Origin of the sequence: Flavobacterium fryxellicola (assembly GCF_900143245.1) — a bacterium.
GTDB lineage: Bacteria > Bacteroidota > Bacteroidia > Flavobacteriales > Flavobacteriaceae > Flavobacterium > Flavobacterium fryxellicola.
Map to the genome: position 1 here is coordinate 1 of NZ_FRDK01000013.1, position 57,671 is coordinate 57,671.

52 protein-coding genes and 1 tRNA gene (1 of these 53 running past the window's edge) are annotated in these 57,671 nt (G+C 35.7%); 30 read left to right on the forward strand and 23 right to left on the reverse strand.

Annotated elements, in window-relative coordinates; all coding sequences use genetic code 11:
* Positions 1–176: 176 nt before the first annotated feature.
* Complete coding sequence (locus BUA03_RS17210; protein WP_072675754.1) at positions 177–416, reverse strand: GIY-YIG nuclease family protein; 240 nt, start codon at positions 414–416, stop codon at positions 177–179.
* Positions 417–464: 48 nt separating this feature from the next.
* Positions 465–539 (reverse strand) — tRNA-Pro (locus tag BUA03_RS14720).
* Positions 540–957: 418 nt separating this feature from the next.
* Between BUA03_RS14720 and BUA03_RS14725 the strand changes: the two genes are divergently transcribed.
* The 7 genes from BUA03_RS14725 to BUA03_RS14755 all read left to right on the forward strand — a co-directional run bounded on the left by BUA03_RS14725 (position 958) and on the right by BUA03_RS14755 (position 6,479).
* Positions 958–1,725: a ParA family protein gene (locus BUA03_RS14725; RefSeq protein ID WP_066082046.1), complete on the forward strand. Its 768-nt coding sequence runs from the start codon at positions 958–960 to the stop codon at positions 1,723–1,725.
* Between the two features lie 4 nt (positions 1,726–1,729).
* Positions 1,730–2,629, forward strand: a complete 900-nt coding sequence (locus BUA03_RS14730) for a ParB/RepB/Spo0J family partition protein (protein ID WP_066082048.1) — start codon at positions 1,730–1,732, stop codon at positions 2,627–2,629.
* Entirely contained in the window at positions 2,629–3,189 is a 561-nt protein-coding gene (locus BUA03_RS14735) for a DUF5683 domain-containing protein (RefSeq protein WP_066082051.1), read from the forward strand. The genes BUA03_RS14730 and BUA03_RS14735 overlap by 1 nt, the downstream gene beginning before the upstream one ends.
* Positions 3,190–3,231: 42 nt before the next feature.
* Entirely contained in the window at positions 3,232–3,432 is a 201-nt protein-coding gene (locus BUA03_RS14740) for a hypothetical protein (RefSeq protein ID WP_066082053.1), read from the forward strand.
* A gap of 4 nt (positions 3,433–3,436) precedes the next feature.
* Positions 3,437–4,135: a 4-hydroxy-tetrahydrodipicolinate reductase gene (gene dapB, locus BUA03_RS14745; RefSeq protein WP_066082055.1), complete on the forward strand. Its 699-nt coding sequence runs from the start codon at positions 3,437–3,439 to the stop codon at positions 4,133–4,135.
* 91 nt (positions 4,136–4,226) lie between these two features.
* Positions 4,227–5,780 (forward strand): signal peptidase I, encoded by a 1,554-nt coding sequence (gene lepB, locus BUA03_RS14750; RefSeq protein ID WP_066082058.1) that lies wholly within the window; start codon positions 4,227–4,229, stop codon positions 5,778–5,780.
* Between the two features lie 72 nt (positions 5,781–5,852).
* Positions 5,853–6,479, forward strand: a complete 627-nt coding sequence (locus tag BUA03_RS14755; protein ID WP_066082060.1) for a WbqC family protein — start codon at positions 5,853–5,855, stop codon at positions 6,477–6,479.
* Between the two features lie 15 nt (positions 6,480–6,494).
* On the opposite strand, the gene BUA03_RS14760 is transcribed toward BUA03_RS14755, so the two are convergent.
* From BUA03_RS14760 to mutL, 4 genes are all read right to left on the reverse strand, one after another.
* A complete protein-coding gene (locus BUA03_RS14760; protein WP_066082062.1) occupies positions 6,495–7,541 on the reverse strand; it encodes an endonuclease/exonuclease/phosphatase family protein in 1,047 nt (348 codons plus the stop codon).
* A 175-nt stretch (positions 7,542–7,716) separates the two neighbouring features.
* Complete coding sequence (locus BUA03_RS14765; protein ID WP_066082064.1) at positions 7,717–8,586, reverse strand: rhomboid family intramembrane serine protease; 870 nt, start codon at positions 8,584–8,586, stop codon at positions 7,717–7,719.
* 60 nt (positions 8,587–8,646) lie between these two features.
* Positions 8,647–9,393, reverse strand: a complete 747-nt coding sequence (locus BUA03_RS14770; protein ID WP_066082066.1) for a rhomboid family intramembrane serine protease — start codon at positions 9,391–9,393, stop codon at positions 8,647–8,649.
* Positions 9,390–11,231, reverse strand: a complete 1,842-nt coding sequence (gene mutL / locus BUA03_RS14775; RefSeq protein ID WP_066082068.1) for a DNA mismatch repair endonuclease MutL — start codon at positions 11,229–11,231, stop codon at positions 9,390–9,392. Before mutL ends, BUA03_RS14770 begins: the two co-directional genes overlap by 4 nt.
* 404 nt (positions 11,232–11,635) lie before the next feature.
* Between mutL and BUA03_RS14780 the strand changes: the two genes are divergently transcribed.
* Complete coding sequence (locus BUA03_RS14780) at positions 11,636–12,208, forward strand: YciE/YciF ferroxidase family protein (protein ID WP_066082069.1); 573 nt, start codon at positions 11,636–11,638, stop codon at positions 12,206–12,208.
* Between the two features lie 105 nt (positions 12,209–12,313).
* Here BUA03_RS14780 and ribH read toward each other — a convergent pair whose 3' ends face one another.
* Positions 12,314–12,889, reverse strand: a complete 576-nt coding sequence (gene ribH, locus BUA03_RS14785; protein WP_066082071.1) for a 6,7-dimethyl-8-ribityllumazine synthase — start codon at positions 12,887–12,889, stop codon at positions 12,314–12,316.
* Between the two features lie 105 nt (positions 12,890–12,994).
* On the reverse strand, positions 12,995–13,771 hold the full coding sequence (locus tag BUA03_RS14790) for a tetratricopeptide repeat protein (protein ID WP_066082073.1): 777 nt from the start codon (positions 13,769–13,771) through the stop codon (positions 12,995–12,997).
* Between the two features lie 231 nt (positions 13,772–14,002).
* On the opposite strand from BUA03_RS14790, the gene recF reads away from it, so the two are divergent.
* The 13 genes from recF to BUA03_RS14855 all read left to right on the forward strand — a co-directional run bounded on the left by recF (position 14,003) and on the right by BUA03_RS14855 (position 28,438).
* Positions 14,003–15,082, forward strand: coding sequence for a DNA replication/repair protein RecF (gene recF, locus BUA03_RS14795; RefSeq protein WP_066082075.1), 1,080 nt, complete (start codon positions 14,003–14,005; stop codon positions 15,080–15,082).
* Positions 15,083–15,160: 78 nt separating this feature from the next.
* Positions 15,161–15,859 carry a thioredoxin domain-containing protein gene (locus BUA03_RS14800; protein ID WP_066082077.1) on the forward strand — a complete coding sequence of 233 codons (699 nt, stop codon included), beginning with the start codon at positions 15,161–15,163 and terminating at the stop codon, positions 15,857–15,859.
* Positions 15,860–15,865: 6 nt separating this feature from the next.
* A complete protein-coding gene (locus tag BUA03_RS14805) occupies positions 15,866–16,537 on the forward strand; it encodes a DUF2461 domain-containing protein (RefSeq protein WP_066082080.1) in 672 nt (223 codons plus the stop codon).
* Between the two features lie 5 nt (positions 16,538–16,542).
* Complete coding sequence (locus BUA03_RS14810) at positions 16,543–17,610, forward strand: glycosyltransferase (RefSeq protein WP_066082082.1); 1,068 nt, start codon at positions 16,543–16,545, stop codon at positions 17,608–17,610.
* 2 nt (positions 17,611–17,612) lie between these two features.
* Positions 17,613–19,460, forward strand: coding sequence for an asparagine synthase (glutamine-hydrolyzing) (asnB, locus tag BUA03_RS14815; RefSeq protein ID WP_066082084.1), 1,848 nt, complete (start codon positions 17,613–17,615; stop codon positions 19,458–19,460).
* Positions 19,461–19,508: 48 nt separating this feature from the next.
* Complete coding sequence (murB, locus tag BUA03_RS14820; RefSeq protein WP_066082086.1) at positions 19,509–20,522, forward strand: UDP-N-acetylmuramate dehydrogenase; 1,014 nt, start codon at positions 19,509–19,511, stop codon at positions 20,520–20,522.
* Between the two features lie 91 nt (positions 20,523–20,613).
* The gene (locus tag BUA03_RS14825) at positions 20,614–21,228 is read left to right on the forward strand and encodes an FMN-binding negative transcriptional regulator (protein ID WP_066082089.1); all 615 of its coding nucleotides are present in this window, start codon (positions 20,614–20,616) and stop codon (positions 21,226–21,228) included.
* Positions 21,229–21,329: 101 nt separating this feature from the next.
* Positions 21,330–22,436 (forward strand): glycosyltransferase, encoded by a 1,107-nt coding sequence (locus tag BUA03_RS14830; protein WP_066082091.1) that lies wholly within the window; start codon positions 21,330–21,332, stop codon positions 22,434–22,436.
* Entirely contained in the window at positions 22,427–22,978 is a 552-nt protein-coding gene (locus BUA03_RS14835) for an RNA polymerase sigma factor (RefSeq protein ID WP_066082093.1), read from the forward strand. Before BUA03_RS14830 ends, BUA03_RS14835 begins: the two co-directional genes overlap by 10 nt.
* Positions 22,979–23,188: 210 nt before the next feature.
* On the forward strand, positions 23,189–24,004 hold the full coding sequence (locus tag BUA03_RS14840; RefSeq protein ID WP_066082096.1) for an energy transducer TonB: 816 nt from the start codon (positions 23,189–23,191) through the stop codon (positions 24,002–24,004).
* A 280-nt stretch (positions 24,005–24,284) separates the two neighbouring features.
* A complete protein-coding gene (lipA, locus tag BUA03_RS14845; RefSeq protein ID WP_066082098.1) occupies positions 24,285–25,184 on the forward strand; it encodes a lipoyl synthase in 900 nt (299 codons plus the stop codon).
* Positions 25,185–25,249: 65 nt separating this feature from the next.
* Complete coding sequence (gene gap / locus BUA03_RS14850) at positions 25,250–26,257, forward strand: type I glyceraldehyde-3-phosphate dehydrogenase (RefSeq protein WP_066082100.1); 1,008 nt, start codon at positions 25,250–25,252, stop codon at positions 26,255–26,257.
* Between the two features lie 15 nt (positions 26,258–26,272).
* Positions 26,273–28,438, forward strand: a complete 2,166-nt coding sequence (locus tag BUA03_RS14855; RefSeq protein ID WP_066082101.1) for a tetratricopeptide repeat-containing hybrid sensor histidine kinase/response regulator — start codon at positions 26,273–26,275, stop codon at positions 28,436–28,438.
* A 3-nt stretch (positions 28,439–28,441) separates the two neighbouring features.
* Here BUA03_RS14855 and BUA03_RS14860 read toward each other — a convergent pair whose 3' ends face one another.
* Genes BUA03_RS14860 through BUA03_RS14875 form a run of 4 tightly spaced genes read right to left on the reverse strand, consistent with a single transcriptional unit; the run spans position 28,442 to position 30,759 of the window.
* Positions 28,442–29,254 carry a purine-nucleoside phosphorylase gene (locus tag BUA03_RS14860; RefSeq protein ID WP_066082103.1) on the reverse strand — a complete coding sequence of 271 codons (813 nt, stop codon included), beginning with the start codon at positions 29,252–29,254 and terminating at the stop codon, positions 28,442–28,444.
* The gene (gene lpxK, locus BUA03_RS14865) at positions 29,226–30,251 is read right to left on the reverse strand and encodes a tetraacyldisaccharide 4'-kinase (protein ID WP_066082105.1); all 1,026 of its coding nucleotides are present in this window, start codon (positions 30,249–30,251) and stop codon (positions 29,226–29,228) included. The genes BUA03_RS14860 and lpxK overlap by 29 nt, the downstream gene beginning before the upstream one ends.
* Positions 30,248–30,496: a Txe/YoeB family addiction module toxin gene (locus BUA03_RS14870; protein WP_245792683.1), complete on the reverse strand. Its 249-nt coding sequence runs from the start codon at positions 30,494–30,496 to the stop codon at positions 30,248–30,250. The genes lpxK and BUA03_RS14870 overlap by 4 nt, the downstream gene beginning before the upstream one ends.
* 14 nt (positions 30,497–30,510) lie before the next feature.
* Entirely contained in the window at positions 30,511–30,759 is a 249-nt protein-coding gene (locus BUA03_RS14875; RefSeq protein WP_066082109.1) for a DUF2683 family protein, read from the reverse strand.
* A 195-nt stretch (positions 30,760–30,954) separates the two neighbouring features.
* Between BUA03_RS14875 and BUA03_RS14880 the strand changes: the two genes are divergently transcribed.
* The 4 genes from BUA03_RS14880 (at position 30,955) to rluF (ending at position 34,666) form a co-directional block, all read left to right on the forward strand.
* On the forward strand, positions 30,955–32,049 hold the full coding sequence (locus BUA03_RS14880) for a Nif3-like dinuclear metal center hexameric protein (RefSeq protein WP_066082134.1): 1,095 nt from the start codon (positions 30,955–30,957) through the stop codon (positions 32,047–32,049).
* A gap of 3 nt (positions 32,050–32,052) precedes the next feature.
* Positions 32,053–32,832, forward strand: coding sequence for a zinc ribbon domain-containing protein (locus BUA03_RS14885; protein ID WP_066082110.1), 780 nt, complete (start codon positions 32,053–32,055; stop codon positions 32,830–32,832).
* Between the two features lie 39 nt (positions 32,833–32,871).
* Entirely contained in the window at positions 32,872–33,714 is an 843-nt protein-coding gene (locus tag BUA03_RS14890) for an alpha/beta fold hydrolase (protein WP_066082111.1), read from the forward strand.
* Positions 33,715–33,853: 139 nt separating this feature from the next.
* Positions 33,854–34,666, forward strand: coding sequence for a 23S rRNA pseudouridine(2604) synthase RluF (gene rluF, locus BUA03_RS14895; protein WP_066082113.1), 813 nt, complete (start codon positions 33,854–33,856; stop codon positions 34,664–34,666).
* A gap of 184 nt (positions 34,667–34,850) precedes the next feature.
* Here the strand turns inward: rluF and BUA03_RS14900 are convergent, their stop codons facing one another.
* The 4 genes from BUA03_RS14900 to argS all read right to left on the reverse strand — a co-directional run bounded on the left by BUA03_RS14900 (position 34,851) and on the right by argS (position 39,689).
* Entirely contained in the window at positions 34,851–35,732 is an 882-nt protein-coding gene (locus BUA03_RS14900; protein ID WP_066082115.1) for a bifunctional 5,10-methylenetetrahydrofolate dehydrogenase/5,10-methenyltetrahydrofolate cyclohydrolase, read from the reverse strand.
* A gap of 164 nt (positions 35,733–35,896) precedes the next feature.
* Positions 35,897–37,246, reverse strand: a complete 1,350-nt coding sequence (gene ffh / locus BUA03_RS14905) for a signal recognition particle protein (RefSeq protein WP_066082116.1) — start codon at positions 37,244–37,246, stop codon at positions 35,897–35,899.
* Between the two features lie 128 nt (positions 37,247–37,374).
* Positions 37,375–37,842, reverse strand: a complete 468-nt coding sequence (locus BUA03_RS14910) for a hypothetical protein (RefSeq protein WP_082854354.1) — start codon at positions 37,840–37,842, stop codon at positions 37,375–37,377.
* Between the two features lie 68 nt (positions 37,843–37,910).
* A complete protein-coding gene (argS, locus tag BUA03_RS14915) occupies positions 37,911–39,689 on the reverse strand; it encodes an arginine--tRNA ligase (protein ID WP_066082117.1) in 1,779 nt (592 codons plus the stop codon).
* Between the two features lie 204 nt (positions 39,690–39,893).
* Between argS and BUA03_RS14920 the strand changes: the two genes are divergently transcribed.
* Positions 39,894–44,180 carry a T9SS type B sorting domain-containing protein gene (locus tag BUA03_RS14920; RefSeq protein ID WP_169807446.1) on the forward strand — a complete coding sequence of 1,429 codons (4,287 nt, stop codon included), beginning with the start codon at positions 39,894–39,896 and terminating at the stop codon, positions 44,178–44,180.
* Positions 44,181–44,764: 584 nt separating this feature from the next.
* Here BUA03_RS14920 and BUA03_RS14925 read toward each other — a convergent pair.
* From BUA03_RS14925 to BUA03_RS14935, 3 genes are all read right to left on the reverse strand, one after another.
* The gene (locus BUA03_RS14925) at positions 44,765–45,271 is read right to left on the reverse strand and encodes a copper homeostasis protein CutC (RefSeq protein WP_245792685.1); all 507 of its coding nucleotides are present in this window, start codon (positions 45,269–45,271) and stop codon (positions 44,765–44,767) included.
* A 44-nt stretch (positions 45,272–45,315) separates the two neighbouring features.
* Complete coding sequence (locus BUA03_RS14930; protein WP_066082120.1) at positions 45,316–46,311, reverse strand: isoaspartyl peptidase/L-asparaginase family protein; 996 nt, start codon at positions 46,309–46,311, stop codon at positions 45,316–45,318.
* Between the two features lie 147 nt (positions 46,312–46,458).
* A complete protein-coding gene (locus tag BUA03_RS14935; RefSeq protein ID WP_066082121.1) occupies positions 46,459–47,466 on the reverse strand; it encodes a 3-oxoacyl-ACP synthase III family protein in 1,008 nt (335 codons plus the stop codon).
* Between the two features lie 287 nt (positions 47,467–47,753).
* Here BUA03_RS14935 and BUA03_RS14940 point away from each other — a divergent pair, with 287 nt between their 5' ends.
* Positions 47,754–50,165, forward strand: a complete 2,412-nt coding sequence (locus BUA03_RS14940; RefSeq protein ID WP_066082123.1) for a S9 family peptidase — start codon at positions 47,754–47,756, stop codon at positions 50,163–50,165.
* Between the two features lie 57 nt (positions 50,166–50,222).
* Here the strand turns inward: BUA03_RS14940 and BUA03_RS14945 are convergent, their stop codons facing one another.
* The 3 genes from BUA03_RS14945 to BUA03_RS14955 all read right to left on the reverse strand — a co-directional run bounded on the left by BUA03_RS14945 (position 50,223) and on the right by BUA03_RS14955 (position 52,464).
* Positions 50,223–51,170 (reverse strand): ABC transporter ATP-binding protein, encoded by a 948-nt coding sequence (locus tag BUA03_RS14945; protein ID WP_066082139.1) that lies wholly within the window; start codon positions 51,168–51,170, stop codon positions 50,223–50,225.
* 104 nt (positions 51,171–51,274) lie between these two features.
* Complete coding sequence (locus BUA03_RS14950) at positions 51,275–51,970, reverse strand: YiaD family glycine zipper/OmpA-like lipoprotein (RefSeq protein ID WP_066082125.1); 696 nt, start codon at positions 51,968–51,970, stop codon at positions 51,275–51,277.
* A gap of 17 nt (positions 51,971–51,987) precedes the next feature.
* Entirely contained in the window at positions 51,988–52,464 is a 477-nt protein-coding gene (locus BUA03_RS14955; protein WP_066082127.1) for a lipocalin family protein, read from the reverse strand.
* Between the two features lie 180 nt (positions 52,465–52,644).
* Between BUA03_RS14955 and htpG the strand changes: the two genes are divergently transcribed.
* The 3 genes from htpG (at position 52,645) to BUA03_RS14970 (ending at position 57,309) form a co-directional block, all read left to right on the forward strand.
* Positions 52,645–54,546, forward strand: coding sequence for a molecular chaperone HtpG (gene htpG, locus BUA03_RS14960; protein ID WP_066082129.1), 1,902 nt, complete (start codon positions 52,645–52,647; stop codon positions 54,544–54,546).
* Between the two features lie 417 nt (positions 54,547–54,963).
* On the forward strand, positions 54,964–55,938 hold the full coding sequence (locus BUA03_RS14965; RefSeq protein WP_066082130.1) for an AbiH family protein: 975 nt from the start codon (positions 54,964–54,966) through the stop codon (positions 55,936–55,938).
* Positions 55,939–56,118: 180 nt separating this feature from the next.
* Complete coding sequence (locus BUA03_RS14970) at positions 56,119–57,309, forward strand: hypothetical protein (RefSeq protein ID WP_066082132.1); 1,191 nt, start codon at positions 56,119–56,121, stop codon at positions 57,307–57,309.
* Positions 57,310–57,385: 76 nt separating this feature from the next.
* Here BUA03_RS14970 and BUA03_RS14975 read toward each other — a convergent pair.
* Positions 57,386–57,671 carry part of the coding region annotated (locus tag BUA03_RS14975; protein WP_317041119.1) for a group II intron maturase-specific domain-containing protein on the reverse strand (this coding region is incomplete at its 5' end). Its footprint extends 251 nt past the window's final position, so 286 of the 537 annotated nt are shown.

A 57,671-nucleotide genomic window follows, 5' to 3' on the forward strand; every position in this document is an offset into this window, starting at 1 on the left:
CATGCGTTTGACCCGTGTAGTATTTAAAAGAAGTTTCACTCTGAATTATGTAGACAATGTACATAGCTGTAAAATAAAAAAAGCCGAACATATTGCTCGGCTTTTGTCGGGGTGGCAGGATTCGAACCTGCGGCCTTCCCGCCTATGCGGGACGCTACATCCGAGCTACCAAACATTTATTTAAAAAAACCAAGATCTTCTAAATATCTTTTCGCGCCTCTTTTTTTTATTTTATTTTCTAAAATCATAGCCTCTGAACGTGTTGAATGTTCAACTTGATAAATCAAAATCCATGGCATTCCAGATTTTGTAGACAAACTAAAGCCAGAATTATGTCGGTATAATCTATCGGCAAGGTCATGCGTTTGACCCGTGTAGTATTTAAAAGAAGTTTCACTCTGAATTATGTAGACAATCTACATAGCTGTAAAATAAAAAAAGCCGAACATATTGTTCGGCTTTTGTCGGGGTGGCAGGATTCGAACCTGCGGCCTCCTGCTCCCAAAGCAGGCGCGATAACCGAGCTACGCTACACCCCGAAAGCGGTGGCAAATATAGCACTATTTTTGGCTTACGCAAAACTATTTCTGAAATAAGAAATAAATTTATTTGCCGCAGAGATCGGCATCAAAATACAACTTCAGATCTTGTTTTAAATGTCAATTTACCTAGCCCGGATGGAAGCGAAAAGCTTCGCAGAATTACTCCCTTATTTTCTTGCCATAAAAGAGCGACCAAAGGAAGCTCCTTTTAGGGCTTTAGAAAAAAGGGAGTAGTTCAAGTCCCGAAGTATCGGGATTGTAGCGCACAGCCGAAATAGCTCCAGAAAATCAGATCCTTTCTAAAAACGGGAATGTGTCAAATAGCGAGGAATCAAGCTTTAACAAATGTTAACAAAATAGATTTTTAGAAACCATAAATAATTGTATTTTTACGGTTCAAAATTTAGAAAAATAAATGGGCAAAATCATCGCGATTGCTAATCAAAAAGGAGGCGTTGGAAAGACTACAACATCAGTTAATCTTGCGGCTTCATTAGGAGTTTTAGAAAAAAAAGTATTACTTATTGATGCTGATCCACAGGCAAATGCCTCATCAGGATTAGGAATTGATGTCGAATCTGTTGAAATAGGAACGTATCAAATTCTAGAACACAGTCACACACCAAAAGAGGCCATTATAAAATGTTCTGCAATAAATGTGGACGTGATTCCCTCGCATATTGATCTTGTTGCCATTGAAATTGAATTGGTCGATAAAGAAAATCGGGAATATATGCTTAAAAAGGCACTAGAAAGTGTCAAGGATGACTATGATTTTATCATCATAGATTGTGCGCCATCGTTAGGATTACTTACGTTAAATGCTTTGACAGCAGCGGACTCTGTAATTATCCCAATTCAGTGCGAATATTTTGCATTAGAAGGTTTGGGAAAATTGCTGAACACCATTAAAAGTATCCAAAAAATTCACAATCCGGATTTAGACATTGAAGGATTGTTATTGACGATGTTTGATTCTCGTTTGCGTTTATCCAATCAAGTAGTAGAAGAGGTGCAGAAGCATTTTAATGATATGGTTTTTGAGACTATAATTCAGAGAAATGTAAAATTGAGTGAAGCACCAAGTTTTGGCGAAAGCATTATAAATTATGACGCAACAAGCAAAGGAGCAACTAATTATTTGCACTTGGCTCAAGAAGTTATAAAGAAAAACAGTAAATAGTTGTATGGCAAAAGCAATAAAAAAACAAGCCTTAGGCAGAGGATTATCCGCGTTATTAAAAGACCCTGAGAACGATATAAAATCTGTTGCAGATAAAAATGCAGATAAAGTTGTAGGAAACATCATTGAGCTTGAAATTGAAGCGATTGAGATTAATCCTTTTCAGCCCCGAAGTAATTTCAATGAGGAATCCCTTAGAGAATTAGCCACTTCTATTAAAGAACTTGGTGTTATTCAGCCCATTACCGTTAGGAAATTAGATTTCAATAAATACCAATTAATATCTGGAGAACGTCGTCTTCGTGCTTCTACTTTAGTTGGATTAACGACAGTACCCGCTTACATCCGAATCGCAAATGACAATGAGTCATTGGTTATGGCCTTGGTGGAAAACATCCAGCGCCATGATTTAGATCCAATAGAAATTGCCCTTTCGTACCAACGTTTGATTGACGAAATTCAATTAACTCAGGAACAAATGAGTGAACGCGTTGGTAAAAAACGCTCTACAATTGCTAATTACTTGAGACTTTTAAAGTTGGATCCAATAATCCAAACGGGTATTCGTGATGGTTTCATCAGTATGGGTCATGGACGAGCTATAATCAATATTGAAGATCAAGATATTCAAACGGATATTTATCAGAAAATTGTAAGCCAAAATCTTTCGGTACGTGACACTGAAGCTTTGGTAAAAAATTATCAGGAAAGCTTAAAACCAAAGCCAGCATCTAAGCCTAAGGCAGCTTCATTTGAAATCGCAGCTTCTCAAAAAAGCACTTTTACCAATTATTTTGGAACCAAAGTAGATGTTAAAGTGGCTGGCAATGGTAAAGGAAAAATAACCATTCCTTTTCACTCTGAAGAAGATTTCAACAGAATTATCAAACTAATAAACGAATAGTGAATAAAATCATTTTCATCGCTCTCTTCCTTTTTTCGTTAGGAAACACTGCCGTTTTTGCACAAACGGAAACAGAAGCGGTGTTGGTCGCAACTGATACATTAAAATCAAATGATATCGACCCGTTGACTCCGGCAAAAGCAGCTTTCTATTCGGCTGTTTTACCGGGACTAGGCCAAGCTTACAACAAAAAATATTGGAAAATACCCCTCGTGTATGGAGCTTTAGGAACTAGTATTTATTTTTATATTGATAATAATAAAAAATACCATCAATATAGAGACGCTTACAAAAGCAGATTGGAGGGATTAGTCACAGATGACTTAGCTTTCCTAGACAACAATCGATTAATTGCCGGACAAAAATTCTACCAACGCAACCGCGATTTATCGGCTTTAGTTACGTTGGCATTTTATGCCTTAAATATTCTTGACGCCAATGTAGATGCGGCTTTAATACAGTTTAATGTTGATGAAAACTTATCGGTAAGACCCGTTCTTTACCCAAATGATGTAACATTAAAGACAAATGTAGGACTAACATTTAATTATACTTTCTAGTCCAAATTCGAAAACAAGGAAGCTATCAAACAAACGATCAGTATGTCATTACTCACTAAAATAGGTAAGAAATATTTTTTTATCATTACCACAGTTTTACTGTTAATTACTTTAATAAATTATTCAGAAATTCAAGCATTGGAGCCTATTCGAATGAACAATTTCTTTTCTGGGTTCATCGCTGGAATTCTGCTAGGACTCTTGTTTGCAGGACTGCTGCAGTATTCAAAATTTAAAAAATAAACAAATGAAAATTGCGCTTTTAGGATACGGAAAAATGGGTCAGGTAATTGAGCGAATTGCACTGGAAAGAGGCCATGAAATTGTTTTGAAAAAAGAGGAATACAACACTTTTGAAGGCCTTTCTGCTGCAGATGTAGCTATTGACTTTAGCGTTCCAACCGCTGCGGTGAGCAACATTTCTAGTTGTTTTCATGCTAATGTACCTGTTGTTTCCGGTACCACAGGCTGGCTGGAACAGTATGACGAAATGACCAAACTGTGTGCCGCTACAAATGGCGGATTTATTTCTAGTTCGAACTTTAGTTTAGGAGTGAATATTTTCTTTGAAATCAACGAATATTTGGCTAAAATTATGGCGAAATTCGAATCCTACTCTGTCGCAATGGAAGAAATTCATCACACCCAAAAACTAGATGCACCTAGCGGTACTGCAATATCATTAGCCAAAGGCGTAATTGAAAATAGTTCCTACACCGACTGGACTTTAGAAAGTTCCGATACTACGCAAATTCACATCGCTACCAAGCGAATTGGAACGGTACCGGGAACACACACCGTGACGTACAATTCAGCGGTAGACGCTATTGAAATAAAACATACCGCACACAATCGCGAAGGGTTCGCTCTTGGAGCTATTATTGCCGCAGAATGGATTGTTGGAAAACAGGGCGTTTTTACAATGAAAGATGTGCTAGAATTTTAAAATAACACATAAAGTCATTTAGATTTTTAGAAATTATAAAAGGTTCTAATTTTTAAATTAACAAATAAACGATTAACCAAATAAACATATTATGTCAGCATATCAATGGTTTATATTTTTCCTTATTGTACAAATAGTTCACTTTTTAGGGACATGGAAATTATACGAGAGCGCAGGAAGAAAACGATGGGAGGCCGCAATTCCGGTTTATAATGCCATTGTTCTACTAAAAATAATTGGTCGCCCTACTTGGTGGACCGTTTTATTATTCCTACCCATTATCAATCTAATTATTTTCCCGGTAATCTGGGTAGAAACGTTACGCAGTTTTGGAAAACGATCTGGATTGGAAACGTTTTTAGGAATTGTCACACTTGGATTTTACATCTATTATGTAAATTATACTCAGAAATTAGACTACGTCGCAGATAGAAGTTTGACCCCTCGCAATAAAACCGCAGACACGATTAGCTCGCTACTTTTTGCAGTAGTTGTTGCCACAATAGTACACACCTATTTAATCCAACCTTTCACGATTCCAACCTCTTCGTTAGAAAAATCATTATTAGTAGGAGACTTTCTATTTGTAAGCAAAATGAATTATGGTGCCAGAGTTCCTTTGACTACCATTGCTTTACCCATGGTTCACGACTCCATTCCTTTGACAAAAAATAAATCCTACCTGACCTATCCACAGTTGCCTTATATGAGATTGCCGGGAATTCAAAATATTGATCGTACCGATATCGTTGTTTTCAACTGGCCTGTTGATACCGTTTTTAAATTTTTTGACACTTCAAAAAGACGCGCTTACAAACCGGTTGATAAAAAATCGAATTATGTAAAAAGATGCGTTGGAATACCAGGAGATAATTTATCAATAAAAGACGGTATCGTTTATATCGATGGGAAACTATTGCAATTACCAGAAAGAGCCAAGCCGCAGTTTTCTTACAAAGTAGCTTTTGATGGAAAAACAGCAGTCAATCTTGAATATTTATTTAAAGATTTGGACATCACAGATCCTGCTTTTTTCACTGACGACTCAAAAAGAGACACCTTGTTTTTGAGTGCTTTAACCGAGGCTGGAGCACAGCGATTAAAAAACACACCGGGTATAACTGCTGTTGTTAGACAAATTTCTAACGACGTAGACAACGGAGTTTTCCCCCACATCAACAAGTGGAATCGGGATAATTATGGTCCAATTTATATTCCAGAACAAGGAAAGACAGTTCCGTTAACAACAGAAACAGTACCGTTTTACAGAGCAATTATAAGTGATTATGAGAACAATGATTTGAAAGTTAACGGTTCAGAGATTCGAATAAATGGTAAAGTTGCCACGAGCTATACTTTTGGACAAAATTATTACTGGATGATGGGAGACAACCGCCATAACTCTGAAGACAGCAGGTATTGGGGATTTGTCCCTGAAAATCACATCGTAGGAAAACCTGTTTTTATCTGGCTAAGCATTGACCCAAATGGAAAAGGACTTAACAAAATACGTTGGGACAGAGTTTTTACAACTGTTAGTGGTGAAGGTCAACCACAATCGTATTTTAAGTTATTTCTACTTGGTTTAGTGCTCTTCTTTGTAGGCGAATATTTTTGGAAAAAAAGGAAAGCCAACAAAGGGTAAATAAAAATCTTTAAGTTTAGGGTTTAAAGTGATATGACGACCTTACACTTGAAACCCTAAACACATAAACAAATGAATATTTTATTACATCCCACCTATTTTCCATCCCTCAGTCACTTTGCAGCAATGGCACAAGCAGACACGATTACATTTGAAATAGAGGATAATTTCCAGAAACAAACAAACCGAAATCGCAGTTATATTTACAGTCCAAATGGGATTCAATTGCTAAATATCCCTATAAAACATTCGAAAGAAAGCCACCAAAAAACTAAAGACGTTAGAATTGAAAATGATTTTGACTGGCAAAAACAACATTTCAAATCCCTTGAAGCGGCGTACCGAAGTTCTCCTTTTTTTGAATTTTTCGAAGATGACATCCGACCAATTTTTGAAAAAAAACAAGAATTTTTGCTAGATCTAAACTTTGAAGCATTAACTATTGTCTCTAAATGCTTGCGTATGAAGCTAGACTACCACACGACAACAGAATATTTTCATGACGCAGACACTCCTATGATTTCTGATTTTAGACCTTTGGTTAATGGAAAAAAAGACCTATCGGTATTTGACAAGTATACCCAAGTTTTTGATGACAAACACGGCTTTATTAATAACCTAAGTATTTTAGACTTACTTTTTAATGAAGGGAAATATGCGATGGATTATTTAAGAGAACAAAAACTGCTTGCTCAATAGTATTTACAATTATTATCACTCATACGATAATCTTGCCATAATAGGAAAATGATCTGAGTTAATAAAATTCGAAAAACTTTCAAATTTTTTAACGGTCATCTTTTCATCAGCAAAAATATAATCAATTCGAGCAGGGTAATACCTGAATTTATAAGTCTCTCCAAAGCCCGTTCCTGCCTCTTCAAAGCCATCTTTCATCTTGCCCTTGATGCTTCTGTACACGTATGAAAAGGCACTGTTATTCATATCACCACAAATGATAACAGGATAAATACATTTCATTTTATGTTCGGTGAAGAGCTCTGCTTGCTGCTGCTGCTGCTTGAAAGCTTTACTTATTCTAATAAAAAGCTTTTGCGATTTCTGCTGGTTGATAACATCTATATTTTCATCAATTTCATTCACATCAGGAGAGATTTTTATCGATTGCAAATGCATGTTATACACTCTAATAATATCTTTCCCTTTCTTGATGTCTGCAAAAACAACATTATTACTGGAGTTGGGAAAAATAATGTTTCCCTGATTTAAAATAGGAAATTTAGAAAAAATAGCCTGACCAGTTTTAATTTGATTTCCCTCGGTAAATATATACCGATGCGGATATACTTTCAAATCAATATTCGCTGACGGTGAATATTCTTGTATACACAAGATATCCGGATTTTTATCATTAATAAACGTTACTATATCCGCAGGTACATCATCTCTGTCAATCCATTTGAATACATTCAACAAGCGAACATTGTAACTCATTACAGTAAAATCTTTTTCTTCCTTGGAAAATTTTGGCTCCGAAAATTTATAAAATTTATTTATAAATGTAATTCCTAACAGTAAAACTAAGCCCGAAACAATCAATTGCTTTTTAAATTGAATCGCCCAATAGATAAAAAACAACGCATTCAAAATAAAGAAAAGAGGCATAAAAAGTGTCAGAACAGACAATAGTGGAAATGATTTTGGCGCTAAAAAAGGCAAAACATACGCTACAAAGGTCACCAATACAAGCAAACTATTTAGAAGAAACATTCCTTTATTAAACCATGAAAGATTTTTCATTTTCTATCTTTTTTATTTTACCAAACAACTAAAAGTGGATTTGAACCAAGGCAAAAAATTTAAGCAATCTACTTCGGCAGCGCGCAAAAGGGTCCCTTTTTGCCAATTTATTTCTTTTTATAACAGCACTATCGGACAAGATCAAAGTTGGATTCTATTGCCCAGAATTTATAAATTACTTCCCTACCTTGAATAAAAATTCTTTTTCCTCTTTCGTTAAACTATCATAACCGGACTGACTGATTTTATCCAAAATTTCATCAATTTGCTGTTGCGATTTATCTTTAGTAATTATTTTGGAAATACTTATCTCTACGGGCTTGGTATAATTTTTATGCACCTTTTTAAATGGAGTTGTTTTGTTTTTTTGGAACAAATTTGCAAAAAAACCTAAAATACGAGAAACAACCGTACTTAAATCGGTTCCATTTTTAAGCAATTTAATAAAAATAAACCCAAATAAAGCTCCTGAAAGATGAGAAATATGTCCACCCATATTTTCTGAACGCAGCTGCATTAAATCGATGAAGATAATTACGGCCGTAACATGCCACAACTTGACATTTCCAATGATTAGCAATCGAAGATCCAGCAAAGGATGATACGTTGTAGTTGCAACCAAAATAGCCATTATAGCGGCAGATGCACCTACAATTGGCGCATTGATATTTAAAACGTAGAACACTAGTATGTAACCTATTCCTGCAAAAATAGCACTCAACACATACAATCCAAGTAATTGTTTAGCCGTAAAATACGTCATAAATAACCTCCCAGAAAAATTCAAAACAATCATATTAAAAACAATATGCATGATTCCACTATGAAAAAAGGCATACGAAAGCAACGACCAAGGTTTCCAAAGCAAATGGGCCGGATTAGAAGACAAACTCACAAATTGAAGATAATCAATAGGGACACCCAACAGAGATAAAAGTGCGAAAAACAACCATGGAAAAACAAATAAAGCTACGTTCCAAAGGATTAGCTTAGTTACTATTCCTCCTATATTGTATTGTAATTTCAGGTCGTCAATAATATTCATAAGCTAATTGGGAATTAAGATCTGATAGTTAAGTCGTCTAATTTAATAAGTTTTGCGATTTTAATTCCATCGGTTTTTATTGAACTGATTTTTCTTCCAATACCACATAATGAGAAAACCAAAAAAAGCACCACCTACGTGCGCAAAATGGGCAATTCCGCCACCTCCAAATATAGATTTTCCAGAAATTCCTAAATACAAATCGACCAAAACGATACCTGGAACAAAATACTTCGCTTTTATTGGAACAGGAATGAACATCAGCGCCAATTCAGCATTGGGAAACATAAAAGCAAAAGCAACAATAGTTCCATAAATGGCTCCTGATGCCCCAACCGCCGTTCCCAAATAGGCACTAGTAAAATTTTGAAAATCAGATACCGACAAAATCTCCTGCCATCTTGTATCAATTTTCCCTTCATTCAAGATCTGTAAGATCTCCTGTTTTTGAAAACCATTGGCAATAAGTGTATTCAAATTATCCTGAAAAAAGTAATAATTCACACCCGTATGCATTAAGGCTGCACCTAAACCACAGGAAATGTAAAAAAACAAGAATTTTTTACTTCCCCACACTTGTTCTAAAGCCGATCCAAAGGAATACAGCGCAAACATATTGAAGAAAATATGCATAAATCCACCGTGCATAAACATGTGTGATATTGGCTGCCACAATTGAAAACTAGGGTTTTCAGGAAAGTACAATGCCAATATCTTATACGCTGGCTCTTTTATAATTAGTGTACCTACAAAAAATAATACGTTTATAATAATTAATTGTTTTACGGTCTCCGTGACGTTTCTCATAATGCAAATTTTTTATCTAAATCTTCCACACGCATTGTGATGAAAGTGGGTTTATAAAATGGGGAAACATTGGGATCTTTACAGGCAAAAAGTCCGTTAACCAAATTTTCCTGCTCTTTTTCTGTTAGGTGCGTTCCTGTTTTTACGGCTAAACTTTTAGCCATGGATTTAGCAATCGTATCACTTTGACTGAAACTACTTTCTGGAATCCCATCCTGTAAATCGCCTAACAATTGCTCCAAAACAAGTGATACTTCACTTTCTGTAACATTTACAGGTATTCCTGAAATGACAATATGATCAGTATTATTTTCTTCAAATACGAATCCCGTATTTTTTAATGACACTTGCAAATCCTGAATAAGTTCCATTTCGCTGCTCGAGAAGAACAAATTAAGCGGAAACAACAACTGCTGACTTGATGCTTGATGGACCGTCATATTTACCAAAAATTGTTCATACAAAACACGTTGATGTGCACGTTGCTGATCGACAATTACCATTCCTGACTTTATCGACGAAACGATGTATTTTTTATGAATTTGATACGTTTTATGAACAGAATGTTCTATCTCTTCATCATTGAATAAAGACGAGGTCATTTCTTCATTTTCAAAAGTAATGTGGGCTATATCGTCTGCATCTTGTTTTAATCCTACGTATAAACTTTCCCAATTCGCTGTTGATTCTGGCTTCTTATAGTTAGAAAAATGTTTGTTTGGCTTATCGTCAGAAAACGGATTAAAATTGCCATCCACCTGAATCGTTGGCGTAGCACCTTGCAAATCTTTATAATGATAAGGAGTGTCCAAATTAGAATCACGATCAAAATCCAAAACTGGCGCCACATTAAACTGCCCTAAACCATGTTTTATAGAAGCTCTCAAAATAGCATACAATGCCTGCTCATCATCAAACTTTATTTCCGTTTTAGTAGGGTGAATATTGATATCAATCGTATTTGGAGGCACTGATAAATTTAAAAAATAACTAGGCTGTGCGCCGTCTTTCAAAATTCCGTCATAAGCCGCCATCACCGCATGATGCAAATAACCACTTTTTATAAAACGATCATTTACGAAGAAAAACTGTTCTCCTCTATTTTTTTTGGCAAATTCAGGCTTGCTGACAAATCCTTGAATCGCTACGATTTCTGTTTCTTCCTGAACTGGTATTAATTTCTCATTGGTTTTACCCGAAAAGATAGTAACGATTCGTTGACGCAAAGTCGCAGGTGGTAAATTGAACATTTCACTCCCGTTATGATAAAACGTAAAATGTATTTTTGGGTGCGCCAGCGCCACACGTTGAAACTCATCAACAACATGTCGGTATTCCACCGTATCGGATTTTAGGAAATTGCGCCTTGCCGGGATATTAAAAAATAAATTTTTAACGGCAAACGAGGTCCCTTTCGGCAAAACTGCTACTTCTTGCGACACAAACTTACTGCCTTCAATAATGATATGCACTCCTAATTCTTCTTGATCTTGCTTGGTTTTCATTTCAACATGGGCAATAGCGGCAATAGAAGCCAATGCTTCACCTCGAAACCCTTTTGTGTGCAATGAAAATAAATCTTCGGCATGACGAATCTTGGAGGTAGCATGCCGTTCAAAACACAACCGTGCATCGGTAACGCTCATTCCCAAACCATTATCGATTACTTGCACCAGTGCTTTTCCTGCATCTTTAATAATTAGTTTAATATCAGTTGCCTTAGCATCAACTGCGTTTTCAAGGAGTTCTTTAACCACCGAAGCGGGTCTTTGAACCACTTCTCCAGCAGCAATTTGGTTGGCAACATGATCAGGAAGCAATTGAATAATACTCGACATTAAAAAATTTAGGTTAAAAGTTTAACCCTTCGACTGTGCGCAGGGTGACAATAGATTATTATAAAACCAAGAAGCACAAATTTAATGAAATTCCGTGGGGTTTTATTATTAATGTGCTTTTAAGTATAGAAAAAATTATGGTCTAAAAATTAATAGTTCGTGACCGCGCCCAGAGCTACTTTCATCCGTGTGATCCCGATTCGCCTTCCTGTATCACTAAAGATCTCATTGTTTAAAAGATAAAATAGACGGAGCAATAAACTTCATTCCCACTAGGCAACAAACTGATAAACAATAGTATAAAGTATGAATTATGGAATTTTTCGTTAAAATTATATAACCATCTTAGTGGCTTAAAACTTAATTTTGATATATCTAGTAGGTAACAATTTAAAACAACAATTATGAAAACGACCAATGAAAAGCAAGAAAACACAAAAGTGGAAGCTAAAAAAGGAGCAGTAAAAGCAAAACCAGGTGCCGCACAAGGATTGAGAGATTTTTTTGAAGACGGACTAAAAGACATTTATTGGGCAGAACATGCCTTAACAAAAGCGCTACCAAAAATGGCTAAAAATGCTACTTCGTCAAAACTAATTCATGCCTTCGAACACCATTTAAAAGAAACAGAAGAACACGTAGTTCGCTTAGAAAAAGTATTTGAATCTTTAGGCATAAAAGCAGTAAGTAAAAAATGTGATGCTATGGCAGGATTACTAAAAGAGGCTGATGGTATTATGGAAGAAACAGAATTAGGTGTTGTGCGCGATGCAGCAATTATTGCGGCAGCGCAAAAAGTAGAGCATTATGAAATTGCTACCTATGGTACTTTGTGTGCCTATGCTGCAACTTTAGGCGAAAGTAAAGCGGTGACTTTATTAACTAAAACGCTTGAAGAAGAGAAAAAAGCTGATGCATCATTAACCGAAATTGCTTTTTCTGATATTAATATTGAAGCCGCACATAAAGATGACTAATTCCTTATCTCAAGTAATAAAACTATTTGCGGTCTATCGAACTCTAAAAAAAACCTACTCGGAATAAGTAGGTTTTTTTTTATGTAAAAGTTATTGAAATATTCTTTATTCCTTCAATTCCAAAGGTTTTCCTTCTTCAATTTGGATGGCTCCTGAAGACAATAAATGTTGATTGTCTATTTGATGTGATAATGAAGCTTGCTGGCGGATATAGGCCATTTTTATAGCCGCAATAGCCGCTTCAGTTCCTTTATTACCGTGAATCCCCCCACTTCTATCAATGGATTGTTGCATGGTATTATCCGTTAAAACGCAAAAAATAACTGGAATATCGGTTTGTACATTTAAATCCTTAATCCCTTGGATTACCCCTTCACACACAAAATCAAAATGCTTAGTCTGCCCCTGAATGACACATCCAATAGCGATAACGGCATCTACATTTTGTGTTTGTAACATTTTCTTTGAACCATATATGAGTTCGAAACTTCCCGGAACATTCCAGCGAATAATATGCTGGGCGGGCACTTGGTTTTCTAAAAGGGCGTCGATTGCGCCTTTAAAAAGTCCTTCTGTTATGGTATCATTCCATTCTGCAACAACGATCCCAAAGCGAAAATCTTTCGCATTTGGAACTGAATTTTTATCGTAATCCGATAAATTTTTATTTACGGTAGCCATTTGATTGTCGTTTTATGATTCTAGATTTATATTTTCAGATGATAAAGATAGAATTTTCAAATTAAAATCGACCGACTTAAATTAGCAATCTTAAATCTACTTTTACTATTGTGCTAATCCCATCAAAACATCAACGGATGCCGCTTCTGGAGCAGCTTCGTAATCTTCTTTGATCGTTGTAAAATATTTTAACGCATCTGCCTTATTTCCTAATTCCAAAGCTATTTTTCCTGCTTTCAACAAGAAACGAGGTGTTGTGAAATCATTTTTATTTGATTCTGCTGCTTTCACATAATTCTCTAAAGCTTCTTTTGGCTGCTTTTTTTCTGAATAAGCATCTCCTATTGCTCCCTTTGCCAAAGCTCCTAAAACAATATCGTCTGACTTAAATTTGTTCAAAAAGTCAATCGCTTCAGTATATTTTCCCGTATTCAAATACGCAATACCCGCGTAATAATTGGCTAAATTTCCCGCATCAGTTCCAGAATATTCATCTGCAATTTTCAAAAATCCAAATTTACCTTCGGATCCATTCAACGACAATTTATACAAGGAATCACTAGCTACCCCATCAGTTGCTTTTTGAAAATTTTGTTGTGCAACAAACATTTCATTAGCCGCTTCCTCTTGTTGTGGTGCAGCAATAAATCTTTGATACCCTAAATAACCAATAGTAAAAAGGGCAGCAGCGGCAACTAATCCAATAATAATTTTTTGATTTTTAGCAACCCAATCCTCCGTTATTGTAGCAGTTTGATCTAATTTTGAAAAAACTTCAGCGGTTGTGCTGTCTTTTTCATCAATAACCACTGCTTCAACTCCTTCTCCTTTTACTTCTTTTTCTTTTGGTGCTTTATATCCTCTTTTATTGTAAGTAGCCATTTATTTTTAATTTAGTGAATCGCAAAAATAAAATTTTTATTCAAACCCACATAAAAAATATGCTTTTATATTTAAAAAAAATATCTTATCCATTTCTTTCATTCCAAAGGCAAAATAAATACCATAGAAAAAAGAGAAAAGCCCTTTTTATCGATAATTTTCGATAATTTGCACCCTCTTTAAAACAGCTGTTGAAAAACAGCGAAGTTCTCTATACCAGCAAGCCTTACCATGTATTTAAAAAAGATTTCATTATTCAATTATAAGAACTTTTCAGAAGCAAATTTCGATTTTGACAGCAAAATAAATTGCTTTGTGGGGAAAAACGGTATTGGAAAAACAAATGTACTTGATGCAATCTACCATTTAGCGTACGGAAAAAGCTATTTTAATCCGTTAGCCGTCCAAAATATTAAACATGGCGAGGAATTTTTTGTGATTGATGCTGAATTTGAAAAAAAAGACAGAACGGAACAAATCGTATGCAGTTTAAAAAAAGGTCAGAAAAAAATATTGAAGCGCAATGGAAAAGCGTATGATAAATTTTCAGATCATATTGGTTTTATTCCTTTGGTTATTATCTCTCCAGCGGACAGGGATTTAATTGTAGAAGGTAGCGAAACTAGGCGAAAATTCATGGATAGCGTCATTTCACAATTGGATTCTGCTTATTTACAGCAACTCATTCAATACCAAAAGGTAATGAGCCAGCGCAATGCCTTGTTAAAATACTTTGCGTTAAATCATGTTTTTGATACCGATACGCTATCTATATATAATGAGCAACTCCATGGTTTTGCCAAATCCATTTTCGAAAAAAGAAAAGAATTTATCGAACAGTTCATTCCTATTTTCAATAGGCATCATCAGGCGATAACTGGTTCTCAGGAAACCGTACAATTGGGCTACGAAAGTCACTTATTTGAAAAGGATTTATTAACACTTTTGCAAGAAAACAGCAATAAAGACAGGGCTTTACAATACACAAGTGTAGGAATACATAAAGATGATTTAGCCTTTGAAATTGAGCACCATCCGATAAAGAAATTTGGATCACAAGGACAACAAAAATCATATCTAATCGCTTTGAAATTAGCCCAATTTGAATTTTTAAAGAAGCAAAGTGGTGTGAAACCTATCCTTCTTTTTGATGACATCTTTGATAAGCTAGATGAAAGTCGGGTATCTAAAATTATCGAAATGGTCAACAGTGCTACTTTTGGACAACTCTTTATTTCCGACACGCATCCAGAACGAACCGAAGCGATACTAAAATCAACACATCAGACGTATCGAATTTTCAACTTATAACTTTTATTTAATAGTTTATCGCGTTCTAAAACTGAAAAATTACCTAATTTAGCCTACTCGAATTTAAAAAAAATCACAATGAAATACAATCCAATACTAGTGCTACTCCTGTCTTTTTTAGTGCTATCGTGCAACAGTCAATCTTCAAAGTACAGTAAATCGATCGATGCAAAAGCTTTTTCTGAAAAAATTGCAGCAACCCCAAATCCACAAATTCTCGATGTAAGAACTCCAGAGGAATTTTCCTCAGATCATATCGACAAGGCTATAAATATAAATTGGCTAGGAGACAGTTTTGTCGTGGAAACTAAAAAACTAGATAAAACAAGACCCCTTTTTGTGTATTGTAAAAGTGGAGCAAGAAGTCAAAGCGCGGTTCAAAAACTAGAAGAACTTGGGTTTACAAACTTATACCAATTACAAGGAGGAATCCTAAAATGGGATGCTGCTGGGTTTTCCAAACCAAGTGACAAAATTACTGGAATGTCAATTCAGGACTACAAAAAACTAGTGAATTCAGACAAAAAAGTACTGATCAGTTTTTATGCAGAATGGTGCGCTCCCTGCAAAAAAATGTCGCCTTACATCAACCAAATGCAAAAAGAATTAGCGGATGATGTCACTATCATTAGATTAGATGCTGATAAAAATAAAACATTAATGACTGAAATGAAAATCAGTGAGCTTCCCACGCTACTACTGTATGATAATGCGGCAGTAACATGGAGACAATCTGGTTTTGTAAGTGAAGAGGAATTAAGAAAACAAATACAATAGCACAAAATGCTTTCAAAAGAAACCCTACTATTTCTAGATGATTTAAAAGCGAATAACAATCGGGATTGGTTTTTGGAAAACAAAAAAAGGTACGAAGCCTTCAAAATTGACTATCAACAGCTAGTCGCTGATTTTCTGGATGCCATGAAACCGCTTGATCCATCACTAGAAATGTTGGAGGTCAAAAATTGCACTTTTCGAATCAATCGTGACATTCGGTTTTCTAAAGACAAGACGCCATATAAAACTCATTTAGGAGTGTGGCTTTCCTCCGGTGCCAAAGGGCTGAATCGTTCCGGCTATTATATTCACTTAGAAAAAGGAGTTAGTTTTATTGCTGGTGGATTGTACTGTCCTGAAGCAGATGACCTAAAAAAAATGCGTAAAGAAATTGCCTATTTCCATGATGATTTACAAGCCATTCTTGACGAAGGAAATTTCAAAAAAGAGTTTCAGGATTTTGATAGGAATGAAAAGAACATGCTGAAAAATCCACCCAGAGGTTATGAAAAAGAACATCCGGCTATTGAATTATTAAAATTAAAAAGCTTTGAGTCTTCGCAAAAAATTGCGTTTTCAAGCGTTTCTAAAAAAGATTTTGTTGCTGTAATGAGTCAGAAATTAATTGCACTAAAACCATTGAATGACTTTATAAATCGGGCATTGACGTCGGAATAATTATAATGAAAAAAAAGAAAATACTTTTTCTTGGCGAATCCTACAGAGCCGATGCGATCACTTGGATGAGCGGACTCAAGGAATTTGGCGATTTCGAAATTATTACTTGGGAATTAAAAACACCCAGCAATTGCCTTCATAATCGAATTTTAAGGATTTTCGAATTTCTATTCGCTATTTTTAAAATTAGAGAACTAATCAAATTACATCAACCAGACATGGTGATTGCGGAGCGAACAACCAGTTACGGCTTTCTTGCCGCACTATCTGGAGTAAAACCAGTGGCAATTGCACAACAAGGTAGAACTGATTTATGGCCAGAAACATCCATTTTATTACCATTAAAAAAAATAATTCAACATTATGCGTTCCAAAAAGCAGATTTAATTCATGCTTGGGGGCCCATTATGACCCTGTCCATGATCAAGGCAAAGGTAAATATGACTCAAGTTTTAGTATTACCAAAGGGAATTGATTTGACAAAATTTGGAAATATAAACAAGGCAACCCCTGATAAAATTTGTGCTATTGTAACGCGGTCTTTGCTGCCAGAATACCGCCATGCCACTATTCTTCACTCTTTTGGAATTTTAAACAACAAAGGAATAGATTTTGCACTGACCATTGTAGGCGATGGAACTGAACTTGCTACTTTAAAAGATTTAGCAAAAAAACTGAAGATTGATAAGAAAGTGAATTTTATGGGACGAATTCCAAATACGGAATTGCCCACCTTATTACAAAAATCAAACATTTACATTAGTATGCCAATAACGGAAGGAGTTTCCGCCTCTTTATTTGAAGCTATGGCCTGCTATTGCTATCCTGTTGTAACAGACATACCGGGAAATCAAAGTTGGATTACCCATCGAGAAAACGGGGGACTCGTTGCCATTGACGATCATACACTACTAGCCGAAGAATTAATTTGGTCTTTTGAAAATACAGCGCTTCGCGAGCAAGCCGTTACTACAAACAGAGCATTTGTGGAAAAAAATGCCAATTACAAGATTAACATGAAGATTATTGCTCATAAATACCACGAATTAATCAACTCTAATCTTCCCAACTAAATATGTGTGGAATTAACGGAATCTTGCACTTACAATCCCAAAAAAAAGTAGAGGAACGCCTCCTCATCAAGATGCGTGATTCGCTAGAGCATCGTGGCCCTGATGACAAAGGTATATTTATTGAAAATAACATTGGTTTTGGACACAGACGATTGTCAATTTTAGATGTTTCTAGCGCCGGCCATCAGCCTTTTCTTTCGAATGACAGAAGATATGTGATGACCTATAATGGCGAAATCTATAACTATAAAGAATTTTATCCAGAGTTAAAGAGTAATGGATTTGACATTGAAACCACTTCGGATACGGAAATTCTAATGAAACTGTTTCAGTTGCACGGCTTAAAAATGCTGCACCGTCTCAATGGAATGTTTGCGCTTGCGATTTGGGATAAATTAGAAAAAAAGCTAATTGTTGTCCGGGATCGAATGGGCGTAAAACCCTTGTATTATTCTTTTTACAATGAAACTTTTTATTTTGCATCGGAGCAAAAAGCACTTTTTACCGCAGGAGTTCCGCTAAAAATAGCACAAGAAGGGCTAGAAGAATATATATTTAATCGATTTGTAGCCGGTGAAAACACACTTTACCATAACGTAAAAAAAGTATTGCCCGGACATATAATGACCATTCACGAAGGCGGAAAAGTTACGACCGAAAAATGGTGGGACTTAAAAAAGGAAATACAGAACCAGCCTAAAATTAAAAATCCTGTAGAATGGTTTCGAGAAACATTTGATGATTCTATAAAAATGAGAATGGTCAGTGACGTTCCTGTCGGTGTTTTATTGAGCGGAGGACTGGACTCCTCCTCTGTTTTAGCTTCACTACACCACCAAAATTACAAAGACATTCAAACCTTTAATATTGGTTTTAAAGAAAAGGAACATAACGAATCGCACTTAGCCAAAATGATGGCCGAGAAATTTGATTATGGCTTTCACACCATGCAATTAGAAGATAAAAATCTTTATGATCAATTGTTAAGTGCCACTTATTTCCAGGATGAACCTATTATGCATTTAAGCGAACCACATCTTTTAGCCCTTTCGAAAATGGCAAAACCATCGGTAAAAGTATTGCTTTCTGGTGAAGGTGCTGATGAATTAATGGGTGGATACGTGCGATACAAAGCATTAAAATATCCTTCTTTATTAAATTCAATTGCAACAATTGGTACTTTGGATCTTTTTACCAAACAACCTCGTTATGATAAGCTAACACGTTATGCGCAAATTAGTAAAAAATCGGAATTGGTCATTTTTAATGGTTCCAATATCTATCCAAAAGATATTGCGGAAATTTACGGAATTAATGCACTTCCAAAAAACGAATATAGGAAACAAATTTATAAAGATGCAAAATCGTTATACCCAGACAATCTGCGAAGACAGGCGCTTTATTTTGATCAACACACGTACTTGTGTTCATTATTAGATCGAAATGACCGCTGCACAATGGGCGCTTCTATTGAATGTAGAGAACCCTTTTTAGATCCGAGACTAGTAATTGGATTGGGCTCCTTTGATGACAAATGGTTATTTGCTGGAAAAAAATGGAAATTCATCCTCAAAAAGGCAATGCAAGAGCGTCTGCCTACTGAAATTCTTCAATTTAAAAAAGTAGGATTAAGTGCGCCTTGGGGAGATTATATTTCAAAAAGTGCCGCTTTTAAAGAAGAATTAGAATCATTTTCGAAAAGTGATCTTTTTCAAATGCCGTATTTTGAACACATCAACATCCAAAAACTTGTACTGAATTTACAAAAAGGAGACAACCGCATGACACCGTACATTATGCCATTATTTATGATGCATATCTGGATGAAATCCTATGCAGCTAAATTTTAATTCTTACTTTTGACCAAGATTAAACAATTCAAATACGCCCTTTCGTTTATGGAAATACACCCTAATTTCTCTTTAAGAAAACACAATACTTTTGGCATTGAAGCCAAGGCCAAACAGTTCGTTGCCGTGCATTCTGTGCAAGACTTGGAAACTATTTTAATTGAAAACAAATCACAGAAAAAATTTATTTTGGGTGGGGGCAGCAACATGCTTTTGACCAAGGATATCGACGCATTGGTCATTCATATCGATTTGAAAGGTAAAAAAATCATTGAGGAAAACGATGCTTTTGTTTGGGTCGAAAGTCAGGCCGGTGAAAGCTGGCATGAATTTGTGCTTTGGACCATTGATCAAAATTTTGGTGGCTTAGAGAACATGTCGCTGATTCCTGGCAACGTAGGCACCACTCCTGTACAAAATATTGGTGCTTATGGAACTGAAATCAAAGACACTTTTGTATCCTGCCAAGCCATGACCATTGCAACGCAGACGATAAAGACATTTACCAAAGAAGCCTGCCATTTTGGATACCGCGAAAGTGTTTTTAAAAAAGATGCAAAAGACCAATACATCATCACATCGGTTATTTTCAAATTGACTAAAAAAAACCATAAAATCAATACCTCTTATGGAGATATTACGGCTGAGTTAGCCAAAAAAAATATACAGATTCCAACTTTAAAAGAGGTTAGTGATGCTGTTATTGCCATCCGCCAAAGTAAGCTACCAGATCCTAAAGAATTGGGTAACAGTGGTAGTTTCTTTAAGAATCCTATTTTATTAAAATCAGATTTTGAAAAAATTCTTAAGCAATTTCCTGAAATGAAATATTTTGATATTTCTGAAACCGAAGTAAAAGTGCCTGCAGGTTGGCTTATTGAACAAGCTGGATTCAAAGGGAAACGTTTCCGTGACGCCGGAGTCCATAAAAATCAAGCATTGGTTTTGGTGAATTATGGCAATGCCACGGGACAAGAAATCTTGAATGTTTCAAAAGACATTCAAGACAGCATTTTCAAAAAATTTGGCATCCGTATTGAAGCCGAAGTAAATGTGATTTAAAGAAAAAGATACAAGGGGCAAATAAGAATACCACAAAACTCATCTTACTAATTGTCAGACAAAATTCGTCAAACTAAAATCACACCTAAACATGTACATTCCTGATATTTACAAAAACGAGAATCAACAAGAAATCAGAAAGTTTCTTCAAGAAAATAGCTTTGGCATTTTAATTAATCAAAGCAACGGAAAATTGTGCGCAACACATATTCCTTTGGAACTAGATAGTAACAATCAAGGGAAGGACATTTTACAGGGGCATATTTCTAAGGAGAATCCACAATGGAATGGTTTTGAAGCTAACGATCAAATCTTAGCCGTATTTTCTGGACCTCACAATTACATATCGTCGTCGTGGTACGATCATGAAAATGTACCTACATGGAACTATGTTGCCGTTCACATTTACGGAACAATCAAAATAATAGAGGGAGAAGCTGTCATTGAGTCCCTAAAAAAACTAGTAAACAAATACGAAAAAAATTCTGAAAACCCAGTTCGCATTGAAGCGCTATCAAAAAAAACGATGCTACAAACTCGTGGCATTGTAGCATTTGAAATTGAAATAACTGAAATCCAAGCCACGAGAAAAATGTCGCAAAATAGGGATAATAAGAATTATCAAAATATCATTGCCGAGTTAGAGAAAGTAAATACAAATCAATCTATCGCAACTGCAACTGAAATGAAGAAATGCCCAATATAAATTATTTCGAAATTCACAGATTGTATTTAACATTTCAAAATTCTATTCATACCTTTGCATCCTACCGAAATGTCGGGTATTAAAAACTCATTAAACTCAAAATGCTTATACTAATTCTTTACTTTTTTATTTTTATTGTTGCGGTTCAAATTTTGTATTATCTAGGCATTTTTGGGAAATTTGCTTTCGCCAAAGCACAAAAGATAACTCCTAAAAGAATCCCTATTTCAGTCATAGTGTGTGCAAAAAACGAAGAAGAAAATGTGACCAATTTCATTCCCTTGCTGGCTGAACAGAACTATCCAGATTTTGAAATTGTCTTGATTGACGATGCTTCAAGCGACAATACTTTGACTATTTTTGAAGGTTTTGAAAAGCAATATCCAAACATTCGCTTGGTAAAAGTACAGAACAACGAAGCCTTTTGGGGAAATAAAAAATACGCCTTAACATTAGGAATAAAAGCTGCCAAAAAAGACTACTTATTATTCACCGATGCAGATTGCTACCCCACTTCAAAAGAATGGATCACAGCCATGAGCTCCCAATTTACTATGCAAAAAACAATCGTTTTAGGCTATGGTAAATATGAGAAAATCGCAAACTCTTTCTTGAATAAAATAATACGTTTTGAAACTTTATTGACCGCTATTCAATATTTTTCTTGGGCAAAAATTGGGCATCCTTACATGGGCGTTGGAAGAAATTTAGCCTACAAAAAGGAAGAGTTTTTCAACGTAAATGGATTCATAGAACACATGCAAATTCGTTCTGGCGATGATGATTTGTTTGTAAACCAAGCTGCAAAAGCTAAAAACACGACAATTGCTTATATGCCAGAAAGTGTAACGCTTTCTAAGCCCAAAACCACCTATACAGAATGGCTGATTCAAAAAAGAAGACATGTTGCAACGGCTAATTATTACAAGTCCTTTGACAAATTCCAGTTGGGTCTTTTCTATTGTTCCCAATTATTATTTCTTATCCTTCCTATCGTCTTGCTGGCTTTTCAATTTCAATGGATTGTAGTGCTGTGTCTAATTGGGCTACGCTACCTCGTATCTTGGATTATCATCGGATTTTCGGCAGGTAAATTAAAAGAAAAAGATGTCGTATATTGGTATCCAATTATTGAATTAGTACTAATATTCACCCAAATTAATATCTTCATCACTAATACATTCTCAAAACCAGTACATTGGAAATAAACAAACAAATAGAAAAAGCAAAACAAGGCGATCAAGTTGCCTTCACTTTTCTATTGAATTATTATTGGAATGAAGTGTATGGTTTTATGCTTAAACGCACCGAAAATGAAACCAATGCAGAAGATATCACTATTGAAACGTTCTCAAAAGCGTTTGATAAAATAGCCTCGTACAACGCTGAATTCCAGTTTAACACTTGGCTGATTGCTATTGCAAAAAATGTCCACATCGATGTGTTGCGAAAAAAGAAATCAAGCCTTTTTGTCGAAATTACCGAAGAAGAAGACCATCAAGCCTACAATATTGCAGATACTACTCCCTCCGCAGAAGATGAATTAATAACAGAACAAAATCTTTCGCAATTACTGCAATTCATTAAAGAATTAAAACCACATTATCAAGAAGTTATTCAATTGCGCTATTTTCAGGAAATGAGTTATCAGGAAATTGCCAACAAAATCGAGGAACCGTTGAGTAATGTGAAGGTCAAATTGCTTCGCGCCAAGAAATTATTGGCAGAAATCATTCAAAGCAGACGATAATTTTATAAGTTTAAAGGTTATCTATTCCATCGTTAATCTGATTGAAAGCATATAAACAATACACTCCCTACGTTAAATTATTAAATATAAATTTTATTTAATCATAATTTATTATTAAATTTATATACTATTATTCTTGTTTCGCACGTTATCATTAAAAAAACCTTTTGCTTATGATTTAATTGTACTTAACCTCTAAATCCATATATTATGTCAAAATTAAGTATTTACGAAACCGGCTGGATTAATCTTGTTTTTCAAGATAGAAACAAAGAATATGGAGCGTATCAGTTGCGTCAGGACAGCACAAAAACGGCATTAACTTCTCTTTTTATGGGTGTCTTATTTCTATTTAGTGCTTTAAGTATTCCTATAATCATTACTTATTTTAATCCTGATAGAACAGCGCCGATAGCCATTCCCGATTTTACAAACACCATAGTGCAGCTTACTGACATAATTCCAAATCAGCTTGAGCCAAAAAAATCAGTGCCAGAAATCAAAACTAAAAATGCTGAGGCGCCCATTAAAAGCGCGCAACTGGTAAATCCTGTAATCGTTCAAGCTTCACAAGCCAATCAAGACATTGCAAAAAACAGCGACAATACTGTGGTCTCCAACACTACTGCGGAAGGAACAGGTATTATTGGCGTCAATCCCGCAACTCCGTCAGGAGCTGAAACAACAACAGCCATAGAGACAGGCAATGCTATAATCAACAGCGTTTCGCTAGATAAACTTCCTGAATTCCCTGGCGGAATTAAGAAGTTCTATACGTATGTAGGTACTAATTTTGAAAAAAAGGAATTAGAAGGCAGTGGATCGATTCGGGTTTATGTTTCTTTTGTAATCGAAAGAGATGGCAGCATGAGTGACATTCATGTCAAAAGAGATCCTGGCTATGGCTTGGGGAAAGAGGCCGTTCGAGTATTGAAATCGTTACGAACAAAGTGGTCACCTGGTATGATTGACGGTAAAGCCGTGCGAACCGCCTACAACCTTCCCATTACAGTACAGATGAATTAAAAAATAGAAAGAGCTCCAATTTAAATTGGAGCTCTTTTCACCTATTTATTTCATCTATAAAAACATTCCCTTATACCTACAAAAAGTTCTCACATAGCCCTGATAGAGCTGGTATCCTCGAAGCAGCGCGGAGAGATAAAGGCGAAAGCAGGACAACTATTTCTTAGGATTCCTAAATTTTCTGCTCCTAAGACTTCTGTTGTGATTCCTTCAAATAAACAACTAAACCAATACTAAAATAAACTACATTCCTTATCTTTGCAGCTTGAAAATATGATATATGGAAACTGTTTTAGAAAATACTTTACCTGTAGCAACTCGAAGCAAAGCCGAATTGAGCGGAGCTAAACCAAAATGGCTGAAGGTAAAACTGCCAATAGGCCAAAAATATACAGAACTTCGTAGCTTGGTTGATAAATATAGTTTGAACACGATTTGTACTTCAGGAAGTTGCCCAAATATGGGTGAATGCTGGGGCGAAGGAACGGCTACATTTATGATTTTAGGAAATGTGTGTACCCGCTCTTGTGGATTTTGTGGCGTAAAAACTGGAAGACCCGAAACCGTAGACTGGGATGAACCAGAAAAAGTGGCCCGTTCTATAAAAATTATGAACATTAAACATGCTGTAGTTACTAGTGTTGACAGAGATGATTTGAAAGACGGCGGATCTATTATTTGGATTGAAACCGTGAAAGCCATCCGCAGAATGAACCCAAACACAACCCTAGAAACATTAATTCCTGATTTTCAGGGTATCGAAAGAAACATTGACCGCATTGTGGAAGCAAATCCTGAGGTAGTGTCACACAATGTAGAAACGGTACGCAGACTGACTCGCGAAGTTCGTATCCAAGCAAAATATGACCGAAGTCTCGAAGTACTGCGTTACCTGAAAGAAAAAGGAATTAAAAGAACCAAATCTGGGATTATGCTGGGACTTGGAGAACAAGAAGAGGAAGTGTATCAAACGATGAGAGATTTACGTGCAGTACACGTTGATATCGTTACAATAGGACAATATTTGCAACCCAGTAAAAAACACTTGCCGGTAAAAGAATTCATAACTCCAGAACAATTTGCAAAATACGAGCAATATGGTTTGGAATTAGGTTTCCGACATGTTGAAAGCGGCCCATTAGTTCGTTCTTCTTACAAAGCTCAAAAACATATTTTATAAATAACCCCTTGGTTTATTTGTTTAATCGGTTAACCAAATAAGCTTTGCCCTACAAACCTAAAATCTTGAAAATAAGAATTGCCATAAATGGTTTTGGAAGAATTGGAAGAAATTTATTCCGCTTGCTTTTAAACCATCCCTCTATAGAAGTAGTTGCCATCAATGATATTGCTGATAAAAAAACAATGGCACATCTAGTAAAATACGATAGTATACACGGTGTTTTACCATTTGCTGTAAGCGCTGATGAAAAAGGGATTTTGCTAGACGGTAAACATTATTTATTTTTTCATGAAAAAAGAATTTCTAACCTCGATTGGAAGAGCTTAAACATTGATTATGTAATTGAATCTACCGGGAAATACAAAACTTTCGAAGAACTGAATTCCCATATTATAGCTGGCGCTAAAAAAGTAATACTCTCCGCACCTTCAGAGGTAGACACTATAAAAACAGTAGTTCTAGGTGTAAATGATTCCATTCTTGACGATTCTGAAACCATTATCTCCAATGCCAGTTGCACGACCAATAATGCGGCACCCATGATTAAGGTTATCAATGAACTTTGTGGTATAGAACAAGCGTATATTACCACTATACACTCCTATACAACAGACCAAAGCTTGCACGACCAACCTCACAAAGACTTGCGTCGAGCCCGAGGCGCTAGCCAATCTATTGTTCCTACAACAACCGGAGCAGCGAAAGCATTGACAAAAATATTTCCAGAGTTTGAAGGTAAGATTGGTGGTTGCGGTATTAGAGTGCCGGTTCCAGATGGTTCTTTAACAGACATCACGTTTAACGTGAAACGCGCTGTCACTATTGAAGAAATAAACGCTGCCTTTAAAATAGCCGCAAAAACTACTTTAAAAGGAATTTTAGATTACACCGAAGATCCTATTGTCTCTGTTGATGTAATTGGCAATAAAAATTCATGTATATTTGATGCTCAACTTACTTCAGTTATCGATAAAATGGTTAAAGTAGTTGGCTGGTATGACAATGAGATAGGGTATTCCTCTCGACTAATTGATTTAATACTTTTGACAAGTATGAAAAATAACCAATAAAAAAATAGGTAACAAATGAAATTGCTTTTCGTTTATATACTCTTTTTAAGTACACTCCTGTATTCTCAACCTAATGAAGATGCAGATAGCACAGCCTATTATAGCAGTTTGAGTCACTCTTATGTTCAAAACAACAATTACAAAGAGGCATTGTCAAATACCCAAAAAGCAATACAATACGCTATAAAAAACAACAATATTAAAGATCAAGCCGTTGAGAACTACAACCTAGGAAAACTGTATTACGACTTAAGAAAATATAACGACGCAATTGAATATTTTATAAAAAGTAGTTCGCTTATTGCGATGCAACAACCTGCAGTTATCCAAGCTGACACCTATTACAATCTTGGTTTGTGCTACATGGCAAAAGAAAATTTCGATAGAGCTGCCATGTACTTTCAGAAATCTAAATCCATTTATAAGTTATTAAAAATCCCAGATACCACTGAATTGTTTGAACTTCAAAAAGGATTAATTTATAAAGGCCAAAACAAATTAGATTTAGCTTTAACGGTTTTTAAGACTATAATTGCAATTCCCACTACTCCAGCTTTAACAGATACCAAAACAGAAGCCTTGTACCAAACCGGTAGTATTGAAGCACTAAAGAACAGAAATAATTTAGCTTTAAACTACCTTGATAAAGCGCTTGAACTAAATTCCAAATCGGAGAATCTTGAACAGAAAGCTAGTATATTGCTTGCCTTAAGTACTGTTCATGAAAAAATGTTAGATAAGAACAATGCCTACTCGTATTTAAAACAACATCTAAATCTAAAAGAGCGCCTTGCCATTATCAATAATGAAAGACTAGGAATAGATGATTATACAAAATTTAAGGAATCAGAACGGTTAAAAGAAATTGTTCGCACCAACAATGAAACTAAAGAACAGGAAAGAGTAAGTAAGTTTTCTAAACTCATTAGTATTCTTGCTATCGCGTTGATCTCTATTTTATCCTTATTAAGTTTGTCATTATACAAAAATAATATCATCCGAAATCAGTCCAATTTGCTGTTAAAGGAGAAAAATAAAGAGTTAGAAGTTGCAAAAGACAAAGCCGAAAAGGCGTCAAAAGCGAGATCTGAATTTCTATCGACAGTAAGTCACGAACTTCGTACGCCCTTGAATGCTATCAATGGAATCACGCATTTACTATTAGAAGAAAACCCCAAGAAAACACAAATGGACTATTTGTCTTCGCTAAAATTTTCAGGCGATTACTTGACCAAATTTATAAATGAGATTTTAGAAATCAATAAAATTGAATCCCACAGTGTTGAAATAGAGCACATCACCTTCAACCTAAAACAACTTTTAGTTGGCATTCAAAACTCATTAAAAGAATTAGCTTTGGTAAACAACAACAATTTTAGATTAGATGTCGATGCTGCCATTCCTGACTATTTGATAGGAGATCCAACAAAATTATCCCAAATTATATTAAATTTAATTAATAACGCCCTGAAATTTACTAAAAATGGTGACGTTACGGTGACCGCAAATCTCCATGTATTAGAAGATACAGCGGCAACATTATATTTTGAAATTAGGGATACTGGAATTGGAATACCTGAAGACAAACTGACAAGCGTGTTTGATAGTTTTTCACAAGGTTCGATTGAAGTCAATCGAAAATACGGCGGAACAGGCTTAGGATTGACCATCGTAAAGAAATTAATTAAAATCCTAGGTGGACGAATAGAATTAACAAGTATCGTTGGCCAAGGCTCTTCCTTTTCTTTTAAATTAGGCTTTAAAATAAGTGAACTTCCTGTAGAATTTAAAACAGCCAAAAAAATTGATTACGATTCTAAATTAGTAAACAAAAAAATATTACTGGTTGAGGATAATAAAATCAATCAAATGATCACAAAAAAAATGCTTCATAATAAGCAGATCATTTGCGAAGTAATAGATAACGGCGAAGATGCAATAGATTTAGTACGTAAAAATAAATTTGATTTGGTACTGATGGACGTTCATTTACCCGGGATTAACGGTACAATTGCTACAGAATTGATTCGGACTTTTGATGCTGCAACACCTATTATAGCGCTTACCGCAATCTCACTTCATGAAAATCGCGACATGCTATTATCATTTGGCATGAACGATGTTATTACTAAACCGTTCATACCAGAAGAATTTTACACTACAATAGCTGAATACATTTAGAAATTAATACTTTAAGATTAATTCTTTTATAAGACTTCTCACTTTTGGCTCTGCTGCTTTTGCAGCTTCTAATACTTCGTCGTGGGAAATCGTTCCAATACTTTCTTCGTTACCCATATCAGTAATGACAGAAATTCCAAATGTTTCCAGATCCATGTGACGAGCCACAATAACTTCTGGAACTGTTGACATCCCAACGCAGTCCGCACCCAATATCTTCACCATTTTATACTCCGCCAAAGTTTCAAAAGTGGGTCCTTGTAAGCCTAAATAAATCCCTTCATACACTTCAATGTTTAATTCATTTGCCAAAGCGGTTGCTTTCGCTATCATTTTTCTCGAATATGGTTCGCTCATATTTACAAATCGAGGTCCAAAACGATCGTCGTTTTTTCCACGTAAAGGATGCTCCGGCGTCATGTTGATATGATCCGTAATCATAACAATGGAACCCACCTGATAATTTGGATTTACTCCGCCTGAAGCATTTGACACTACTAGTTTTGTAACCCCTAAAAACTTCATCACTCGAACTGGAAACGTAACTTCTGTCATCGAGTACCCTTCATAGAAATGAAAACGGCCTTGCATGGCGACTACTTTCTTAGCACCAATAGTTCCAAAAACTAGTGCGCCCTTGTGCCCTTGCACTGTTGAAACTGGAAAATTTGGAATTTCATTGTAAGGCAATGTAAATGCTACCTCCATTTCATCCGTAAAACTTCCTAATCCCGAACCCAAAATCACACCATATTCTGGTGTAAAATTAATTTTTTCGGTAATAAAACTAACCGTTTCTTGTACTTGTTCCCACATATTTCATAATTGTTTTATCAAAATCGTCACTTCCCGAAAGAAAAGAACTTTGTATTGGTAAATAGAAAAGTTGTTCGCTTGGCAAACTCCCTTTCAACCGTACATAATCTTTTTCGGTAGTGATAATGATGTTGTTTTGAGCTGAATTTTTAATGTCTAAAATGTCTTTATCGGTAAAATGATGATGATCTGGAAAAGACAAACAGACATCAGTACTATCTTGCAAATAGGAAAAAAATGGTTTAGGTTTGGCAATTCCTGCTACCAATACCTTAGACGCCGTTCGAATTTCACTGACATTTTTCTTTCTATTTTCCCCATAAATAAAAGTATCATACGCGATAAAAGTAAAGTATAATTCTTGATTTTCCGCAAGATTTAACTTGTTCTTGATCGCATTCTGTTTTTCTGGAGAAAGAGCAGGCGGACATTTAGTGACAATAATAATGTCCGCTCTTTTAGCTCCATCCCTACTTTCACGTAAATTTCCGGTTGGTAACATACAATCATCCGAATATAAATCGCCGTACGAAGTGAGTAAAATATAAAATCCTGCTTTTATTTTTCGGTGTTGAAAAGCGTCGTCCAATAAGATAACTTCAGGCTTTTCAGAAAGAGATAGTAAGTGTTCAATTCCATTTTTTCTGTCAGCATCAACAGCTACTTGTATGGAAGGGAATTTCTGGAAAAACTGAAATGGTTCATCTCCAATAGTTGCGGCATTTGAAGTGGCTTGCGCCAAAATAAAACCTTTGGATTGTCTTTTATAACCCCTGCTTAATGTGGAAATTTTATATGTATCCGAAAGCAACCGAATCAAATATTCGATTTGTGGTGTTTTTCCGGTTCCGCCAACGCTGAGATTCCCAACAGCAATTACGGGCAAATCAAAAAAATAGGATTTTAAAATTCCTTTATCGAAAAGAAAATTCCGAATACTCGTGATGAGACCATATAAAATGGCAAAAGGAAAGAGTATTTTTCGGAGTAAATTCATAAATATTTATCAGAATAATGACCCATTGCTGAGATGACATCAACAACAACCAAATCATCATTTACTGTATAAATTAACCTATCCTTTGGGTTAATTTGTCTTGACCAAAAACCAGTTAAATTTTCCTTTAATGCTTCCGGTTTCCCAACGCCCGTATATGGCGTTTCTGAAAGTTCTTGTAATATTATTGCAATTTTTTTAATACTGGCCTGGTTTCCAAACTTAAAATGTTTCGCGATTTGCATTTTTGCATGATCTGTTATTTCAACCCTAAACTCCCCCATATATCATTTGGATCTACCACTGTTCTTTTTTTACTTTTTTGTGCTTTTTTTATCATTGCAACAAATTCAGGATTGTAGATTTCCGATTTTTTTTCAGTAGTCTTGTTTGGTCCAGTTGCTATTATTTCAATTCCTTTTGAATCCTTAACCAAAACATTTGTCATTTCCAGAAATGCTTTTCCTGCTTTGGTACGCTCGTTGATTTTTAAAGTTATAGTAGTCATAGCTATTGATATTGAATTACAAATATACAAAAATCGTTCTATTTTAATTTACTTAAAAACTAGCTCTTTAGAAACTGTATTTTTCACTGTAAATTCATTTTAGGAAAGGATGATGTTTTATTTTAAAGTTGATTTGTTTATTCGTTAATTTGTTTATTCAAAAAACCAAAATTAAGCAACAAAAATCTGATGTTTATGAAAATCAAAGAAATAATTTCCGTTTTAGAAGAAATGGCGCCACTCGCCTATGCTGAAGATTTTGACAATGTGGGTTTATTGGTTGGAGATCAAGATGTGGAAGCTACCGGAATATTGGTTTGTCATGATGCATTAGAAAACATAATTGACGAAGCAATCGCAAAAAATTGCAATCTGGTGGTTTGTTTTCATCCGATATTATTTTCTGGCTTGAAAAAAATTACCGGTAAAAACTATGTGGAACGCGCCATAATCAAGGCCATAAAAAATGATATTGCCATTTATGCTGTTCACACCGCTTTAGACAATCATCAAGAAGGCGTGAATAAAATATTCAGCGACGCATTAGGATTGGTAAATACTAAAATCCTGATTCCGAAACAAAATTTCATTCGCAAATTAGTGACTTTTACCATTCCTGAAAATGCAGAAGAATTGCGTAATGCTCTATTTGATGCTGGTGCAGGAAATATTGGCAACTATGAAAACTGCAGTTTTAATTCGAAAGGAATTGGAACCTACATGGGAAACGAGCACAGCAATCCGCAAATTGGAGAACGATTTGAGTTTGTTCAAGGCGACGAAATCAAAATCGAAGTCACTTTCGAAAAACATTTGGAAAACAAAATCCTGAAAGCATTATTCAAAAGCCACGCGTATGAGGAAGTAGCGTATGAGATTTATGAGTTGCAAAATCAGCATCAAAATGTTGGTTTAGGAATGATTGGTGAATTGAAAAATCCGATGACGCAGGAAGATTTTCTGCTTTTTGTAAAAGAGAAAATGCAGTGTGGCGGGATTCGGCATTCCAACTTTACTGGCGGAACTATTACAAAAGTAGCCGTTCTGGGTGGAGCTGGCAGTTTTGCTATAAAAAATGCCATTCAAGCGGGAGCTGATGTTTATTTGACCGCTGATTTGAAGTACCATCAATTTTATGAAGCCGAAAACAAGTTACTTTTGGCTGATATTGGACATTTTGAAAGCGAACGCTATACAAAAAATTATATTGTAGAGTATCTTCGGAAAAAAATCCTTAATTTTGCAGTTATTTTATCAGAAGAAAATTCAAATCCAGTTAAGTACTTATAGAATATGGCGAATACGAAAGAATTAAGTGTTGAGGACAAGTTAAGAGCAATTTACGATTTACAACTAATTGACTCTAGAATTGACGAAATCAGAAACGTAAGAGGTGAACTTCCTTTAGAAGTAGAAGATTTAGAAGATGAAGTGGCTGGTTTAAGCACACGTTCAGAAAAATTGAAAGGGGAACTTGAAGTTATCGAGGATCTTATCAAATCGAAAAAGAATGCAATTGATGAGCACAAAGAAGCTATCAAAAAATATACAAAGCAACAAGAAACTGTTCGCAACAACAGAGAATTTAATTCGTTGACAAAGGAGATTGAATTTCAAGAATTAGAAATTCAATTATCTGAAAAGCAAATTAAAGAAATGAAAGCTTCTATCGAACACAAGAAAGAAGTAATTTCAAGCTCTAAAGAAAGATTAGAAGCGAAATCGAATCACCTAAAGCATAAAAAATCAGAGTTAGATGCTATTATGGCTGAAACTGCTAAGGAAGAAGCATTCCTTTCAGAAAAATCAGCTGAATACCAAGCTTTAATTGAAGAAAGATTGTTGAAAGCGTACACTAGAATTAGAACAAGTGTTCGAAATGGCTTAGCAGTAGTTTCTATTGAAAGAGGTGCTTCGGCAGGATCATTTTTCACTATTCCACCACAAACACAAGTAGAAATAGCTTCTAGAAAGAAAATCATTACCGATGAACATTCCGGAAGAATATTAGTCGACAGCACCTTAGCTGATGAAGAAAAAGAGAAAATGGAACAATTGTTTTCTAAATTCTAATTACATTTAAGTCCCGATACACATCGGGACTTTTTTTTTATGAAAAAAATATTATTTTTTATTTTCACCAAGTCCATTGGATTGTACATAAACGTCTTGAGCTTTATCCTTCCAAAGAAAGCATCAAAACTGGCGTATTCTTTTTTTAGCCAACCTAGAGAAGGTAAACTATCTGGAACGAAACTTCCTAAAATCCTTTTAGAAGCACAATCTGAAACGTTCCAAGTGGAAGAAAATTCTTTTCATACCTATACTTGGAAAGGAAATGACACTGTTATTCTTTTGGTCCATGGATGGGAAAGCAATGCTTCCCGATGGAAAAAACTACTCCCGTATCTAAAAAAATCAGGCAGTACCATTATTGCCATTGACGGTCCAGCTCATGGATTATCCAGTGGAAAAGAATTCAATATACCACAGTACGCCGCTTTTATTCATGTCGCCGTTGAAAAATTCAAACCACAATATCTCATCGGTCATTCTATTGGCGGAAAGACCTGTCTTTATTACCAATCCACATATCAAAATGATAAGTTAAAAAAAATGGTAATTTTGGGATCTCCCAGCGATTTCAATATCATCTTAAACAATTACATCCGCTTATTGAGTTTGAATTCCAGAATTTTTAAATCTTTAGAAGCGCATTACTTGACTACTTTTCAACTGAATTTAGAGCAATTTTCTGGTAAAATATTTGCGTCAAAATTAAACATAAGAGGATTAATTGCGCACGATATTGATGACACGGTTGTTTTATTTGAGGAAGGAAAAAAAATAGCTAGCACCTGGAAAAATGCTATTTTTATAGAGACCAAAGGTTTAGGACACAGCATGCATGGGGAGGAGTTATACAAAAAAGTTTCCAAATTTTTATTTGAGTAACTTTAGAAAGAAACCTTTAATCCATTTCCATTTTCCCCCTTTGATTTTTAAAATTAAAAAAGGTTCAATACGCAACTGGTAACAAGGAATTTTGAACTATAAGTCCTTATGCCAAAATCAAATTGATTACTTTTGCAGTATGGAAGAAAATCTAAAACGCCTTAATAAATTCATAGGAGAAACAGGATATTGCTCTCGCCGTGAAGCTGATAAAATCATCGAAGAAGGTCGCGTGACCATCAATGGAGTCGTCCCAGTATTAGGCACTAAAGTTTCTCCTGATGATGAAGTGCGTATAGATGGCAAATTAATTCGAGAAAAAAGAGAGAAATCTATTTATTTAGCTTTTAATAAACCTGTTGGAATTGAATGCACAACCAATTTAGAAGTTCGTGGCAATATTGTAGATTATATTAATTATCCAACACGCATTTTCCCTATTGGCCGTTTAGACAAAGCATCAGAAGGGTTGATTTTTATGACGAATGACGGCGATATTGTCAACAAAATTCTTCGTGCCAGAAACAACCACGAAAAAGAATATACTGTAACGGTCAACAAATTGATCACAGATCGTTTTATTGAAAAAATGAGTAATGGCGTTCCAATTTTAGACACCGTTACCAGAAAATGTAAAGTAGAAAAAATAAGTTCTACGACATTTAAAATCATTCTAACACAAGGCTTAAACCGCCAAATTCGTAGAATGACAGAATATCTGGGTTATGACGTTACTGCCCTGAAGCGCATCCGAATCATCAATATTTCGCTGGATGTTCCCGTAGGACGTTACCGCGATTTGACCGATGCAGAAATCAAAGAACTGAATGAACTGATTGAACCGTCTAGTAAAACAGAAGAAGCCAGCCTGCCAAAAACGGAAGCTCCAAAAAGAAGAACGGAATTCATCAAAAGAGATGATCCCAGGTTTAAAGGACGAGGTGATTATTAAGAATAAAAGACACGTCCATAAATGTTAAAACCCAGCATTTACATGGTAGTGTTTCACTAACTGAGTAAGTTAAAAAGTTATTCTGTAAATTTCGTCGTAGAATTATTTATTAGAACTTTAGGTGTTTACCAAGATAAAAAAAGCCTTAAACAAAATTTAAGGCTTTCAATTCTAATTATTTTTTCTATTTATTTCTTTTCATTTCCCTCGCCAAAAGCGTATTTTTTAGCAACATGGCAATAGTCATCGGCCCTACTCCACCTGGAACCGGAGTTATAAACGATGCTTTCTTACTTACTTGATCAAAATCAACATCACCAGTGATGACATATCCTTTGTCCGTATTTTCATCAGGAACACGAGTAATACCCACGTCAATAACGACAACACCCTCTTTCACCATATTTGCTTTCAAATAATTAGGAACGCCCAAAGCTGTAATAATGATATCAGCCTGAATAGTAATCTCTTCAATATTCTTAGTATAACTGTGCGTTAGCGTAACGGTTGAATTTCCAGGAAATCCTTTTCTTCCCATCAAAATGCTCATCGGCCTGCCAACTATATGACTGCGCCCTATTACTACCGTATGTTTTCCTTTGGTTTCAACGCCGTAGCGCTCTAGTAACTCTAGAATACCAAACGGAGTGGCTGGAATAAAAGTGGTCATGTCTAACGCCATTTTTCCGAAGTTTTCAGGGTGAAAGCCATCGACATCTTTACTTGGATCCACGGCCATTAATACCTTTTGCTCATCGATTTGTTCGGGAAGTGGCAATTGGACGATAAAACCATCAATTTCATCATTCTCATTCAATTCCTTAATCTTTTTAAGCAATTCGATTTCTGTAGTTGTACTTGGCATTTTCACTAAAGTAGATTCAAAACCCACTCTTTCGCATGCTTTTACCTTGCTTCCTACATAGGTAAGACTTGCGCCATCATTTCCTACAATCAGGGCTGCTAAATGAGGTACTTTCTCCCCCTTATCTTTCATTTTTTGTACTTCTACAGCGATTTCACTTTTAATGTCCTCCGCTGTTTTTTTTCCGTCTAGTAGTTGCATTTCTAAAAATTGTTTAAAGTTTTAAAGCGTATGTTTTCAAATTCTCCTTAGAACCCTGAAACAAAACCTCATCACTGGTAATAGTAGTTGTAGTTGTAATTGTATTTAAAAAAAATAAGGTTTAAAGTTTCATTTTATTTGAAACATTAAACCTTAAATAAATATTATCTCATTCCTGGCATGCCGCCTTTCATTCCGCCCATCATTTTCATAAGGTTTTTACCTCCTGGCCCCTGCATCATTTTCATCATCTTACTCATTTGGTCAAACTGCTTCATCAACTGGTTCACTTGTTCGATTTTAGTTCCAGAACCTTTTGCAATTCTCGCTTTTCTTTTTACATCAATTAAAGCGGGTTTGCTTCTTTCAATTGGTGTCATCGAATGAATGATTGCTTCAATATGTTTGAATGCATCGTCTTCGATCTCCACATCTTTCATGGCTTTGGAAGCGCCTGGTATCATTCCAACCAAGTCTTTCATATTTCCCATCTTTTTTACTTGCTGGATTTGAGAAAGAAAATCATCAAAGCCGAATTCGTTTTTGGCAATTTTCTTTTGGATTTTTCTGGCTTCTTCTTCGTCAAATTGCTCTTGTGCTCTTTCAACCAAAGACACAACGTCACCCATTCCCAAAATTCTTTCGGCCATACGAATGGGATAGAACACATCAATCGCGTCCATCTTTTCTCCTGTACCTACAAATTTAATTGGTTTATTAACAACCGATTTAATCGAAATCGCAGCTCCACCACGCGTATCACCATCTAATTTGGTTAAGATAACCCCGTCAAAATTTAATCTTTCGTTAAAGGTTTTTGCTGTATTTACAGCATCTTGACCTGTCATTGCATCCACAACAAATAATGTTTCTTGCGGCTGTATGGCTTTGTGAACGCGTTCAATTTCATCCATCATTTCCGCATCAACTGCTAAACGACCGGCTGTATCGACAATTACAACATTAAACCCATTTGCTTTCGCATGTTTGATCGCATTTTGCGCAATTTCAACAGGATTTTTATTTTCTGGTTCAGAATATACCTCAACTCCTATCGAATCCCCAACTACATACAATTGTTGAATTGCTGCTGGTCTGTAGATATCACAAGCCACCAATAATGGTTTTTTATTCTTTTTTGTAAGAAGATAATTTGCCAATTTTCCAGAGAAAGTAGTTTTACCTGATCCTTGCAAACCTGCCATCAAAATAACCGTTGGATTTCCAGAAAGATTGATTCCAGCAACATCACCCCCCATTAATTCCGTAAGCTCGTCTTTGACTAACTTCACTAACAATTGTCCCGGTTGTAGGGTTGTCAATACATCTTGTCCAATTGCTTTTTCTTTTACTTTGGTAGTAAAATCTTTCGCAATTTTGAAGTTAACATCGGCGTCAAGTAAGGCTCTACGGACTTCTTTCAGCGTTTCGGCTACATTTACTTCGGTGATTTTTCCGTGACCTTTAAGTATGTGAAAGGCTTTGTCTAGTTTATCGCTTAAATTATCGAACATAGTAATGATTTATTTTGAAATGCAAATTTAAGCATTTGATTTTGAAGTTGTATTCATAATATTATAAAAAAAACAGTCTTTTTTCAGACTGTTTTGTAGTTGTATTTGGCGATAAAGCACAAATTAATCTACCCTTTTTCAAAAGTTAAATATTTAGTTTCTCCAGCGCTACTTCCTGTTATTCTCAATCGGAGCTGCGTGGGATTTATTTCAAAAACACTCCAATCCTCTGATAGCCCGGCTCCATTTGGACTTAAAAATGCAATTGTAAATTCAATATCGTTATGCGGATTATCATCCACTTTATTAGATTTGGCAACAGACCATTTTCCACTGTAATCTAAACCTGTAGATTGGGCGGTTAACAAATCATTTAGCCCAAAAGTAAAATTATATCCAGAAAAAGAATTTAATTTGTTGGTTTTGCTATCGAAAAAATAGGTGATTTTCCAAGTTCCTTGATTCAAAGTACTCCGTATTGCGTCGGGAATTTTATCAACTGTACTTGTAACAACGACCTCATCATCACAACAAGTTCCGGCAATATTCAATAAAAAGATAAAAAACAAGACTGGGAAAAACAATATTTTTTTCATAATATAGCAATAATTAGTCATAAAATTACTAAATATTGTATTGCTTTCACAACAAAACGAACTAAATTTTACATTCTTTCGGGAACATTGATTCCTAATAATTTAAAAGAGGATGCAATTACATCAGCTACTTTTTTTGATAATTGCACTCTGAAAATTTTCTTCTCTACATCCTGCTCTCCTAAAATAGGAACTGCCTGATAGAATGAATTGTACTCTCGAACTAAATCATACGTATAGTTAGCCAATAAGGCTGGACTGTGATGCTGTGCTCCGTTTTGTATTACTTCTGGAAATAACTCTAATTGTTTCACCAATTCTTTTTCTTTTTCATGAAGCGTTTCTATTTTTGATTTATTTGAAAAATCAAAATTAGCTTTCCGAATAATAGATTGAATTCTCGCGTAGGTGTATTGAATAAACGGCCCTGTATTTCCAGCGAAATCAACGGATTCCTCTGGATTAAAAAGAATTCGCTTTTTGGGATCCACTTTTAAAATGTAATATTTCAAAGCACCTAAACCAATTGTACGGTATAACTTTTCTTTTTCTTCAGCAGAATAGGCCTCTAGTTTCCCTAAGTCTTCCGCAATTTTTTGCGCTGTATCCGTCATTTCTTGCATCAAATCATCGGCGTCAACAACCGTTCCTTCGCGGCTTTTCATTTTTCCCGTAGGCAAATCTACCATTCCATAGGACAAGTGGTATAGGTTTTTAGACCAGTCAAAACCTAGTTTTTTCAAGATCAGAAACAGAACTTTAAAGTGATAATCCTGCTCGTTACCAACGGTGTAGACCATTCCGCCAACATCTGGATAATCCTTCACGCGTTGAATCGCAGTTCCAATATCTTGCGTCATGTAAACTGCAGTACCATCTGAACGCAATACAATTTTGCGGTCTAAACCTTCATCTGTTAAATCAATCCAAACGGAACCATCAGGATCTTTTTCGAAAACACCTCGGTCCAAACCAATTTGAACAACATCTTTCCCTAGTAAATAGGTATTACTTTCATAATAATACGCATTAAAATCGACCCCTAAATTTTTATAAGTTGTAGCAAAACCATCGTAAACCCATTGATTCATGGTTTTCCAAAGCGTGATCACTTCTTCATCTCCAGCCTCCCATTTCAATAGCATTTCTTGCGCTTCTAGAATTATTGGCGCTTGTTTTTTAGCTTCTTCCTCCGTTTTACCCGCGCTTACTAATTGCGCTATTTCTTCTTTGTACGCTTTATCAAAAGCTACGTAATAATTCCCGACTAATTTATCTCCTTTTAAACCGGTTGATTCTGGTGTTTGTCCGTTTCCAAATTTTTGCCAAGCCAACATTGATTTGCAAATATGGATTCCTCTATCATTAATGATTTGAGTTTTATATACTTTTTTGCCGGAAGCCTTGATAATTTCAGCTACTGAATATCCCAAAAGATTGTTACGTACGTGACCTAAGTGCAAGGGTTTGTTGGTATTTGGCGACGAATACTCTACCATAACCGCAGTGTCATCTTGACTAGGAGAAACGAACCCAAAGGCAAGATTATCTTTTATTTCTCCGAAGAAATCCAAATAATAGGCATCTGAAATAACAAGGTTCAAAAATCCAGACACAACATTAAACCGACTCACCTCCACCAAGTTTTCAACAAGGTAAGTTCCTATTTTATTTCCTAATTCTACAGGATTACTTTTTACAACTTTCAATAAGGGAAAAATTACCATGGTAATATCTCCTTCAAATTCCTTTCGTGTGGTTTGAAATTCAACTTTGTCAATAGCAACATCAAATAAAGCTTTTATAGCTTTTTCGATGGTAGGTGTAAGAATCTGTGGTAATGTCATGATATAAATTTAAAAATGCAAAGATAAATCTAATTCCGTAATATGATTATAAAAGTTGTTCAATTCCGTCTTAAAAACACTAATAATCTAAAAAAAACGTTCTAGTCTCACCTTTAAGATTGAGTTAACATAAATTTAGGAATTTTTTTTAATATTAGTTCAATTTTCACTATTTTTGATATGCAAAAATTAACAACCAAAGACATGAAAAAGATACTTATCTCTGTATGGTTACTATTTTTTTATAGTGGTTATTCGCAAGTAATAACTGTTAGCACAACAAAATACACAATTGACCAATTGGTGAATCAGGTACTGGTAAATTCACCATGTGTTTTAGGCACAAATGTATCTTCAAGAACTGGAACAACATTCGGGTCTTCGAACGGAATTGGCTATTTCGAAAATACAAATTCTAGTTTTCCATATTCAAATGGAGTAGTTTTAAGCACGGGAGATGTAACTAAAACACCTGGACCAAATACTAGTATTCTTAGCGACGGATCTTCTGCATGGCTAGGAGATTCAGATCTAGAAGCTAATTTACTTTCGCAATCTGGGATAACGATTAATTCCATAAATGCAAGTTTCATAGAATTTGATTTCCAACCAAAAACACCCAATTTTGATTTTTCTTTTCTTTTTGCTTCTGAAGAGTACGGAACTTCCCAATGTAACTTCTCCGATGCTTTTGCTTTTCTTTTAAAAGATGTAACCGCTGGAGGTCCAAATGTTAATTTAGCGGTCATTCCAAATACTACTATTCCGGTATCTGTTGAGACTATTAGAGATGGAGCCTATAATTCAGATTGTCCATCTGCTAATCCAAGCTATTTTGGTGCTTTTAACGGAAATGGATTTGGACCTGCCATCAATTTTAATGGACAAACAATTTCTATGCTCGCATCGGCTACTGGTTTAGATATCAACCATGTGTATCGCATCAAATTAGTCATTGCTGATGGAGGAAATAATTCAGGTTATGATTCTGCTATTTTTTTGGAAGCCAATAGTTTTAACATCGGACAAGATGTATTGGGTCTGGATTATACCTCAGCAAATAATGCCGCAATTTGTACGGGGAATACATTGCCAATTTTATCTGCCGCGGGTTTGAGTGCTGGAACTACATTTATATGGAAAAAACAGGGAATAGCATTTGTACCTGCACAAACTGGGCAAACCTTAAACCTAAACAACATCGTTCCATTAGTAAGCTCTGGGATTCATACCTATAGCGTCACTTACACAGAACCAGGATGCATTGCTGTCACGGATGAAATCACCATCGAAATTTACCCTAAGATTGCAGTACTAGCGACCATTCCAAATATTTATGCCTGTGAAACTGGCGCTTCGAACTACGATTTTGACTTAAGTAAAAATAGTACCATCATTCGAGCTGGAGTCAATCAATCTACAAATGCAGCTGGTATTTTAGACGATCTACCTGCGGACACTATCATCTCCTATCATGTAACGAATGCAGATGCTATGGGAAATACGGGCGCAATATCAATTCTCCAAACCCTTTCAACCGCTGAAAGTGGAAAACAAATATTTGTTAGAATTCAAAACCCTACTACATTATGCTATGAAATAAGATCTTTCCAATTATTCGTTGTTCCACCACCAAAAATTGTAAATACACCTGCTGACGTCACATTATGCTCTAGAAATCTATCAGAAAATCCTTTAAAAGCAAATTTCGACTTAAGTCCGCAAATCGCTTCTATACTAGGGACTCAAGACACTTCTTACAATATTTTATCCTTTCATACGTCTTCCGCTGGAGCAAATAACAACACCAATACTGTCTCCCTAAATTCGAGCAACCAAATACTATCGCCATCTACAACCTTATGGGTCCGATTACAAAACACCTCAAATAGTAACTGTTATGCGGTAACCAGCTTTCAATTAATTGTTAGTCCACTACCCGCAGTAGATATTTTGCAGGATGTATTTGTATGTACTTCGTACACCCTACCAGTTTTAACAAAAGCTGGCGCTCAGTATTGGACTGGAAGCAATGGAACGGGAACACAACTTTTTGCAGGAGACATTATCACTACCACAACAATTGGCTTGTATGTTTTCAATCAATCTGGAATTTGTACCAATCAAGATTCTTTTGATGTTACCATAGCCGATTTGGACAGCATTTCGCCTGCTTCTGAGACTTACTGCACGCGATACATCCTTCCCGCCTTACCTTATGCTAAATATTTTACACAAAGCGGAGGTGCTACCACTCCTGGAAACGTTCAGCTAGCAGCTGGATCTGTAATAAGCACTCCCGGAATAAACAGAATTTATGTTTGGTTTGAAGATACCACCGTTACACCCTCATGCACAAAAGAAAAGCCATTTGACATTACAATAATTCCGTTTACGGCATTACCGAACTATCCAAATCAATTTGGGTGTGTTTCTTACACACTTCCTGTCGAGCTTAACGGTGGCGTTTATTACAACGGCACAAATAAAAGCGGTTCTCTTTTACTCCCTGGAACAGTGCTAACTACGACCACTCCAATCTATGTTTTTAAAGAAACCAATACGGCTCCACTAAACTGTTCGTCAGAAAAAACATTTAAAGTTTTTATTGGCCTTGCAAGCATTACCCCTCCTACAGATGTTAATTCCTGTTCCGCTTACCGCCTGCCTACCTTGACGGTTGGAGAATATAGAACAGCCGCAGCAGGAGGAGGAAGTATTGTTGCAGCTGGGACCTTTATAAATGAAACTACAACACTTTGGTTTTATGTAACAGGAGAAAGTTGTACTGACAATTTAGACTTTACTATTACTGTAAACATTGCCCCTTTACCAGAGATACTAGATACCGAGCCACAATGCGACGTATATTATTTACCTCCAGTGGCACATGCAGGAAATTATTTCACAGGACCCTTAGGAACTGGAAATCTTCGTCCTGTGGGATATCCAGTAACTACCACACAACTAATGTACTTCTATGATAAAGCTCCAACTGGAACATGTTATGTAGAAAAAGAATTTGTGATTACCATTAATAGATCTCCTGTAATTGATGCAAAACCGGTAGAAGTTATTCGATGTGGTCAAAGTTATATATTAGATGATTTAAGAAACGGGGAATATTACGAATTTGCGGGAGGACCCTCACCTACAAATCCTGTTTTACCTGCAGGCACTGTTTTGACCACTTCAAAAACAATATATGTGTATGCCGCAGCTACAGCACCTAACACCTGCGTTTCTGAATATAGTATAGAGGTGTTAGTTACGTTTGTAAATGACATCGAGGATCAAAATGCATGCGACAGTTTTAACTTACCTGCTATTATAGGAATGGGAAGCTATTATACTGCTCCAAACGGTCCAAATGGAACGGGTGTACAATTACTGCCTCCCTATACTCCTATAACCACGACAACTACGCTTTATGTTTATGTGGAAAACAACAATAGAGTTGTTTGTATCGATGAAGATTCTTTTTCCATCACCGTTTATACTACTCCAACGATTACACCTATTGCTCCCGTAACCCGATGTGAGTCATACGAATTACCCGTTTTTACAGCTCCTGTAACCCGATACTTTACAAACCCAGGTGGCCCAAGAAGCAGCAACATCGAAAAATTCCCAGGTGATTTAATCACCGTTTCAAGTACTATCTACGCTTATGCTGAGGCTGGCACTACAGCAACGGTTATTTGTCCGTCAGAAAAACCAATGGTTATTACTATTACTCAGAAACCAAAACCAGACCTTACAGTTCCTACCATTTGTATTGATATTGATACCGGAATCACAACAAATGCTTTTATTGAAAGTGGGTTTGCAGCACCACAATATGCCTTTGAATGGAAAAGTGAGGATGGAACTTTAGTTAGTACAGCCGAGAATTTCTCAACAAACGAGCCCGGAAATTATACGCTTACGGTCACCAATTTAGCAATATTTGGATGTACCTCTGACATTGTACCTTTCACAATTACAGAGTCTTCAAAACCAGCTTCAGTAACATACACCACCAGCGGATGGTTTACGGATAACCAAACTATAACTGTAAACGCCGTTCCGTTTATAGGTGATGGAAGCAATTTCCTTTATTCGTTAGATGGAGGTTCACTTCAAATAAGTAACGTGTTTCGTAATGTCAGCCCTGGACTCCACGAAATTACAGTAAGCGATGCTAATTGTGGGACTTTTACTATTCCAGTTACGATCAAACTTATAAGCAGTCCAAAATTTTTCACTCCCAATGGAGATGGTTTTAACGATACTTGGAACATAACAGGAATTCCAAATAGTGAAAATTTAAAATTATATGTCTTTGATCGCTATGGAAAACTATTAAAACAATTGTTTCCTAACGGCTCGGGATGGGATGGAACCTTCAACGGATATCCACTTCCAGCCGATGATTATTGGTTTACCATTACCTATACTGAGGACAACATTGCTAAAGAATACAAATCACATTTTTCTCTGAAACGATAAATCGGAAGACAAAAATTAAGGAGGCTTTCCTAATCGAAAGCCTTTTTTTTGTTTTAAAAAAATTAAAATTAAAACATCTGTAACAAAATAAGGCTTTAGCAGTCTACTAGGTAGATTCAAGTAAAGACCATTTATATTTAATCAAATAGTATGGGTTGCGTTAGGTAATTACTTTTGCGTCACACCAAGTGGGTGGTTTAAATGTAATCCAATCTCCTGTTTATAAAGAAAGAAATATCGCTATAGCTATTTTACGGGAAATTTGATTTTGCTATAGAAAATCACTGCAAGTAAGAGGTTCCTTTAGTAGATGAAGCGTACTATTTTTTTTAGGTTTAAATTGTAGATGCGAAAAAAGTCCTGAATTCAAAAGTTTTTAATAAAAATTGGTTTTAATAGTTAGTTACAAAAAGAAAAACCCGGAGTATGCCAACTTCGGGTTTTTTGATGGAAAGCGCTACTTATTTGCAATCTAAATTTGCTTTAATAACGTAAATTCCTTCGCCATTTGCAATTTCTCCCGAATCGACAATTGCCGAGGAGTGTAAAACCTATTACCCATTTTCGCTTTCAAAAGCTTTAAATTAGTAGAGCGTAAACCGCCGCAAGGCATAATTGCAATGCGATTGGCTGCTTTTTTTGATTAACACGGCTAAAACTGCTATTCCGTCCACACAATTTTCTGCACGCCCTGATGTCAAACTAGTTTCAAATCCACATTTTAGAATTGATTTTAATGCTTCAGTTGTATTTTCAACCTCATCAAAAGCACGATGAAAAGTACAAGGCAATGGTTTTGCCAAAGCTACTAAATCACAATTCTGTTGTTGATTGACCAAACCACTTTCTTTTAAGATACCAAATACAAATCCGTTTGCTTTTGCTTCTTTGAACGTTTTTATTGAAGCTTTCATTTGTTCCAATTCAAAATCAGAGTAAACAAAATTCCCACTTCGAGACCGAATCATAACATATAGAACGATGGTTGTTTTATGACGTACAGTTTTAAAAAGTTCAAGATCTAGTGTAACACCACCTACATTTCTATTGGCACACAATTCAATTCGCTCAGCACCATTGGCTGGTGCCACGATAGCAGATTAAAGCAGGCGATTTCTAATTTCGATTTTTTCATTTAGTGCATAAAGTATTCAGCATCTATTAATCGGTTTCCTGTTGCATCATGAACGGCGTAATTAAAACCGCCTTGAATGCAATACGAACCAAATTCTCCTTTTTTATTTAAAGCGATAAAGCCCACTTGAATGTCTTTTACGTTTCTATTTCTTTTTTTAGTCAAATTTACAATCCGGGCAACCGCCTCTTCACAGGCCTTTTGTGGTGACTTGCCTTGACGCATTAATTCGACAACCAAATGACAACCCGAAATACGAATCACTTCCTCTCCATGACCAGTGGCCGTGGCGGCTCCAATTTCATTATCAACATACAAGCCTGCTCCAATAATTGGGGAATCACCCAAACGTCCCTGCATTTTAAAAGCCATTCCGCTTGTGGTGCATGCACCCGAAAGATTTCCAGCAGCGTCCAAAGCAATCATCCCAATAGTGTCGTGATTCTCAATATTAGCAATGGGTTTGTATTGACTGGTTTTCAACCATTCTTTCCATTCTTTTTCGGATTCTTCGACTAATAAATTTTCTTTTACGAAACCTTGAGATAAGGCAAACTGCAAGGCTCCGTCACCTACCAACATCACGTGAGGTGTTTTTTCCATCACGGCTCGAGCCACTGAGATAGGATGTTTTATAAATTCTAAACAACCAACGGAACCAATGTTTGCATTTTCATCCATGATGCACGCATCCAGTGTAACGCGACCCTCTCGATCCGGTCTTCCACCATACCCCACGCTGCGCTCCGATGCATCTCCCTCGGGAATTTTCACTCCAGCTTCAACGGCATCTAAGGCCCGTCCCTTGTTTTTTAAAATAGCCCAAGCCGCCACATTGGCTTTTAGCCCAAAGTTCCATGTCGAAAGTACAATGGGTTTGATACCTTTTACAAAGGAAAGATCATTTTCTTCCTCAGGTTTACCTTCAAAAGATTGCAAGGCCACAGCTGCAGAAGCAAGAGCCGCTGTTTTCAAAAAATTTCTACGGTTTGTCATTGGGTTAGGGTACTAGTGGTTGTTTCGGTTTTGAAGTATAAATATAAAGTATCCTATTTACATAAAAAAACCTGCACATTAATTTGTGCAGGTTTCGTATTTGTGTAACCAAAAAGTTTGTTTTAAAGTAAAATTTTTACCCCATTATTACCATTTGATAATTGCGCTTCCCCAAGTAAAACCACTTCCAAATGCTGCTAAAATAACAGTATCTCCTGATTTTATTTTTCCTTGTTCCCAAGCTTCGGTTAAAGCAATTGGAATAGAAGCTGCGGTCGTATTTCCGTATTTTTGAATATTATTAAACACTTGATCGTCTGTCAAGTTGAATTTCTTTTGGATAAACTGAGAAATTCTCAAGTTTGCTTGATGCGGAATCAACATGTCAATATCAGAAACCTCCAAATTATTGGCCTGCAATCCTTCATTAATCACTTCGCTGAAACGAACGACTGCATTTTTAAACACAAATTGACCGTTCATATATGGGAAATAACTTTCATCATCAGGATCATTATCAGCCAAAATATCGGTTATCCAACGGCCTCCCATTCCTGGAGCTTTTACAATTAATTCCTCTGCGTGCTGTCCTTCAGAATGCAAATGTGTGGATAAAATTCCTTTGGTCAAATCTTCCTCTCGGCTCAAAATAGCAGCTCCCGCCCCATCTCCAAAAATTACAGAAACGCCTCGTCCCCTAGATGTCATATCTAATCCTGTCGAATGAACCTCTGATCCAATAACTAAAATGTTTTTATACATTCCGGTTTTTATATATTGATCTGCCACTGACAAAGCGTATATAAATCCTGAACATTGATTTCTTACATCTAAAGCTCCTACTGTTCTTAGACCCAAATCACGCTGCACCAAAACTCCTGGACCAGGAAAATAGTAATCGGGACTCAATGTGGCAAAAACCACAAAATCAATATCCTCTTTCGCTACTCCTGAACGCTCAATCGCGATTTTAGCCGCTTTTACTCCCATGGAAGTGGTCGTGTCTTCGCCTTTTATAATGTGACGTCGTTCTTGTATCCCTGTTCGCTCCTGAATCCACTCATCATTGGTATCAATAATTTTTGATAAATCGTCATTTGTGACCACGTTTTCGGGAACGTAATAACCCAATCCTGCTATTTTTGAATGATACATACTATTGTTATTTTATTAAAATCAGATTTCAAATTTAAAATATCCTTAAAATAAGAGGACCAAATTACCACTTTTTTAGCAATTTACAAGTTTTATCCATTTATCAGCCTTTCAAAGCCTTCTTACTACAAAATAGATAAAAAACGCAATGCGAATGAAATAAGTCGCAACCAAGCAAGAACCAATGTAAAAGTTAAAAAATGATATTTAGGCTCAAATGTAACAACATTGACTTATTTTAGCCTCATAATACGTACTACTAACGCTAATTTAAAATCATTCAAATTATGAAATTAAAAATTCCATTATTTTTCTTTCTTGGACTGAGCTTAACCACCTTTGCACAAGAAAACCTATCGTATCAAAAACCATCTCAATCCATCTTAGCTTTAGCTGATTATGAGAGAGCCCCGGCGGTATCAATGGATACCAAAAAAGAATACCTGCTTTTGACGTATCGAAATACTTACAAATCACTAGACGATTTAAATCAGGAAGAACTGCGTTTGGGCGGATTGCGTATCAATCCTATTACGAATATTTCTAGTACAGTTACGTACGTAAACAACCTGAAATTACGCAAAATCAAAGATAAAAATGAAATACAAGTGACAGGATTGCCTACTAATCCTCGCATCAGTACAATCAGTTGGTCTCCAAATGACAAAAAAATCTCATTTTCCCACACGACGGCTACCGGAGTAGAACTTTGGGTTCTTGATGTAGCTTCGGCGAAAGCCAAAAAATTAACAGAAGCCACCGTCAATGCTAATATAGGAAGTCCATTCAGCTGGATGGATGATAACGAAACCATTTTGGTAAAAATGCTTCCAAAAAATAGAGCTGCGTTACTAGATGCCAAAAAAGATTTGCCAGCCGGTCCAATAATTTCAAATGCGGATGGAGCCAAGTCACAAAACAGAACCTATCCGGATATGTTAAAAAACAAGAATGATGAAATCAATTTTGAGAACATCATGACGTCTGAATTATACAAAGTAAACTTGGACGGAACCGCAACCTTGTTCAAAAAAGCGGACATGTATGCCGGAGAAAGCTTTTCCCCAGATGGAAATTATTTAATGGTAACCACGATTCAAAAGCCCTTTTCATACATCGTTCCCTTGAGTCGGTTTCCGTCAAAATCTGTAGTTTATGACAAAGCAGGAAACGAAGTTAAAGTAGTGAATGAAGTACCGCTAACTGAAATTATCCCAAAAGGATTTATGGCTGTGCGAAAAGGAAAAAGAAACATGAGCTGGAGGGCTGATAAGCCAGCAACCTTAGCTTATGCTGAAGCTTTAGATGGTGGAGATCCAGCCAATAAAGTGGAATTCAGAGATGAAGTTTTCCAATGGAACGCACCATTTGATTCCCCTGCCACTTCCTTAGTGAAAACACCGCAGCGCTACGACAGAATGATTTGGGGCGATGACAATACTGCTATAGTTTCAGATGAATGGTATGACACCCGAAATACCAAAACCTACTTAATCAACCCATCCAATCCAAGTCAAGCTCCAAAAGTAATTTTTGACCGAAACTCTCAGGATGTGTATTCCGATCCAGGGAATTTTGAAACAAGAAAAAACGAATACAACCGCTATGTTTTAGCCATCGAAGATGACAATGCTTACCTTATTGGTGCTGGTTTCACTAAAAACGGACAATTTCCATTTATTAGTTCCTTCAATTTAAAATCAGCACAAGCAAAACGTTTGTACACTTCGACTTACACCGATAAAAAAGAAGATATATTAGAGATTGAAGACTTCAAGAAAGGAACGGTTTTAGTTCAAATCCAGTCTAAGAATGAATATCCTAATTATTACTTGAGAAACATCTACCAAAAAAACAAGTTGACTCCGATTACTACATTCAAAAATCCATTTGAAAGTATTAAAAATGTAAGCAAAGAGGTAATTAAATACAAACGGAAGGATGGCGTTGAATTATCAGGAACGTTGTATTTGCCTGTTGGTTATGACAAGGTAAAAAAAGAGAAAATGCCCTTGTTAATTTGGGCGTATCCAGCAGAATATAAAGACAAAAATTCAGCTGGGCAAAGCACACAAAACCCAAATGAGTTCACATTTCCTAGTTATGGTTCTTTCGTATATTGGGTAACCAAAGGCTATGTTGTTCTGGATGATGCTGCTTTTCCAATTATTGGTGAAGGAACGACGGAACCAAATGATAATTTCATCACGCAATTAGTAGACAATGCAGAAGCGGCAATCAATGCGGTAGATGCTTTGGGGTACATCAACAGAAAAAAAGTAGCCGTTGGTGGTCACTCGTACGGTGCTTTTATGACAGCTAATTTACTGACACATTCCAATCTTTTTGCCTGTGGAATTGCCCGAAGTGGCGCGTATAACAGAACGTTGACCCCTTTTGGTTTTCAAAGTGAACAGCGCAACTACTGGGAAACTCCAGAAGTGTACAATGCGATGTCGCCTTTTATGAATGCGGATAAAATGAAAACGCCTATGTTGTTAGTTCACGGTGAAGCTGATAACAATCCGGGAACTTTTACTTTGCAAACCGAACGGTATTTTCAAGCTTTGAAAGGTTTAGGCGCTCCAGCACGAATGGTGATTCTTCCAAAAGAAGCGCATGGATATGTAGCCAAAGAGAACATCTTACACTTGCTATGGGAACAAGATCAGTTTTTAGAAAAGTATTTGAAGAATTAATTCAACTCGCAAATAATTTCAAAACCCCAAAATCGTTGATTTTGGGGTTTTGTGTTTTTAGGCTAACATTAAGTAGACTTCTTGATTGAGATCTAGTTTGGTATCGTGCTCGAAGAAAATGGCCCTTTTTTCAAAAGCCGCTTTGACTAAGTAATGACTTCCTTTAAAATAACATTGCTTCACCACTGCTTTCATCAGCGCGTTGTCTACTACTTTCAATTGATGTGGATACAGTAAAAGCAGGGCATCTTCATCTGCTTCAAGAGCTATCAGCTGAGACAGTCGCAGCTCATTTACCTCTCCAAACAGAGAAGCAATGTACTTACTACCTGGTTTTTCATATATTGTTTTTGAATCTCCTTTTGCTACTACTTTTCCATTTTGAACCACAATGGTTTCATCAGAGAAAGACAAGGCGTCCGTGCTGTCGTGCGTAGCAATAATACACATAACGCCTTTGTCTTTCAAGTAACGGAATAAGTTGCGACGCAAGGAGTTCTTCCGAAAAGAATCAATTTGACTGAACGGTTCATCTAACAATAATATTTCAGGCTCCAAAGCCAAAACCCTAGCTAACGCCACTCTTTGCTGCTGTCCTCCACTTAGAAATTTTGCTTTTACTTTTGCGAAAGCACTCATCTCGACCATATCTAATAACTCTTGAACGCGCGTTTTCTTTTGCTCAGGATACATATTCGACAGGAACTTGCCCACATTTTCTTCGACCGTGATGTACGGCATCAAATCAAAATCCTGGGCTAAATATTTAATAAAATCTTCCCCCGGAACGAGGTTGTTTTTGGGCCCTAAAATGGGCTTTTCGTTATACTTTATTGAACCGCTATCCAGATCATACAATCCATATATGAGTTTTAGCAAGGTGCTTTTCCCGCAACCGCTTTCGCCAATAATAGCTGCATTTTGACCTTTGGCAATCGTAAAACTAACCTGCTCGATAACGGGTGTATCACTGTACGTAAACGATATGTCTTTTATCTCTAGCATCATCTGTATTTAAGAGTGCAAATTTACAAAGATTAATTCAAATTTAGACACAAAAAAAGGCTGCTTCTTAACGAAACAGCCCTTGTATTTATGGTAATTTTTGCTTAATTTTTTACTTCCGCTTCCGCATCTTTAACCATTTTGGCATTTGCAGTAATAGCAAATTCAACACGACGGTTTTGACTTCTACCTTCAACCGTTTGATTAGAAGCAATTGGATCTGCAATTCCTAAACCAGTAACTTGGAATCTACTAGAAGAGACACCTTTACTGTTTAAATAATTTCTAACAGCAGCAGCTCTTTCTCCTGAAAGTTTTAAGTTATAATCTGCTGGACCAGTACTGTCTGTGTACCCATATATAGTAATGTCTGTATCTGGATACTCTGCAAAAACAGGAACTAATTTATCTAAGTTTGCTTTTGCACTTGCAGTCAAGGACGATTTGTTAGTATCAAAACGTACTGCATTTTCATTTAACACTAATTTGATTCCTTCACCCACACGAACTACTTCAGCTCCAGGAAGAACAGCATCAATTTCTCTAGCTTGCTTGTCCATTTTATTACCAATAACGCCACCGGCAACACCACCTACAACGCCACCTAATACAGCTCCCATTGCACCATTACCGCCTTTACCAAGGTTGTTCCCTAGAACACCACCTAATACAGCTCCTGCAACGGCACCTATTCCGGCTCCTCTTTGCGTTTTATTCGTATTCTTTAATGATTCACAACTTGTAAACAGGGAACCCATAATCATTATTGTTGCCATAGCAACTATTGAAATCTTTTTCATATCTCTATTTTTTTTAATTAATTAACTTTTTGAAATTGATACACTACATCAGTCATTTTACCTCCAACATCGATTTTATCAATCAATTGAAAAGAACTTGCTGTTTGATTTGCAACATATAAAATGTAACCATCTCTTACTTTTCTCGCTTTTTCCCCTGCATCAAGTACTTTTAAAACAAACTGACCGTCATTATTAACAAACCAAGTAATTGGAGAATTAAAAGATGCACAATTTGCTTTAGTCAAAGCCATATTTCCTTTGTTATTATTGGAAATAAATTTCCACGTACTTCCTACAAAACACTCTGAGTCTGCCAATTGAAAAGTATTTACTTTGATGTATTGCGAACCGGGATACGTTACCGAGCTGATTACCCAATTCCCTTTCATAGCTACTTGCGCTTTTCTATCTGTATTGGTACTTGTCACTGATGTTGACTTACATGCGAACATCAAAACAGCCAATGTGCACATTAAAATTACTTTTTTCATTTTCTTAAAATTTAATGAATTAATACTTACACAAATGTACGAAGCATTGAAACAAGTTTGTTTCAAAATTATAATATTTTATATCATAATTAACGCTTACGACAATTTGTCACTTCCTTTACAATTGGTATTCTATTTGAAAGAATTGTAATCGTAAAAATTAATTTAAAAATTCAAAATATGACAACAGGTAAAATTAATGTTTCGGTTGAAAACATCTTTCCTCTAATCAAGAAATTCTTATACAGCGATCACGAGATTTTCTTGAGAGAGTTAATTTCCAATGGCACTGATGCGACGTTAAAACTAAAGCACCTTACCAGTATTGGCGAAGCCAAAGTAGAATACGGAAACCCAATTATCGAAATCAAAATCGATAAAGAAGGTAAAAAACTCCACATCATTGACCAAGGTTTAGGAATGACTGCAGATGAAGTAGAAAAATACATCAACCAAGTGGCATTTTCAGGAGCTGAAGAATTTTTAGATAAATACAAAGATTCTGCTAAAGATTCTGGAATTATTGGTCATTTTGGTCTTGGCTTCTACTCGGCCTTTATGGTAGCAGAGAAAGTTGAAATCATCACGAAATCATACAAAGACGAACCAGCAGCACACTGGACTTGCGATGGTAGCCCAGAATTCACTTTAGAACCGGCTGACAAAACGACTCGCGGAACAGAAATTATCTTGCATATCGCTGAAGATTCTCTTGAATTTCTAGAAGATTCAAAAATCAATCAGCTGCTTAATAAGTACAATAAGTTCATGCCTATTCCAATTAAATTTGGAACTAAAACAGAGAAAATTGAACAAAAAAAGGGCGAAGAAGTGGCTGCCGAAGATGTAGAAAAAACGTTTACAGAAGTACAAGTAGACAACATCATCAACAACCCAAATCCAGCCTGGACAAAACAACCAACGGAATTATCTGCTGAGGATTACAAAAATTTCTACCATGAATTGTACCCAATGCAATTTGAAGAACCGTTATTCCACATTCACTTAAATGTAGATTACCCATTTAATTTAACGGGTATTTTGTATTTCCCAAAATTAGGTTCCGACTTACAAATTCAGAAAGACAAAATTCAGTTGTACCAAAATCAAGTGTACGTAACGGATAACGTTGAAGGAATTGTACCTGAGTTTTTGATGATGCTAAAAGGGGTCGTTGATTCTCCAGACATTCCGTTGAATGTATCGCGTTCTGGATTGCAAGCAGATGCTGCAGTAAAGAAAATCTCGAACTACATTACTCGTAAAGTTGCTGATAAATTAAAATCATTATTCACTGAAAACCGTGAAGATTTTGAGCAAAAATGGAATGATATTAAAATCGTTCTCGAATACGGGATGTTATCTGAAGATAAATTCTACGAAAAAGCAGGCGCCTTTGTTTTATACCCAACAGTAGAGGGAAAATTCCATACACTAGAGGAATTAAAAGAAAAACTTGCCGCTACGCAAACCGACAAAGATGGAAAACTAGTCGTTTTATACGCTGGAAATAAGGAAGCGCAACACTCGTATATCGAAATTGCAAAAGACAAAGGATACGAAGTTCTATTGCTAGACTCTCCTATTATCTCGCATTTGATTCAAAAAATAGAAGGTGACAACAGCAACCTGACTTTTGTGCGTGTCGATTCAGATCATATTGATAATTTAATCAAGAAAGAGGAAACGACGATTTCTAAATTATCTGAGGAAGAGCAAACCAACCTGAAAACAGTTCTAGAAACAATCGTCCCAAAACAAACCTACAGTGTACAGCTGGAAGCACTAGACAGCAACGCGGCACCATTTATCATCACGCAACCTGAATTTATGCGTAGAATGAAAGAAATGAGTCAATCCGGTGGTGGCGGAATGTTCGGGATGGGCAACATGCCAGAAATGTACAACTTGGTGGTAAACACTAATTCTGAGTTGGCAACAAGTATTTTAAACAATAAAGATGCAGCCGCTCAAGAAAGCTTAGTTAAACAGGCCCTTGACTTGGCTAAATTATCTCAAAACCTATTAAAAGGTGAAGCCTTAACTGCTTTTGTAAAAAGAAGTTTTGAGTTGATTAAATAGTTTAGTTTATTTATTTAATCGGTTCCTTTTTGAACCGTTTACGCGTAAACATATCAAGCCTGCTAGTGAAAACTGGTGGGCTTTTTTTTTGGAGCAGAACGATTGGTTTTTATAAGGCGTTTTGTCCCGCTATGCGCTGCAATCTTTGCTTTTGGCTCCCGCCACAGCAAAGGATTTTTGCTGCTATCGGGGCTACGGTAGCGTGTTTTTTTTTTATAAGTTCGTTTTAAAATAGATACAGATTTGTAAGAATATTTTAATACATTTGAGAAATGAATAATACGATACAAACCTTCGCATACACACCCAGTTTTGGGTAGATTGGCGAAGGTTTGTTTCGCCTATATACAAGTTTGCAGCAAGGCTAGAAAATGCGACGAACAATCAACAACTAGAATAGAATACAAATTTATATAAATGAAAATATTATATTTTATTGGAAACGGATTCGATATCAATCTTGGCATGAGAACTAGATACCCTGATTTTTACGAGCAATACAAAACAATGACCTCCAAATCTGAACTCATAAAAGAACTGAAAAGAGAAATAGGTGCAGGAATTGTTAATTGGTCAGATCTAGAACTTGCATTCGGTAAATACACAGTTAAACTTAAAAACATAGAAGAATTTGACGAAGTTTATGAAGATGTTGTTGACAATCTCGCTGACTACTTGCTTAGTGAAGAAGAAAAATTCGATTTTAAAAAGATTAAAAAAGACAGCTTCTTTAAAAATCTTAGCGCTCCAGAAAGTTTTTTAGCCGATGAGGATATTCTGGAATTTCGTGAATATAAAAATCAGTGGAAAAATACTGCATGGTATGTAAATATCATCACATTAAATTACACTACTTCTATTGAAAAAATACTGGGCGACAATCAGAGCAATTTTGAAATGGGAATTCACGATCAACATCAAATTATTTTTAGAAACATCCACCACATTCATGGTTACACAGACAAACGAACAGTATTGGGCGTTAATGATATATCCCAAATTGATAAAGTAGATTTTCATGAGAACGAAGAAATTTTAGAAGCGTTAATAAAAACTAAATGTAATCGAGTACAAAGACATAATATCGACAAAATTTGTGAAAGCAATATTAACGAAGCTAATTTAATTTGCATATTTGGATCGTCAATCGGAGATACAGATAATTATTGGTGGCAGTTAATTGGAGAGCAATTACGAAAAAAATCCAAAATAATTATTTTCAGTAAAGGAGAAGATATTAAAGAGAGATTTGCGCAGAAAGCAGTAAGAGAGAAGCGTCTAATAAAAAAATTGTTTTTGAATAAGACAAATTTATCTCAAGAAGAAAAAAATCAATTTCAAGACAATATTTATGTTGGCATAAATACTAGAATGTTTGATATTAAATCGTAATAAGCCCAGCTGCTAACAGCTGTTTTGATATAGCTGGAATTTAGTGGAATTATCGTCTCGCATCAAGTTTTCGTTAAGCCGAAAATTGAGCGGTTACGAATTTCCAGCCATCTCAAAGCAGCAAAACGTTGGCAGACATTTTGGGAGAACGCAACAAAAAAACTAATTAAAATATTAATTATGAGAAAGTTACTTATTATATTCTTTTTGACTTTACTTAATAATATTTTATATTCCCAACCAAAAGATACAATTTATGGTAAATTAAAATCCATAAGAGAGCAACTTATTTTTTTAGATGAAAATCGACAAAATTTAAAACTTTTCAGTACCGAAGGTGATTACGGCCACAATGGTTTCTTAAGTGAAGAATATACAAAAAGTAGGTTTAATATTTGGTGGTATCAAACTTATTGGGTTCACTATATAAATTACTACAAAGAATTTGACATCAACGACAAACTATTAAAAGTCGTTTGGCATTATAAAGACCAAAGTATAATGAGTTCTTGTGAAAATAAATATGATATTGATGGAAAATTAATCGTCCAAGAATTGTATTCATATAATAAATCAAAGACAATTAACACATATGATAAAAATAATAACTTAATATTATCAAAAAATGTTGATTCTGATAAAACTTATTCAACAACAAAAAAAGAGTTTAACGATAAAAATCAAATCATTAGAGAAGAATATTTTAATTCCGAATATGCTAAAGAAAAAAGAATCACAGAATATTATTATGATATTTCAGGGAACGTAGTCGAAGAAAAAAAGTTTGACGAACACGGAGACGATTATGGAACTAAATTTGAGTATGACTTAAAAAATAGAAAAACAAAAATAATTAATCATTCACCATTTATTTGGGTAAAAACTAAAACAGGAAGTAGTCAAAAAAGAACCAAAAATGGAAATGACCAAATTAGTAGAGAATTCAAATATGATGAAAAAGACAGAATAATTGAAACTAAATCATACAATTCAAATTTCAATGATGGTAATATTGCAGAATTATATCGAAAAGAAGTTACTATATATGAAGATGACTTGGTGAAAAATATTTATTCTTATGACAATAAAGATAGCTTAACTTTTTATAAAACATTTGAATATGATAAACTAAACAGGAAGACAAAAGAATTTAATGTTTCTCCAAAATACCCCGACAATAATATTTCATTAGAATATTTTTATAATGAAACTGAATATCCAATTAAACTATTATATTTAGAAAAAGGAATTACTGCACAAGTTGATTTTGATTATGTATTCGACGATAAAAAAAATTGGGTAGAACAAAGGAAATCCGTTAATGGAAAAAAATTATATATTTGGAAAAGAGAACTAAAATACTTTGAATAAAAACGTCTGCCAATCGAGTAGACGGCTCCGCCCCAAATGGAACGGAGTGCGCCTCTCACACCACCGAGCGTACGGGTCACGTACTCGGCGGTTCGCAAAGAGATGGATTAAGTTGAATGTAAACATCTGTCAATGAATGATACCCTTTTTGTTTTAAGCGTTTCAAGGTTATGGTAGACCCCAAAATCGGACTCTGGGCAATCGCCCAACCGCCTTTTCGAGTTCGACTCCATGCATAGGCATGGTCTTGGTCAATTCCTAGTCGAATGAGATTCTTTCTCTTTCTTTCAGGTTTCTTCCAGTCGTGCCAAATGCAGTATCGAAGTCGGTTGCGCAACCAGCCGTCTAAATCAAGTAATTTG

Excerpts from the sequence above, each read along its gene's own strand:
- BUA03_RS14725 (WP_066082046.1), top strand. The coding sequence starts at position 958 with ATGGGCAAAATCATCGCGATTGCTAATCAAAAAGGAGGCGTTGGAAAG.
- BUA03_RS14730 (WP_066082048.1), top strand. The coding sequence starts at position 1,730 with ATGGCAAAAGCAATAAAAAAACAAGCCTTAGGCAGAGGATTATCCGCG.
- BUA03_RS14740 (WP_066082053.1), top strand. The coding sequence starts at position 3,232 with ATGTCATTACTCACTAAAATAGGTAAGAAATATTTTTTTATCATTACC.
- dapB (WP_066082055.1), top strand. The coding sequence starts at position 3,437 with ATGAAAATTGCGCTTTTAGGATACGGAAAAATGGGTCAGGTAATTGAG.
- lepB (WP_066082058.1), top strand. The coding sequence starts at position 4,227 with ATGTCAGCATATCAATGGTTTATATTTTTCCTTATTGTACAAATAGTT.
- BUA03_RS14755 (WP_066082060.1), top strand. The coding sequence starts at position 5,853 with ATGAATATTTTATTACATCCCACCTATTTTCCATCCCTCAGTCACTTT.
- BUA03_RS14760 (WP_066082062.1), bottom strand. The coding sequence starts at position 7,541 with ATGAAAAATCTTTCATGGTTTAATAAAGGAATGTTTCTTCTAAATAGT.
- BUA03_RS14765 (WP_066082064.1), bottom strand. The coding sequence starts at position 8,586 with ATGAATATTATTGACGACCTGAAATTACAATACAATATAGGAGGAATA.
- BUA03_RS14770 (WP_066082066.1), bottom strand. The coding sequence starts at position 9,393 with ATGAGAAACGTCACGGAGACCGTAAAACAATTAATTATTATAAACGTA.
- mutL (WP_066082068.1), bottom strand. The coding sequence starts at position 11,231 with ATGTCGAGTATTATTCAATTGCTTCCTGATCATGTTGCCAACCAAATT.
- BUA03_RS14780 (WP_066082069.1), top strand. The coding sequence starts at position 11,636 with ATGAAAACGACCAATGAAAAGCAAGAAAACACAAAAGTGGAAGCTAAA.
- ribH (WP_066082071.1), bottom strand. The coding sequence starts at position 12,889 with ATGGCTACCGTAAATAAAAATTTATCGGATTACGATAAAAATTCAGTT.
- BUA03_RS14790 (WP_066082073.1), bottom strand. The coding sequence starts at position 13,771 with ATGGCTACTTACAATAAAAGAGGATATAAAGCACCAAAAGAAAAAGAA.
- recF (WP_066082075.1), top strand. The coding sequence starts at position 14,003 with ATGTATTTAAAAAAGATTTCATTATTCAATTATAAGAACTTTTCAGAA.
- BUA03_RS14800 (WP_066082077.1), top strand. The coding sequence starts at position 15,161 with ATGAAATACAATCCAATACTAGTGCTACTCCTGTCTTTTTTAGTGCTA.
- BUA03_RS14805 (WP_066082080.1), top strand. The coding sequence starts at position 15,866 with ATGCTTTCAAAAGAAACCCTACTATTTCTAGATGATTTAAAAGCGAAT.
- BUA03_RS14810 (WP_066082082.1), top strand. The coding sequence starts at position 16,543 with ATGAAAAAAAAGAAAATACTTTTTCTTGGCGAATCCTACAGAGCCGAT.
- asnB (WP_066082084.1), top strand. The coding sequence starts at position 17,613 with ATGTGTGGAATTAACGGAATCTTGCACTTACAATCCCAAAAAAAAGTA.
- murB (WP_066082086.1), top strand. The coding sequence starts at position 19,509 with ATGGAAATACACCCTAATTTCTCTTTAAGAAAACACAATACTTTTGGC.
- BUA03_RS14825 (WP_066082089.1), top strand. The coding sequence starts at position 20,614 with ATGTACATTCCTGATATTTACAAAAACGAGAATCAACAAGAAATCAGA.
- BUA03_RS14830 (WP_066082091.1), top strand. The coding sequence starts at position 21,330 with ATGCTTATACTAATTCTTTACTTTTTTATTTTTATTGTTGCGGTTCAA.
- BUA03_RS14840 (WP_066082096.1), top strand. The coding sequence starts at position 23,189 with ATGTCAAAATTAAGTATTTACGAAACCGGCTGGATTAATCTTGTTTTT.
- lipA (WP_066082098.1), top strand. The coding sequence starts at position 24,285 with ATGGAAACTGTTTTAGAAAATACTTTACCTGTAGCAACTCGAAGCAAA.
- BUA03_RS14855 (WP_066082101.1), top strand. The coding sequence starts at position 26,273 with ATGAAATTGCTTTTCGTTTATATACTCTTTTTAAGTACACTCCTGTAT.
- BUA03_RS14860 (WP_066082103.1), bottom strand. The coding sequence starts at position 29,254 with ATGTGGGAACAAGTACAAGAAACGGTTAGTTTTATTACCGAAAAAATT.
- lpxK (WP_066082105.1), bottom strand. The coding sequence starts at position 30,251 with ATGAATTTACTCCGAAAAATACTCTTTCCTTTTGCCATTTTATATGGT.
- BUA03_RS14870 (WP_245792683.1), bottom strand. The coding sequence starts at position 30,496 with ATGCAAATCGCGAAACATTTTAAGTTTGGAAACCAGGCCAGTATTAAA.
- BUA03_RS14875 (WP_066082109.1), bottom strand. The coding sequence starts at position 30,759 with ATGACTACTATAACTTTAAAAATCAACGAGCGTACCAAAGCAGGAAAA.
- BUA03_RS14880 (WP_066082134.1), top strand. The coding sequence starts at position 30,955 with ATGAAAATCAAAGAAATAATTTCCGTTTTAGAAGAAATGGCGCCACTC.
- BUA03_RS14885 (WP_066082110.1), top strand. The coding sequence starts at position 32,053 with ATGGCGAATACGAAAGAATTAAGTGTTGAGGACAAGTTAAGAGCAATT.
- BUA03_RS14890 (WP_066082111.1), top strand. The coding sequence starts at position 32,872 with ATGAAAAAAATATTATTTTTTATTTTCACCAAGTCCATTGGATTGTAC.
- rluF (WP_066082113.1), top strand. The coding sequence starts at position 33,854 with ATGGAAGAAAATCTAAAACGCCTTAATAAATTCATAGGAGAAACAGGA.
- BUA03_RS14900 (WP_066082115.1), bottom strand. The coding sequence starts at position 35,732 with ATGCAACTACTAGACGGAAAAAAAACAGCGGAGGACATTAAAAGTGAA.
- ffh (WP_066082116.1), bottom strand. The coding sequence starts at position 37,246 with ATGTTCGATAATTTAAGCGATAAACTAGACAAAGCCTTTCACATACTT.
- BUA03_RS14910 (WP_082854354.1), bottom strand. The coding sequence starts at position 37,842 with ATGAAAAAAATATTGTTTTTCCCAGTCTTGTTTTTTATCTTTTTATTG.
- argS (WP_066082117.1), bottom strand. The coding sequence starts at position 39,689 with ATGACATTACCACAGATTCTTACACCTACCATCGAAAAAGCTATAAAA.
- BUA03_RS14920 (WP_169807446.1), top strand. The coding sequence starts at position 39,894 with ATGAAAAAGATACTTATCTCTGTATGGTTACTATTTTTTTATAGTGGT.
- BUA03_RS14930 (WP_066082120.1), bottom strand. The coding sequence starts at position 46,311 with ATGACAAACCGTAGAAATTTTTTGAAAACAGCGGCTCTTGCTTCTGCA.
- BUA03_RS14935 (WP_066082121.1), bottom strand. The coding sequence starts at position 47,466 with ATGTATCATTCAAAAATAGCAGGATTGGGTTATTACGTTCCCGAAAAC.
- BUA03_RS14940 (WP_066082123.1), top strand. The coding sequence starts at position 47,754 with ATGAAATTAAAAATTCCATTATTTTTCTTTCTTGGACTGAGCTTAACC.
- BUA03_RS14945 (WP_066082139.1), bottom strand. The coding sequence starts at position 51,170 with ATGCTAGAGATAAAAGACATATCGTTTACGTACAGTGATACACCCGTT.
- BUA03_RS14950 (WP_066082125.1), bottom strand. The coding sequence starts at position 51,970 with ATGAAAAAGATTTCAATAGTTGCTATGGCAACAATAATGATTATGGGT.
- BUA03_RS14955 (WP_066082127.1), bottom strand. The coding sequence starts at position 52,464 with ATGAAAAAAGTAATTTTAATGTGCACATTGGCTGTTTTGATGTTCGCA.
- htpG (WP_066082129.1), top strand. The coding sequence starts at position 52,645 with ATGACAACAGGTAAAATTAATGTTTCGGTTGAAAACATCTTTCCTCTA.
- BUA03_RS14965 (WP_066082130.1), top strand. The coding sequence starts at position 54,964 with ATGAAAATATTATATTTTATTGGAAACGGATTCGATATCAATCTTGGC.
- BUA03_RS14970 (WP_066082132.1), top strand. The coding sequence starts at position 56,119 with ATGAGAAAGTTACTTATTATATTCTTTTTGACTTTACTTAATAATATT.